Genomic DNA, 40844 nt, shown 5'->3' on the forward strand with positions numbered 1-40844 from the left:
CTGGGCGGTCGCGGGCTAGGCCCGTGGCTTACGGCCCTTTCCGCCGAGGCGTCTGATATGTCGGGCTGGCTGCTCATGGGCCTGCCGGGCATCGCGTATTTCTTGGGCGCGTCGAACGCCATGTGGACCGCCATCGGCCTGGCGATCGGCACCTATCTCAATTGGAAGTTCGTGGCGCGTCGCCTGCGCAAGTATTCCGAGGTGGCAGGCAATTCCATCACGCTGCCCGATTTCTTCAGCAACCGCTTCCATGACGATAAGCGCGTGCTGATGAGTGTGGCTGCCATCATCATCTTGCTGTTCTTCTGCATTTATTGCGGCAGCTGTTTCGTCACCTGCGGCAAGCTGTTCACCCAGCTGTTCGGTCTCGATTACACCACTATGATGATTCTGGGCGCTCTTGTCGTGTTCGTGTACACGTTCGTGGGCGGCTATCTTTCTGTATGCACCACCGACCTCATCCAGGGCTCCATCATGATCTGCGCGCTGGTGATCGTGTTCATCGGCAGCGTTGGCATGGCGGGCGGCGTGGACAATACCGTCGCATTCCTACAGTCGATTCCCGGCTTCCTTTCTGCCACCGAGCAGGCGAACCCGACGCTTGGCGCCGATGGCGTGCAGCTGGTGGAAAACGGCATGCCCGTATTTGGCGATGCGGCCATCTACGGCACCGGCGCCGTGACCATCATCGGATGCCTCGCATGGGGCCTGGGCTATTTCGGCATGCCGCAGGTGCTTGTGCGTTTCATGAGCGTGCGCCACTCCGACGAGATCAAGAAGAGCCGCATCATCGCCACCATCTGGGTTGTCATCTCGCTGGCGAGCGCCGTGTGCATCGGTCTGGTGGGTCGCGCCGCCATGCCGGATGCGTTCCTCACGTCGTCGAGCGCCGAGAACATCTTCATTCTGCTGGCTCAGGTGATGCTGCCCGCGTTCGTGTGCGGTCTTGTGGTGTCGGGCATCTTTGCCGCCACCATGTCCTCGTCTTCGAGCTATCTGCTTATCGCGGGTTCAGCCATTTCCCAGAACCTTTATAAGGGCATCATCAATAAGAACGCTTCCGAAGCGCAATGCATGTTCGTGTCGCGCGTGGCGCTGACCGTCATCCTGATTTTTGGCATTGTGATCGCGCTCGATCAGAACTCCTCCATCTTCCAGGTGGTGTCGTATGCATGGGCGGGATTCGGCGCGAGCTTTGGCCCTCTTATGCTCCTGAGCCTGTATTGGCGTCGCACGAACAAACAGGGTGCTTTGGCGGGCATGCTCGTGGGTGCCATCACCGTCATCGTGTGGAGTTTCCTCATCAAGCCCCTGGGCGGTATCTTCGGTATCTACGAACTTCTTCCGGGCTTCATCTTCTCCTTGGTCGCCATCGTGGTGGTGTCGCTTTTGACGGAGCCTCCGTCGAAGGCGATTACCGATGAGTTCGATTCCTATATGGATGCAGATGTATAAGGGGCGCATCCGCGACAAGTTCGATGGGCTTGTTGAAAAGGAGTAGGTTACGCAGCGCTTTGGTTGCCGCCTACGGGCATGACGGAGCGCTTCAAAGGGAACAACAGAGGGAACGGGCGTCGAAAGGCGCCCGTTTTTTATAAAAAAAATTTTGGGACATTTTTGAAGCAGGGAAGGGGAAAGAGGGTACACGGGGAATGAAACACCAGTTCAATGTGGACAAGTAGGCAAGATATGGATGGATACACCCGGAGGCGTGTAAAGTGTTGACACGGCTAGGATGCTAGCGTATTATGCTTTCGCTCTCGCGTTCGGGAACATCTGCGAAACGCGAAAGCGGCAGCTTGATAAGTACACATAACGCATCGAGCACTTTGATGAACTGGGCGTGTGCCCGAGTGGTTAAAGGGGACGGGCTGTAAACCCGTTGGCTCTGCCTACCTAGGTTCGAATCCTAGCGCGCCCACCAGTTCGCCCGTGTAGCTCAGTCGGTAGAGCACTTCGTTGGTAACGAAGAGGTCACCGGTTCAAGTCCGGTCGCGGGCTCCAGTTTACCTGCTCTTCATTGCCCACCGGCAATGCGAGTTATATTCGGCGGTGTAGCTCAGTTGGTTAGAGCACACGGTTCATACCCGTGGCGTCACTGGTTCGAATCCAGTCACCGCTACCATTTGCATTGTACACGCGTCCTTTGGGCGCGTGTATTTCTATCACGTTAGTATTTTGGTCATTCGACCATTCCAAGAGGAGGAATAATGGCTAAGGAGAAGTTCGAGCGCAGCAAGCCGCATGTGAACATCGGCACCATCGGTCACGTTGACCATGGTAAGACCACCCTGACGGCTGCTATCTCCAAGACCCTGTCCGAGAACGACGGGTCCCATGGCACCGCCCATGCTGACTTCACCGCCTTCGATCAGATCGACAAGGCTCCTGAAGAGCGTGAGCGCGGCATTACCATTTCTATCGCTCAAATCGAGTACGAGACCGACGCTCGTCACTACGCTCATGTTGACTGCCCCGGCCACGCCGACTACGTCAAGAACATGATCACCGGTGCTGCCCAGATGGACGGCGCTATCCTGGTTATCGCCGCTACCGACGGCCCCATGGCTCAGACCCGCGAGCACATCCTGCTCGCTCGTCAGGTCGGCGTGCCCTACATCATCGTCTTCCTGAACAAGTGCGACATGGTTGACGACGAGGAGCTCATCGAGCTCGTCGAGATGGAGACCCGTGAGCTGCTCACCGAGTACGAGTTCCCCGGAGACGACATCCCGGTCATCCGCGGTTCCGCTCTGAAGGCTCTCGAGGGCGACAAGGAGTGGCAGGAGAAGATCTGGGAGCTCATGGACGCTGTGGACTCCTACATCCCCACCCCCGAGCGCGACGTCGACAAGCCGTTCCTGATGGCTGTCGAGGACACCATGACCATCACCGGCCGTGGCACCGTTGCTACCGGTCGTGTTGAGCGCGGCGTTCTGCATGTTAACGATCCGCTGGAGATTGTCGGTATCCGTGAGACCCAGAACACGGTCTGCACCGGTATCGAGATGTTCCGCAAGCTGCTCGACGAGGCTCAGGCTGGCGACAACATCGGCTGCCTGCTCCGCGGCATCAAGCGCGAGGACATCGTGCGCGGCCAGGTTCTGGCCAAGCCGGGTTCGGTTACCCCGCACTCTGAGTTCATGGGCCAGGTCTACATCCTGACCAAGGAAGAGGGCGGCCGCCACACCCCGTTCTTCGACGGCTATCGTCCGCAGTTCTACTTCCGCACCACCGACGTTACCGGCGTTGCCCACCTGCCCGAGGGCACCGAGATGGTTATGCCTGGCGACAACGTTGAGCTCCGCGGCGAGCTGATTCACCCCATCGCTATGGAGGAAGGCCTCCGCTTCGCTATCCGCGAGGGTGGCCGCACCGTTGGCTCCGGCCGTGTGACCAAGATCATCAAGTAACCACTCTTGATACTGGACGTGATTCGATGACGGAGCCCGCTTCTGCGGGCTCCGTTTATCACGGAAGTGCTCCTATGTGTACGAGACAAGCTACGAATCAATCATTCTGAAGGAGAATTCATGCGTACGTTGGTCACTCTGGCGTGCACCGAGTGCAAGCGCCGTAACTACACGACCAAAAAGAACAAGCAGAATAATCCGGATCGCATCGAGATGAAGAAATACTGCAAGTGGTGCCGCAAGCACACTCTGCACAAGGAAACTCGATAAGATAAGGTAAACACGCCAGTAGTTCAATTGGTAGAGCAGCGGTCTCCAAAACCGCAAGTTGAGGGTTCGAGTCCTTCCTGGCGTGCCAGCTTGTTCAAGCAGCTTCAACGCGAGCTGCTTGTTTTGCTGTTTGGTCAAAATTTGTCAAAGGCGATTCTGCGGTTTGAGCCGCATAAGGGATAAGAGGACATGGCGAAGAAATCCAAAACGCAAAGGGCAAAGGCATCTGCTGCGCGTCAGGCGCGCAAAGCCCAGGCTGCCGAGCGTGAGGCCAACGCCGTAGAGGCCACCGTCGAGGAGGCCGCTTCGGAGAAGAAGGGCTTGTTCAAGTCCAAGGCCAAGACCGCCGACGCCAAGCCCGCCAAGAAGGCAGAGGAAAAGAAGCCTGCCAAGCCTAAGAAGCAGCGCTTCAAGTTCCTGCGCGAGGTCAAGGCCGAGATGAAGCGCGTTACGTGGCCTAGCCGCTCCGAGGTGCTTCGTTGGACGGGCGTTGTCGTTGCTGCGCTGGTGTTTTTCGGCGTATTCGTCGCCGTCCTGGACAACCTGATCATCACGCCTTTGATGGTTGCTCTTTCCGGGATAGGAGCCTAGCATGGCAAAAAAATGGTACGTGCTCCACACGTATTCCGGCTATGAGAACAAGGTCAAAAAGAACCTTGAAAGCCGTATCGAGACTATGGGCCTCGAGAACAACGTCTTCGGTATCGAGATTCCCACCGAGATGGTCACCGAAATCAAAGAGGGCGGCCGTCGCGTTGAGAGCGAGAAGAAGGTGTTCCCCGGCTACGTTCTCGTCCGTATGGAGATGGACGATCGCAGCTGGGCTGCAGTGCGCAACACTCCCGGCGTTACGGGCTTCGTGGGCAGCCAGGGCCATCCTGAGCCCCTCACTCGCGAAGAGTTCAACAAGATCATGAAGCGCACGTCGGTCGCCGGTCCTAAGAAGGTCACCTCTTCCTCTCTCGAGGTGGGGCAGGCCGTCAAGGTCACGAGCGGTCCTCTGGCGGACTTCGACGGCACCGTTTCGGAGGTTTCTCCGGAATCCGGCAAGGTCAAGGTCATGGTCTCCATCTTCGGACGCGAGACCCCTGTCGAGCTTTCGTTCGATCAGGTCGCTACGATTTAACGCGAGTATCCTCGACCCGTCGCATGCCTGAGTGGACAGGGCTTCTCATGCGGTGTGGTCGTAAGAGAAAAAGTATTTGAAGGTAAGGAAAGCAAACAATGGCTGAGAAGAAAGTAAGCGGTTTCGTAAAACTGCAGATTCCTGCCGGCGCCGCCAACCCGGCTCCTCCGGTAGGTCCGGCTCTGGGCGCTCAGGGCGTCAACATCATGCAGTTCTGCCAGGCGTTCAACGCCGCCACGCAGGACCAGGCCGGCACCATCATCCCCGTCGAGATCACGGTCTACGAGGACAAGACGTTCACCTTCGTCTGCAAGACTCCTCCCGCGGCCGTTCTGATCAAGGAGAAGCTCGGCATCAAGAGCGGCTCCGGCATCCCGCAGCTGCGCTTCGTGGGCACGCTGACCGAGGATCAGCTCCGCGAGATCGCTGAGATCAAGATGCCCGACCTCAATGCCAACGACATCGAGGCCGCCATGGAGATCGTTGCCGGCACCGCCCGTTCCATGGGCGTGCGCATCGAGGGCCGCGAGATGAAGAAGACCTACGTGCCTTCCAAGAAGCTCGCCGCTATGCTCGCCGGCAAGGCTGAATAAATAGCCTGAATCAGTGGAAGGGCATTGCCCGCCATCACCACGAAAGGAATTTCAATGAAACTCACCAAGAACCAGAAGGCTGCTGCCGAGAAGATCGAGGCTGGCAAGCTGTACACCCCCATGGAGGCCTTCGAGCTCATGAAGGAGATCTCCACTGCAAAGTTCGATGAGAGCGTGGAAGTCCACTTCCGTCTGGGCATCGACACCCGTCAGGCCGACCAGCAGCTCCGTGGCATGGTTTCCTTGCCCAACGGCTCCGGCAAGACCGTGCGCGTGGCCGTCTTCGCCGAGGGCGCTGCCGCTGAGGCTGCCGTGGCCGCTGGCGCCGACATCGTCGGTTCCGACGACCTGGTTGCCGAGATTCAGGCCGGCAACCTGAACTTCGACGCTGCCGTCGCCACGCCCAACATGATGGGCAAGGTCGGTCGTCTGGGCAAGATCCTCGGCCCTCGTGGCCTGATGCCCAACCCCAAGCTGGGCACCGTTACCCCCGACGTGGCAACCGCTATCGCCGACCTCAAGGGCGGCAAGGTCGAGTACCGTGCCGACCGCTACGGCATCGCTCATGTCATCCTCGGCAAGGTGAGCTTCACCGCCGAGAAGCTGGCCGAGAACTACGGCGCTGTGTACGACGAGATTGTGCGCATGAAGCCTTCTGCGGCCAAGGGTCGTTACCTCAAGTCCATTACCGTGGCTTCCACCATGGGCCCCGGCATCTCCATCGACCCCGCCGTTTCCCGCGACTTCGCCACTAAGGCCGAATAAGCGAGACCTTACCTTCTTGAAAGACCCGCTGAGTGCGGGTCTTTCTTTTTACAATCAATTAGACAAGGCTAACAAATAGAGTGCAGATTCCTGCGCTGTGCTACAATGGCGCGCGTGACAAGTGCGAAAAGCTATCGTGCGTGCTTCGCGCTATGGAATGACGAGAAAGCTGTAGATATGATCATCAGGAAATCCAAGGCTGAAATTGAGGCGATGAAAGAAGCGGGCCGCATTTCGGCAAAGGTCTTACGCGAAGTCGGTTCGAAGGTTGCTCCTGGCGTGTCCACACTTGAACTCGACCAGTATGCCGAGGAGCTGATCAGACTCGAAGGAGGCATTCCCGCATTCAAGGGCTACGGCGGTTTTCCTGGTAGCATCTGCGCTTCGATCAACGAGCAAATCGTTCACGGCATCCCTTCGGCCAATGTGATTCTCAAAGAAGGCGATATCATCTCCATCGACACGGGTGCCACGGTGGACGGTTGGGTAGGGGACAACGCATGGACCTATCCCGTGGGAAAGATTTCTCCCGATCTGCAGAAGCTGCTTGATGTGACGGAAAAATGCATGTGGGCAGGGCTCGATGCCGCACGACCTGGTAACCATCTGGGCGATATCGGATATGCGGTTCAGTCTATCGCCGAGGCGCATGGCTACGGCGTGGTGCGCGAGTATGTGGGGCACGGCATTGGCCGCAACATGCACGAGGAACCCAACGTGCCCAATTATGGCCATCGTCATCGCGGCATCCGCTTGGAGGCGGGTATGGTGCTGGCGATTGAACCCATGATTAACATGGGCACGCGCAAGACGCGCCAGATGTCGGACGGGTGGCTTGTAGTGACGCGCGATGGCAAGCCGAGCGCGCATTTCGAGAAGACCGTAGCGATTACTGAGGACGGCCCTGTGGTGCTTACCACCGAGCCTGAATACAGGAGGCCCGTGGGCTAACGGTTAATCGTCGAATTTGGTACGCGCATGACGAGCTCGGGCGATTTTCGTATCGCTCGGGCTCGTTGTTCTCTTGGCGTGTTTCGGTGTCTTGTCTTGCACGTTGCCGCGAGCGTGGCGTGCCGAGGCGATTTTGCGGTCGAGTTCTTGCGATTGCTTCTGTGCGTGGCGAGCACGGGCGGCATGGGAGCCGTCGTTGTGGCCGTATGGCTCATCCCATTGCTCAGATGCGGCTGCGCGATTGGTCGAGTGCCTTGGTGTGTTCTCGCGCATGGCGTTGTCGGTCGGGGGCGTGCATGCGTCATTCCGCCAGTCGTCTTCCGGCGCAGATGCCTGCTCGCCCTCGCGCCACGCATCGGTGGGACTGGCGGAAAGGTCAGATTCGGTTTGTTCCGCAGGTTTGCCACGGCTCAGTTTGCCCATGACGCGGTTCGCGATATTCAGAAGGAACGATGCCTCGGGCAAGCGGAGCTTCACGGCGAGCCCGAATGTGACAATAAGGGCAATGATGCCGCCGCATATGATGCGCATCAGGGCATGGATTATCGAGCCGTCGGAAGGCGCGACGGTGGCTTGGAGAGCCCAGGAGACGCCTGCTCCGATGCCGGCGCCTAGCACGCCCAGGGCAAGCGAGAGGACGATCGCCTTCGCCACGCTGCCCAGGCCGAGCCTGCCGAGTTTCGCGCGCAGGAACACGAAGCACGCGACGTCGAGCACGAGGTAGTACACCGTTTCGCTGAAGGCGACGCTTGCCATGCCGATCATGGGATTGAGCGTGGCCGCCTGAGCGAGGAAAACGGCGATGAACGCAATCTGTATGGCGGCGGAAACCACCATCATGACGGCGTACTGTTTCATGCTGCGTAGCGCCGAAAACGTCTTCTGCATGTAGGTGTTCACGCCGTATACGGGAAGCGATGTGGCCAGCGCGATGAGATAGATCGCAATCTGCGAGATGTTCTCTTGGGTGAAGGCGCCGATGTGGTACAGCGTGACAAGCGGCTCGGCGAACACGATGAGATACAACATGAACGGAATCATGAAGAACAGAATCTGGTTGCTGCCCGACACCACGGCACCCTTGAAGCCATCCATGTCGCCGCGTGTCTGCATGTCCGAAATCTCGGTGAATAGCGTGGTGGTGATGGGCACGGTGAGGAACGCGTAGGGGAGGGTGAACCACAGGCGCGCGTAGGCGATGATAGAGGGGCCGTTGTCCAGATAGGCGTATGCCGCCGCGTTCTGGACTGACACGATGATAAGGCCCGCCACCATGACGATGACCGCGGGAACGCCGATGGAGAGCGTCTCGCGCAAGGCAGGGTCATGCAGGTTCACGTGCGGGCGCAGCTTGATGCCGTTGCGCTTGAGCGCCGGAATCTGGATGGCCATCTGGATGAATACGCCCAAGGGGTTGCCGATGGCTATGATGAGCTTGGCAAGCTCGGGGTCGCCGGGCGCGACGAACGCATAGAGAATGAAGGTGGCGGCAACGATGACGTTGTTGAAGATGGGTGCCGCGCTGCTCCACAGATAATCGCGCGAAGCGTTGAGAAGGCCGCTCACGATGGTGGATACGCCGTAGAACACGATCTGCATTGCAAAGAAACGGAAGAAGAACACCGCGTCGCCCATGGTGCCCTGGTCGTTCATGAAGCTTTGCGTGTAGATGAGCGCAGGCGCGAACACGGTGCACGCAAGCGCCACGAGCCCCAGGATGATGATCACCAGGCTCAGCAGGTTGCTGGCATATTCATTTCCGCCGCGTTCTCCCAGCTTGTTCTTGACCGACATGTATACCGGGAGGAACGCGGTCACCAGCATGCCGCCGATCACCATTTCGTAGAGCATGTTGGGCAGGTTGTTAGCCACCTGGTAGGAGCTTGCGAGCATGGTGGATCCCAGCGCGAATGCCATCGCCCACGTGCGCACGAAGCCCGTAATGCGGGATATGATCACGAAGAAGCTGATGAGAGCGGCCGAACCTCCGATGGCGGACGCATCGGCAGAGGGTTCGGGCTGGACGCGTTGCGCAGTGCGCTTCTCCTCTGATGTGGAAATGTGGTCTCCGCTCATACTACGCTTTCCGGGTTTGGGTATAATGCAAAAGTTATCGCCATAGTAGCGTCTGATGACGTCTTTTGAAACGAGGTATCATGAACATCCTGATTATCCGCAACAACTCCAACGCGGCGGCAATCGATGCGTCGATGCTGCTGGCGACCTATCTGGATTCGCAGGGAGTGGGGCATCAGGAGCTCGATTCCATGCCTCTGTCCATCGAGTCAATCCAGGGCACCAGCGCCGATATCGATATGTCGGCCTTCGACATGGTGGTGTCCCTGGGCGGCGACGGCACGATTCTGCGTGCGGCACGCCTGGTGGGCAAGTCGCGCGTGCCTATTCTGGGCATCAATTTCGGTCATCTTGGATTCCTGGTCAACTCGAGCGAGGACGGCGTGGTTCCCATCGTGGCGGCCGCGCTCGCTGGCGATGTGACGCGCGAAGAGCGCGCCAGCCTCCACGTGGACCTCATTTCCGAGGGCAACGTGGTGGCAAGCCGCTTCGCGCTGAACGAGTTCTCGGTCACGCGCGGTGCGCTGGGTCGCATCATCGATTTCGGTTTGGACATTTCGGGCAACCATATCGTGGATATGCGCGGCGACGGCCTGGTGGTGTCTTCCGCTACGGGCTCTACCGCCTATGCGCTTTCCGCGGGCGGCCCGCTCGTCGCCCCCGACTTCAAGGGTCTGATCGTGGTGCCGCTGGCGCCGCATTCGCTGCTTTCCCGCACCGTGGTCACCGACCCGAACGATATCGTCGAGATCGACCTGTCCCGCAACCCCGAAAGCCGCGAAGCCAGCTACTTCGTAGACGGCGAGTTCATTAGCCTCGACGAGCCCATCGACCGCGTGCTGGTGCGCAAGTCGCACAACCCCACCATCCTGCTGCGCCATAAGAACGAAGGCTTCTACAACGCCATCTCCGAAACCTTCTTCAAGGACACCGCAGACTAACGCAAGCGAGAAAAACGCGTTCTTGGTGAGTCGCAAAATCAAGGCCCGCCTTCGTATTGATAAGAAGCATGAGGGCGGGCCTTGCTGTTGAGTTTGATCGCAGGAGTTTGTGCGTTTGGCGTTGACGTCTCTCGCAAATTGCGGAAAAGCGAAGCGAATTCCGCCGCGCGAAGCGCGCACCAAAAAGGCTCGAGACACTTGGTGGTGTTTCGAGTTCTTAAAGTGTCTCGAACCGAGGGCGAGCAAAGCGATGCCCGCCCAAGAGACTGTGAAAACCTGGAAACGCAGCAGCAATGTCGCCACTGCGAACCGCGGCCGAGCGAAAGCGATGGCCGCCAGAGTGGGCAACAAAGCCCCAATCTCCGGTTTCCCTCAAGAGCTGGTGCGAGGAGTGGGGATAGGGGTTCCAAAGGGGGAAGGGGCGAGGAAACATCCTCGCCCCTTCCCCCTTTGCCCCCGGAGGGCCTACTTGTGGAAAAACCTCCGCTTCTCATACTTGGGCTCACAGCAAACATTAATCCCCAAAGTGCGATACAGCTTCTCATCCGTCTCAGAAATAATCACACTAAAGAACGCATCGCACCCATGCAGCTTATCGGCGCTATCGATCAGCGCCTTCGCCATGGGGTCGGTCGCCGAGCTCACCGAAAGCGCCAGCAGCGTCTCGTCGGAATGCAGGCGCGGGTTGTTGGCGTGCAGCGTGCCGGTCTTCAGGCGGCAGATAGGCTCAATCACCTCGTCACTGATGACGAACAGGTCCTCGTCCACATTGGCCACGCCCTTGAGCGCGTTCATCAGAAGCGACGATGCCGCGCCCAGCAGGTTGGACGTCTTGCCCGTGACCACGCGGCCGTCGGGCAGGACCATGGCTCCCGCGGGGGCGCCGGTGGCCTCCTCCTTCAGAAGGGCTGCCTTGCGCGCGGGGGAGAAGTTGGAATCCACACCCGCCTGGTTCATGAGCAGCTCCAAGCGCTCGACGAACTCCTGGCCCACGCCGGTGCGGCGCGCATCCACGGCCGCCTGGAAGTAGCGGCGCACGATTTCCATCTTGGCGGCATCGCGGCAGGCGTCATCGTCGCAGATGGCGAGGCCGGCCATGTTCACGCCCATATCGGTGGGCGATTTGTAGGGGCACGTGCCAAGGATACGGTCGAGCATGGTCTTGAGCACGGGGAAGATCTCGATGTCGCGGTTGTAGTTCACCGTGGTCTCGCCGTAGGCCTCCAGATGGAAGGGATCGATGGCGTTGGCATCGTCCAGATCAACCGTTGCGGCCTCGTACGCGATGTTCACGGGGTGCTTGAGCGGCAGGTTCCATACGGGGAAGGTCTCGTACTTCGCGTAGCCGGCCTCCACGCCGCGCTTGTGCTCGTGATAGCGCGGCGAGAGGCAGGTGGCCATCTTGCCCGAGCCGGGGCCGGGCGCGGTGACCACCACGAGCGGGCGGGTGGTTTCCACGAAGTCGTTCTTGCCGAAGCCCTCGTCGCTCACGATGGTGCTCATGTCGTTGGGATAGCCGGCAATGGGGTAGTGCAGGTAGCTCTTCACGCCCAGCGAATCCAGCTTGCGACGGAACGCCTTAGCGGAGGGCTGGTCTTGGTAGCGGGTGATCACTACGCCCGCGGTGGCAAAGCCCATGTTGGCGAAGATGTCCAGAAGGCGCAGGGCATCCTCATCGTAGGTGATGCCCAAGTCGCCGCGGACCTTGTTCTTCTCGATATCGTTGGCGTTGATGGCCACGATGATCTCAACGTCGTCGGCGAACTGCTTGAGCATGCGAATCTTGCTGTCGGGCTGGAAGCCGGGCAGCACGCGCGAGGCGTGATGGTCGTCGAACAGCTTGCCGCCGAACTCCAGGTACAGCTTGCCGCCGAACTGTCCAATGCGTTCGCGGATGTGCTCTGCCTGCAGGGCGATGTACTTGTCGTTGTCGAATCCGATGCGCATGGGTATGGCGGCCCCCTTCTCATGTGAAAGACGGATGCCTCGATTTGGGCGTTCCATCTTTGGGCGTATGCTGAACAGAGGGATTATAGCCTAGCGCACGGCGCACGCGGCGGTTTCTCCTGTGTTAATTCGCAAAGCGCTTGAAGCGAGCGCCGCGTCGTGAGATACAATGATGAAACGTCGAAGAGCCGCGCAGGCTCAGAGGCGTTTTTTTATGCACCGAAGCGTTTGGCGGTCGTGCGTGTCGCGCGGGCCATCGAACGTGTTATCTCACGATTGAAGGAGCGTCCATGGCTAAACACATCTTCGTGACGGGCGGCGTGGTTTCGTCGCTGGGCAAGGGCATCACTGCCGCATCGCTGGGGCATCTGCTCAAGGCGCGCGGCTACAAGGTGACCATGCAGAAGATGGATCCGTACCTCAACGTGGATCCGGGCACGATGAGCCCGTTCCAGCACGGCGAGGTATTCGTAACCGAGGACGGCCATGAGGGTGACCTTGACCTGGGTCATTACGAGCGCTTCATCGACGAGAACCTTACGCGCGAATCGAACTTCACGCAGGGCTCCGTTTATCAGAGCCTGATCGCCAAGGAACGCCGTGGCGATTTTCTGGGCGGCACGGTGCAGGTGATCCCGCATGTGACCAACGCCATCAAGGAACGTCTGCGCCGCATCGCCGAAACCACGGGCGCCGACATCGTGATCACCGAGATAGGCGGCACCATCGGCGACATCGAGGGCCAGCCGTTCATCGAGGCCGCGCGTCAGTTCAAAAAAGAGCGCCCGGCGGGCGATGTGCTGTTCGTGCACGTGACGCTCGTGCCCTACATCGCCGCCGCGCACGAGGTGAAGACCAAGCCCACGCAGCACAGCGTGAAGGAGCTGCGTTCCATGGGCGTGCAGCCCGATTTCATCGTGTGTCGCAGCGACCACGAGGTTTCGTCCAGCGTGCGCGAGAAAATCGCGCTGTTCTGCGACGTTGCGCCTACCGACGTGCTGGCGTGCGTGGACAGCCCCAGCCTCTACGAGGTGCCTTTGGGGCTCTATGACCAGGAATTCGACCTCAAGGTGCTGGACAAGCTGGGCCTCGAGGCGCACGACATCGACCTCTCGCCGCTGCGTGCGTTCCTCTCTGCCGAGAAGAGCCGCGAGGGTCAGGTGGATATCGCCGTGGTGGGCAAATACGTGAGCCTGCCCGATGCCTATCTCTCCATCATCGAGGCGCTGCACCATGCGGGCGTGGCCAACGGCGTGAACGCAAAGCTGCACTTGATCGACGCCGAGCGTGTGACCGACGAGACGGCCGAGGAGCTCCTGGGCGAGATGGATGGCATTCTGGTGCCGGGCGGTTTCGGTCAGCGCGCCTTCGAGGGCAAGATTGCCGCGGTGCGCTACGCCCGCACGCACGAGGTGCCGTTCTTCGGCATCTGCCTGGGGCTGCAGGCGGCCGTGTGCGAATTCGCGCGCGACGTGGCAGGCCTCGAGGGTGCCACCTCCTCCGAGTTCGATCAGAACGCGGAGCATCAGGTGGTGTCGCTCATGCCTGACCAGGAGGATATCGACGACAAGGGCGGCATCATGCGCCTGGGCGCGTATCCCTGTAAGCTCGCACAAGGCACGCGCGCGCGACAAATATATGGGGATGAGATCATCTACGAGCGGCATCGCCATCGCTACGAGGTGTCCAACGTCTATCGCCGTACGCTGCAGGATGCGGGACTCGTGATTTCCGGCACGTCGCCCGACGACCGCTTGGTGGAGATGGTGGAGCTTCCCGAGAGCGAGCACCCGTGGTTCGTGGCCAGCCAGGCTCATCCCGAGTTCAAGAGCCGTCCCACGCGTCCGCATCCGCTGTTCGTCTCGTTCGTGGAAGCGGCGTGCAAGGCGCATGGGTCGCGTACCGCATGACGCGCGCTACGCTCAGAAAGACGTTTGACGAGGCGGGTTCGCGTGTGGCGGGCCTGACTCCTTTGCGCGACGAATACCTGTCGCACCTTTCGGTGGAACGCGGGGCGTCGCGCGCCACGCTGCGCTCGTATGCGGACGATTTGGAGGACTATCTCGTGTTCCTGAGCGAGCACGGGGTGGGGAATATCGCTGAGGTGACGCATGCGAACGTGGAGGCATACGCCGCCGACCTGAAGCATCGAGGCTATGCGCCGTCGAGCGTCGAGCGGCATATGGCGGCGGTCAAGGGGTTCAGCAAATTCCTCGTGCGTGAGGAGTATTGCCAGGCGAACCCTGCCGATTTGGTGCCGCTGCCCAAGATTCCCGAGCGTCTACCCGATGCCATCACGGTGGAGCAGGCCGATGCGCTGCTTTCACAGCCGTTTCGCGACGGGCCTTTGGGGCTGCGCGATCGGGCCATGCTCGAGGTGCTCTACGGGTGCGGCCTGCGTGTGAGTGAGCTTTGCGGGCTTGACGCGTCCGACGTGTTTTTGGACGAAGGGCTGCTGCGCGTGATGGGCAAGGGGTCGCGCGAGCGCGCGGTTCCTATTGGCGGTATGGCCGAGGCGGCACTTGCGGCATATATGGACGCGGGGCGGCCGAAGCTGGCTGCGAAGGCGAAGCGTACGTGCCTAGCGGTGTTTCTCAATGCGCGCGGCGGTTGTATTTCGCGCCAGAGCGTGCATGCCGTGGTGCGCGACGCAGGGCTTGCGGTGGGAATCAAAGACCTGCATCCGCATACGCTGCGTCACTCGTTCGCCACGCACATGCTGGAGGGTGGGGCGGATTTGCGCGCCATCCAGGAAATCTTGGGACATTCTGATATTTCCACCACCCAGATTTACACCCACGTAAGCCGCGCTCATATTCGTCAAGAGTATTTGGCGGCGCATCCGAGGGCGCGCAAGCGCTGATGTTCTTGATTTTTTCTCAATCATAATTCCTGTTCAAACGCCCTGGCTTGACAGTCGAGGGCGTTTTCATTGACGCAGGTGATGCCGACGCGTAAGAATCCGTGGCGTAAGGAGGCGAGAGTCGTACCGGTCTCGATAAATGGCTGGATGCGGTTGCCGCGGAGAGTTTCAGGCGACACGCATGCTGCCGTTGCAGTCGATGCGTAGCTTACGTTGGGCATGTGAGGGGGTTGAAATGATGGGAATGGTGGCAAGCGTTAACCGTAAAGGTCGTACGGTGGGAGAAAAGTGGGGAGACCGCCATCCTCTTGGTGCGGCTGCGGCGTTTTTCGCGCTATGGATTGTTGCTTTGGTGGTGTTGACGGGTGTTTTCAACCCAATTTTGGTCAATTCTTTCTCAGATAATCCGGCTTCGTTGCGATTGGCGCTCGAGGTTGAATCGTTAGCTACTGTCGTCATTCCTGCAACCGTGTGTCCGTTTGCTTTAGGGCGTTTCGGTTGCGATGCGTCCGAGTTGCGGCGAAGCGCGGGCAAGGGGATGGGCCCTGCTTCGGAGGAGATTGCTTATCGTGATCGTGGTGAGAGTGTTGGTTTTCGTTTTGCGTTCGACAGCGTTTTTCGTCATGTGGGTGCCTTTGTGGGCGGATTGCTGGGCGGTGCTTTATGGTTTGCGCTCGCGTTCGGAGCGCTCGCTGCTTTAGGGGTTGCAACCTTGGGAGTTCCTGCGGATGTGCTTGCGCTTCCCGTATGGATTGTCGCATGTGCCATAAACGCGACGTTCCAGGAGATTCTCGTGCGCGGCTATGCGTTCGATGCAATTTCGCGTGGCGGTGGAGTGGTGGCGGCTACCGTCATAACCACGTTAGTATTCATCGCATTTCATCCTGGTGCATTTGTGTGTGGGCCGATTGCCGTGCTGCAGATTGCGGCAGCGAGCGTGCTTTTGACGGTAGTGCGTATTGTCACGGGAAGCCTCGCCGCACCTATTGCGATGCATGCGGCGTGGAACGCACTAGGCGGCATTGGCTTTGGCGCGGTGATGCTGGCTAACGATTATCCAAGCGTGTTCGGAGCAACCATCGGCGGTCCGGCATGGATTTCCGGCGGCGCTATGGGACTTGAAGGTAGCGTCGTGACGCTTGCCGTCACCGTCGTCCTATGCTTCGCGGTTGCGCTTTTCGCTCATATGCGGTCTTATCGTCGAGGACAATAGGAGGCTCATCATGGAGAGCAAGCAGGTATTCGGCGGCTATATAAAAGAGAAGCGGCAGGCAAAGGGACTCTCACAGCGCGACCTCGCCCAGAAGCTTTACGTTACCGAATCGGCCGTGAGCAAGTGGGAGCGCGGCGTGTCGTACCCCGACATCACGCAAATCACGCCGTTGTGCGAGGCGTTGGACGTGAGCGAGCAAGAGTTGGTCACGGCGAGCGATGACGAGCGCCAGCGCCGAATGGAGCGCGAGGTGGAGACGCATCATAAGGTGCGCCTGGCGTGGCTCATTGTATGGAGCGTGATTTATCTGTTTGTCATCATGGGAGCGGCCACGACAAAGAGTCCTTTAGGTCCGTTTCCTTACGACATCGCACGGGCTGTTGCAGGGTGCCTATTGCTAGCGTCGTTCACGCACGTGCCTGTGTTGGTGAAATCAGAGCGCGGCATGGTAGCATTCTGTTCGGCATACCTTTGCGCGAACCTCTTGATGTTGGTGGAGTACGGGCGCTACGGATGGGTTGGATTGCAGAATTTCAGCCTGTCCTTCGTGGGATTGCTGTTCGGCGTGTGCATTGTGGCGTTGCCGTTCGTGTTGGCGTGGGCGGCGAGGCGCTCGGATGCGGATGCTCTCGCACGACACAAGGGGCTCATCTACCTTTCCGCAGTGTCAATCTTGTTGATGTTCTGGGTGTAAGCCACCTGCCTGCACGACGGGAAAATGCTTGAAGAAGCTTTGCGCATGGATCTAATTGCTGTGGTGATGCTCGTGCCGGTGTGGACGACGTTTCTCTCCCTACGATACATGCGTACTGCGCTGCCGTTTCGCCTTGCTGCGGCAATAGCAGTGTTCGGGGCGTGGGTGTTTGTCGGCGGTGGATTGGTGAATGTGCTTTTCTACGGGGCCTTCGCCTCATTCGATTTCCATATGCATGTGAATTTTGCCGACTGGACTACCCATCCCACGGTCAATGACAATCTGTGCTGGCTGGTGCACATTGTGTGCCTGATTGCCGCTGCAGTATTGTGCGTTGTGGAAGTCGCGCTTCACCGTCCGGCAGACGAAAAGAGTGAGGCCAAGTAGCAAGTTTGGCAATTATTTTGAGTATGCAATCCGTTTTTACATGCTTTTACGCGGTTTCGTCAGTTTTGCCGAGTATGTAATCCATTCCGAGGAAAAAATTCGGTGTTTGATGGGCATTCTGGCATCTTGGGCCTTGTTTTCGGCGGGAAAGCAGGGCCTGAATGAAATTCGGCTTGCTAAATCATCAGATTTTTATTCAAGATGGATTACATACTCAGCAAAACTGACGCGGCGGCAGAATTTGGGGCTGGGGTGGGTTACATACTCGCCAAAACTGACAAAACGATTCTCCCGGAGCGCATTCCACCCGTGGGTGAATCTCCCACCTGCAATACGTTTCGCGTCTGGATGAGTTCCCTTTATCCCGCCCACAACATATTTCCCTCACAAACTTGAATTCAGGGGACGGCACTACATCTTGTGCCGTCTCTTTTTTATGCGCCGGATATGGAAGCGGCGGCTTTGTTTTGGCGCGTTTTAGGATGCGGTGGGGCAATAGTAGATTGAAAGTGGGGGATTTTTCCAATATGGTGGGAGAAAGTGGGATATAATGGCGTCACCGGTTGAGATGTGGGAAAGGAAGGAGCCAGGGGTTGAACGACCTCTTCGGCCAATACCGTTACAAGGTTGACGCCAAGGGACGTCTGTCTCTGCCTGCCCAATTTCGCAAATCTTTGCCGGAAGGCACCGATATGGTCGTGCTGAGCAACACCAAAGCTGGCAAGCTGCTGGTGTATACGCACGAGGAGTTCAAAAAGTGGAAAGAGTCGCTGTTCGAAAAGCGCGGCGGATACGATCCCAATGAGCCCTCGCACGTGAGCCTGGAGCTCGCAATCAACTCGCTGTCTATGCCGGGCACCATCGACGCCGCAGGGCGTATCACGCTTTCGAAAGAGCAGCGTGAAAAGGTGGGCATCGATAAAGACGTGACGCTCATCGGCAACAGCAACCATATCGAAGTGTGGGACACGCAGCGCTGGGAGGATTACCAGAGCAGCATCGATCTCGACGCATTGCTGTTTGGGTAAGCCTGGCGAGGAGTGTTCATGACAACCCAATACCGACATATACCTGTTCTGCTCGCCGAGTGCCTCGAACAATCACACCTAGAAACCCAGCACACGTTCGTGGATGCAACGCTCGGCGGGGCAGGACATTCGTCCGAAGTAGCCAAAATGCTGGGACCTGACGGCATCCTGATCGACATCGATCAGGATGATATGGCTCTAGCGGCCGCGGGAGCTCGCCTGGAATCGCTCAACTTAACCACACCACCCAGGATCGAGCTTCTCCGCGGCAACTTCGGCGACATGGACGAACTGCTCTTGCAGGCGGAGGTTCCCGGGGTGGACGTATTCTTGTTCGACCTGGGAATGTCCTCGCCGCAGATTGACCTTCCGCAGCGAGGCTTCTCCTTCAAGGAGGACGCCCCGCTTGACATGAGGATGTCTCCGGGCAAACAGACCACAACAGCAGCAGAGCTCATCAACACCCTAGACGCAGCAGAGCTCACCCGGATCATCCGCGACAACTCCGACGAGCGATGGGCGAGCCGAATCGCTCAGTTCATCGTCGAGGCGCGGGAACGCAAGCCCATCGAAAGAACGGGCGAGCTGGTGGACATCATCAAAGCCGCCATTCCCGCTTCTGCGCGCCGTGCAGGAGGGCACCCGGCGAAGCGCACCTTCCAGGCGCTCCGCATCGAGGTGAACGGCGAACTTGATGTGCTCAGACGCGGACTTGACGCCGCCATACGCTGGCTCAATCCCGGCGGGCGCATCCTGGTGATTAGCTATCACTCGCTGGAAGACCGCATCGTGAAGGAGGCCTTCGCGGAGCATGCACGTACGTGCACCTGTCCGCCTGATCTGCCGATTTGCGTGTGTCACGCCAATCCGGTGCTCAAGGTGGTCACGCGTAAGCCTATTCTTCCCACCGAAGAAGAGGTGGAACGCAACGCGCGCGCCCGCAGCGCAAAGCTACGCGTGGCGCAAAAACTGAAACGTTAACCCGCGGGGTTTGCCCCGCCGAAGAAAGACCGACCGAAACGCAGCTTATTCACAGAAAGGAGGCCGGTATGAGAAACGAACGTTCCTACCGTGCTTCCCGGTCGGAGACTTCTCGCGCTTCGAGCCGTGCATATGTCGGATCCTCCCGTTCCGCATATCTCTACGGAAGCGCCGCGCCTGCATACCGCCCCGAGTCCGAGCCCGAATTCGGGGTCATTCCGGGACGCCGCGCTCACTCGGATGTAGTCGAGCTTCCCGCTTCTATCATGACCATCGCTCGCGTGGTGGTGGCTGTGGCCATCGTCATCGCTGTTATCGCCTGCGTGCGCGTGGGGCTTTCCGCCATGAGTGTGAACACCTCGATTGCGACCAGTGAGCTCTCCAGCCAGATCGAGACGGCGCGCACCGCCGGCAACGATCTGGAAGTCATGCAGAGCCAGCTCTCCAACTCCACGCACATTAAGCTTGAGGCCACGAGCCTTGGCATGGCGGCGCCTGCGGAAACCACCGTGGTTTCGCTTTCGCCTGACGTGGTGGCCACTGATGCGCAGGGCAATCTCTCTCTTTCTGGCAGCCTTTCGGCCATCGAGAACGCAGGCTAGGCGTCTTTCATGCGAGCGCCTCGAAACGGCAACGCGGTCCCTCAGGGGCCGGGCATTCCTTCTAACAGATTAGCGTGGCTTCTGGTCATCTTCCTGGGGCTCGCCCTGGTATGGGCGGGCCGCCTTGTGTATCTGCAGGTCATCAAGGCTGCCGAATACAGCGATGCCGCCGCCGCCTCGCGCACGCTGAGCATCGACATTCCCGCGCGACGCGGAACCATCTATGACCGCAACGGCAACGTGCTTGCGACCAGCGTGGAGGCTGCTACGGTCTACGTCAACCCTAAAGAGATCACCGACGTGAACGGCACTGCGAACGCTCTTGCGGAAACGCTGGGCGGAAAGGCCGAGGATTACACGGATTACCTTACGCAGGACACCACCTTCGTCTACGTGAAGCGCCAGGCCGACATGGAGAAGGCCGATGCGCTGCGCGAGAAGGCGCTGGCTGGCGTTTATTTCCTCGAAGACACCAAGCGTGTGTACCCCTATGGGCAAACCGCAGGCCAGATCGTGGGTCTGGTGGATGTGGACGGCAATGGCCTCACGGGCCTCGAGTTGTATTACGACGACATCCTTTCGGGCACGCCGGGCGAGCGCGTGTTCCAGACGGGCGGCGTTGACAAGAACGGCGACAGCATCCCCATCCCCGACGGCACCGAGGTGGATGAGCCCGCCGTTGACGGTCAGGACATCGTGATTTCCATCGACATCGACATGCAGAAAGACCTTGAGGACAGGCTTGCCCAGGGTGTCGAGGAGATTGAAGGCAGCGACGGATCCGCCGTGCTCATGGACGCATCCAGCGGCGAGATCCTGGCCATGGCCTCGACGCCGTACCTCAATCCGTCAAACACGTCGAAGATCGAGGAGGGGGCGGATTCCGTCAAGGCCGTCACCCACGCCTTCGAACCGGGCTCCATCTTCAAGACGGTTTCCGCCATGGCGCTTTTAGAGGAAACGTCCATCACGCCCGACGTGCAGATTGACTGCCCGGCCTATCTGGAGGCCGAAGACGGCTATACCGTGTCCGACTCGCATAAGCGTTCCGATGCCGTGTTCTCGTTCCGCGAGATTATAAACGAATCGTCTAACGTGGGCATTACGCTTGCGGTGCGCGATTATCTGGGATTCGGCCCCCTGTACGACAAGATTTTGTCCTACGGCCTCAACGACGTGACGGGCATCGACTACCCTGGCGAGGCGGGCGGTTATCTCGCGCCGGAAATCGACACGTGGTCCAACATCGCTAAATACAACCTGACGTTTGGCCAGGGCGTTTCCGTCACGCCGCTGCAGATGGTTCGATTCTACGGCGCCATCGCCAACAACGGCGTGGCATGCACGCCGCACCTACTCATCTCGAAACCCCAGACGGGCGAGACGCCGACGTATGAGACCGAGCAGATCATCGAGAATACTGAAGCCATTCCCACGATGACCAGCATGCTCGAAACCGTTGTGACCGATGGTACCGGCACGGGTGCCGCCATCGACGGCTACAGGGTTGCCGGCAAGACGGGCACCGCGGAGTACGCCGACGAAGAGCACGGCGGATACGTCACGGGGTCCTGGAATCTGGATTTCACGGGATTTTTGCCGGATGCGTCGCTGCCCTTGGTATGTTTTGTAGGTGTGAACGAGGTTCCTTACGAGCGAAATACCACTGAGGTGTTTCACGATATAATGGCGGATGCTATCGATCGCTACGGCATCGTTCAGGACTGACCTTGTTCGCCCTGCAAGGGTGCGGGAGGAAATGCTAGAAGGCAAGACGCATGAAGTTTTCGATACAAGACATAGTACGCATTACAGGGGGCGATCTTTCGGTTGCCCCTCTCGACGCTCAAGCGCGGGTATGCGGTTTGAGTTGGGATTCGCGTTCGGTTGAGCCAGGGTGGGCGTATGTCGCCATCGTGGGCGAGCGCGTGGACGGCAACGATTACGCCGCTTCGGCCATGCGCTCGGGCGCGGCGGTAGCGCTCATGAGCCGTGTGCCCAGCGAAGACGAGGCCGCGTGTGCTCGCGAGACGGGCGCGGCAATCGTCGTCGTGAAGGACGGCGAAGAAGCCATCATCGCCCTTGCTCGGGCGTGGCGCGCCATGCTGACGGCAACCGTGGTAGGCATCACGGGCTCGGTGGGGAAGACCACCACCAAGGGCCTTGTGCGCCAGGTGCTGTCGAGCAAATTCCGCACCCACGCTACCAAGGGCAATTACAACAATCAGCTGGGCGCACCCTACACGGTGCTCATCACGCCCGAGGATTGCGAGATGCTCGTCGTGGAGATGGGCATGGACCACGCCGGCGAGATCGCGCGCATCTGCAAGACCGCGCGCCCCGATATGGGCGTCATCACTAATGTGGGCGTGTCGCATCTCGAATATCTGGGCACGCGCGAGAATATCGCTCGCGCCAAGGCGGAGCTCGTCGACGCGCTTCCTGAAGGCGGGACGGCGTTTTTGCAGGCCCAAGGAGAATTCACCGATTTCATCCGCGCGCATTCGCGCACCGAGGAGCACGGCGTGAACGTGACGCTGTTCGGTGGCAGCGATTCATGCGCCGACGTGTATGCGACCGATGTCGAGCTTGACGACGAAAGCCATCCTCGCTTCACGCTGCATGCAGGCGATGCCTCCGTGCGTCTCACGCTGGGGCTGCGCGGCATCCACAATGTGGACAACGCCTGCGCCGCTGCGGCGGTGGGCCTGGCGTGCGGCATGAGCCTGGATGAGGTGGCTTCTGCGCTTGAGGCGGCTGAACCCGAGGCGGGTCGCGCGCAGCTCAAGCGTGCGGCGTGCGGCGCGCTCGTGTTCGACGATGCATACAACGCGAGCCCGGCGAGCATGAAGGCTTCGCTCCAGATGCTTTCCTCCTATAAGGCAGCCGGCAAGAAGATTGCCGTGCTGGGCGACATGGGAGAGCTTGGCCAGGCGTCGGATTCCGGTCACTACGACACGGGCACTGCCGCCGCTCAGGCGGGCGTCGATGTGCTCGTGTGCGTAGGCGAGCTCGCTGGCCGCATAGCCCAGGGGGCTATCGATGCCGGCATGGCAGCGGAACAAGTGATAAGCGTGTCCGACGCCCAGGCGGCGGTGGATGCTGTGAAGCCCCGTCTTTCCGAGGGCGATGTCGTATTGGTGAAGGCGTCCCATTTCATGGGTCTCGACCGCGTCGTTGAGGGGGTTGTCGGCGCATGATAAGCAGTCTGTTCTCGTCGTATCCGACGTTTCTGGTGTTTCTGGGGTTCGTGGTCGCGGCGGCCATCACGATGATTCTGATGCCCGCCTGGATCAAGCTCCTCACGCGCACGCATATCGGCCAGCAGGTTCGCGCCGACGGTCCACAGAGCCATCTGGTGAAACAGGGCACGCCCACGATGGGCGGCGTGATCATGCTGATCGCCATCATCGTGACGGTGCTTTTGGTGGTGCCTCCTTCGTTCGGGTTCATCGCGGCCATTCTGGCGACGGTGCTCACTGGCGCCCTGGGCCTGTTCGACGATGCGTCCAAGGTCATTCATGAGCGCTCGCTGGGTCTGACGCCCAAGGGCAAGCTTATCGGTCAGTTCCTCATCGCAAGCGCGTTCATCCTTGCCGTGGTGAACTTCGCCGGCATCGAGCCTACGGTGCAGATTCCGTTCGTGTGCACGCTTGACCTGGGCGTGCTGACCACGGTCATCCCCGTGGGCGGGCTTGAGAACGGATTCCAGATTCCCTGGCTGTACCTCATCTTCTGCAACGTTTTGCTGGCGGGCATGAGCAACGCCGTCAATCTGACCGACGGCCTTGACGGCTTGGCCGCCGGAACGGTGATGGTGGTCATGCTGGTCATGGCGGCCATCGCGTACCGCTGCGACATGCTTCCCATGGCCGTGTTTGGCGCCACCATCGCGGGTGCCTGCGTCGGCTTCCTATGGTTCAACACGTATCCCGCTGATATCTTCATGGGTGACACCGGCTCGCTCGCGCTGGGCACGGCGCTGGGCTGCGCCGCCATCGTGACCAAGACCGAGATCTTTTCCATCATCATCGGCGGTCTGTTTGTTGCCGAGGCTATTTCGGTCATGCTGCAGGTGGTGTACTACAAGCGCACCAAGAAGCGCCTGTTCCTGATGGCACCTTTGCATCACCACTTTGAGAAGAAGGGCTGGAGCGAGACCAAGGTGGTCATCCGCTTCTGGATCGTGTCCGGCGTGCTCGCCGCATTCGGCTTCGTGCTGTGGTTCGTGCAGCCGCTTATGATGGGGTAGAAGCCTCTCTCGCGAGTTCGGGGCGGAAGGGCGGCGGGGAGGACCTCGTGCTCAAACAGTCCTGACTCGCTCGAACATGCCGGGAACGGCATGTTCGGCTCTTGCGGAACTGCGCGCGAGGTCCTCCCCGCCGCCCTTCCGCCCCGCTGCGAGCCGATGCGCTAAAGGTGCGCCTTTGGGGACCTGTTTGTTCTCCGTATGAGGAGGTTATTATGACTGGTGAGATGATTGTGGGCCGCAAGAGGGCGGCGAGGAATTTGGGCGATGTGCTCATTCTGGGCTTGGGTAAAAGCGGGCGTGCCGCTGCGCGCTACTGCCTTGAAGCACGCCATCTGGGTGAAGACGTTGCGAGCCTGACCATTGCGGCGGGCGAGCAGAACGACGGCGCTTTGGAGTTCGCGCAATACTGCGAATCGCGCGGCGCCAAGGTGTATTTCGATCTGTATACGTTCGAGGGCCATTACGACCTGTGCATCGCAAGCCCCGGCATCTCTCAGTTCTCGCGTTTCTATGAGAATGCTTCCCATGTGAGCGAAGAAATCATCAGCGAGGTTGAGTTTGCCTGGCGTGAAAGCGCTCAAGATTCGCGCTGGGTGGCGGTGACCGGCACCAATGGCAAGACTACCACCACTACGCTCACCACACACATTCTGAAGGCTGCACACGAGCGCGTGGAGGCCGTGGGCAATATTGGCAACACCTGCATCGAGGCGGTGGCGCAGGGCGAAAGCGACGTGTATGTGGCCGAGACCAGCTCGTTCCAGCTGGCCTCGATGAAGTACTTCGCGCCCCAGGCGGCCATTCTTCTGAACATCACGCCGGATCACCTGTATTGGCACATGACCTATGAGAATTACGCCGAGGCAAAGGCGCGCGTATTCGCCAATATGAACGAGGGCAACCTCGCTGTCGTGAACGTCGACGACGAAGGCGTCCAGGAAGTGCTGCCGCAGATTAGGCAGACGGGTGCCCGTGTCTGCGAGGTGTCGCTCGAAGATTCGGGCGCTTCGTGGGCGGCGTTCTGCGCGAACGGCATCCTCACGCTTCGTCGCGGGGGAGAGGAGTTCTCCCTGGTGCATCGCGATGGGCTTGCCATCAAGGGCGACCACAACGTGATCAACGCGCTGTGCGCGGCCGCTGCCGCCATGGAGGCGGGTGCTTCCGCCGACGCCGTGCGCGAAGGTCTGCGTTCGTTCAGGCCCTTGGAGCATCGCCTCGAGCCGTGCGGCCAGATCGATGGCGTGAACTTCGTGAACGACTCCAAGGCGACCAACGTAGATGCCACCCTCAAGGCGCTTTCCGCGTATCCCAAGGGGCGCGCCGTGTTCCTTCTGGGCGGTCACGACAAGGGCACCGAGCTGGATGACCTGGTGAAGGCGGCCGAGGAAACCTGCCGTGCGGTCGTGTGCTTCGGCGCCGCGGGCGAGCGCTTCATGAAAGCGTTCGAAGGCAGCTCGCTGACGCATGTCCAAACCGCGCATATGGAAGACGCCCTTGACGAGGCCATCTCGATCGCTCAGCCGGGGGATTCCGTGGTGCTCTCTCCCGCGTGCGCGTCGTTCGACGAGTTCGATTCGTTCGAGCATCGCGGCCGCGTGTTCAAGCATCTCGTCGCGTTCCGCGCTCAGCGCGCCGAACGCTAGGCGGCCGCCTTGGCGTTTTCTTTCATGCATAGCAACGGGACGCGTTCCGCCGAAAAGGCGGCGCGCAACCAGGCCGATGCCCGCGGAGTGCCCGCCGACATCATGCTGCCGCGCGTCGTGCTCATGGTATCGGTGATTCTGCTGGTGCTCATCGGGTTGGTCATGGTGTTCTCGGCGTCGACCGTCGAAGCCATTGCCGACGAGGAAAGCGTGCTCTCCTATGTGAGCAAGCAGGCGATTTTCGTAGGCATCGGCGCATTGGGCGCGCTCATCGTCGCGAAGCTCATGCCGTACCACATCTGGCGTTCGGGTCCTGTGTTCTACATCTTCTGGGGCTTGGCGTGCGTGCTTCTGGTGGCGGTGCTTCTGGTGGGCACCGAGGCGCTGGGCGCCCAGCGTTGGATCTACATCGGCCCGTTCAGCCTTCAGCCTACCGAGTTTGCCAAGATCATCCTGGTCATCGGGGCGGCGCGTATCATGTGCGACCTCAACGAGGGCGCCATGAACGTCAAGCAGGCGGCCGTGTGGTTCTTCGTGCTGGTGCTGGCGCCGCTCGCGTTTCTGTACGAGACGCAATCGGACATGGGCTCGGCCATCATCATCCTCATGGGCGTGTTCGCGGTCGCCTGGCTGGGCGAGGTTCCCCTGAAGCTGCTGGTGCCGGTGGTGCTGGTGCTGGTGGTCGTGGCTGCTGTCGCGATGAGCACGGGGTATCGCGCCGAACGCGTGAAGGTGTGGCTGAACCCGTGGAACGACGGCGAGGGCGGCTACGGCACGGGCTTCCAGCTGATCCATTCGTATTATGCGTTCTCGCAAGGCGGCCTTTTCGGCGTGGGATTGGGCAACTCGCGTGAGAAGTTCCTCTACCTTCCCGAGGCCGAGACCGACTTCATCTTCTCCATCATCGGGGAAGAGCTGGGTATGGTGGGCGCTCTTGCGGTCATCGCCCTGTTTATCGCGTTTCTCTATGCCGGCCTGCGCATCGCCGCCAAGGCTCCGGATGAGTTCGGCAAGATTCTGGCGGGCAGCCTGACGGTCATGCTGGTGGGACAGGCCTTTTTGAATATGGCATGCGCCACCGGGCTGTTTCCGACTACGGGTAAGCCGCTGCCGTTCATCTCATCGGGCGGATCGTCGGTCATATCGTCTCTGCTCATCGTGGGCGTGCTCATGTCGGTGAGCTACGGTTCCAATGTGCTCACGCCCTACGAGCAGCGCCGCAACAACCTCAACGTGCTCCGCGTCGAAAGTGATGCGTCCGCTTCTGGCGATTCGTACGATATGAATGAAGGGCGCGGACGCACGAGGCGCTCCGGATCGAGGGGCGCAGGCGATGTGGCATCCTTAGGCTCCTCGCGCGGGAGAGGCGGAAGAAACCGAAGCGCGGCCCGTCAAGAAAGGGACGCGCTCTCTGGGGAATCCTTGCGCAGCGCAGGCCCCGGAAGGCGCAGCGACCGAAATTCCCGCGCATCCGAGGCACCGGGTTCCAGACGTTCGTCCGGCATGGATACGACGACGCGTTCCTCGCGGTCCCGCTCGAGTGATTTGCGATTGGGAACGGGCAGGGATAGAACGTATTACGACGACCGAAGGCGATGATGTTCGTTGAAGAAGATAGTCCTGTCTGGCGGTGGTACCGCCGGCCATATCAATCCGGCGTTGGCGCTTGCTGAAGTGCTGCAGGAGCGCGGCTTCGAGGTTCATTTCGCCGGAACGCCCCAAGGCGTCGAGGCGCGTCTGGTGAAGCTCGCGGGCATTCCGTTCACTGCGTTCGATGCCGCCGGGTTCGACCGTCAGGCGCCATGGACGCTCGTGACCTCAAGCGTGAAAATCGCTCGTTCCGCGTCGCGCGCTCGTTCCTGGATGCGCGAGCTCGGTCCCGCCGCCGTGGTGGGGTTTGGCGGATATGTGTCCATTCCCGTGGGCATGGCGGCCGAAAAGCTGGGTGTGCCCGTGGTGGTGCATGAGCAGAATTCCGTCATGGGCATGGCTAACAAGTTTTTGGCGAAACGTGCGCGTGCAGTCGCATTGACTTACGGTGTCGCGGCGGAAGGGGTCGACATTCCCGGCGAGGTGGTTGTCACGGGCAACCCGGTGCGCAGCTCGGTGCTTTCTGCCACGCGCGAAGAGGGGCGTGCGATGCTTGGCATCCCCGATGATGCTACGATGCTGCTCGTGTTCGGCGGAAGCCTCGGGGCACGCCATATCAACCAGGCCATCACGGCTCTCAAGCATCGGTTGATGGATGTGGAGGGCCTGCATGTGGTACACATCACGGGGCCGAAAGAATACGATGCCACGCTCGAGGGGCTGGCTCTGACCGATGCGGAATCCGCACGATGGCATATCATGCCCTATCAGGACCGCATGGCCGAGACGCTTGCCGCGGCGGACTGCGTCATCTCGCGTGCCGGAGCGACTTCCCTCGCCGAGATTTCTGCTTTGAGGCTGCCGGCGTTGCTGGTGCCGTTCCCCTTTGCGACTGCGGATCACCAGACCACCAACGCGCGAGCCTACGTCGCCGCCGGGGCGGCGTATATGATGCCCGACGACGCGCTCGACACCGAGGAATTCGCCGAAAAGGTCATGTCCCTGGTGACCGACGCGACGGTGCGCGACGAGATGCGCGCCAATGCCGCGGCGTTCAAGACCGAGGACGCGGCTGCCGCATTGGCGGATGTTGTGTGTCGGTTCGCACGCGGCTAGGGCGGCTGGGCTACAATATCCGGTCGCGAACATTACCGTATAAGCATGAGGTTATTGAGGACAAGGAGCACGAATATGGCCGAAACGAAGCGCCTTCATTTCATCGGCGTCGGCGGTGTGGGCATGAGCGGAATCGCCCGCGTCGCATCCGACCTGGGCTATATCGTGAGCGGCTCCGATATGAAGAAGTCGCGCTATACCGACCAGCTTGAGGAGGCGGGTGTCACGGTGCATATCGGCCAGGACGCCGCCAACGTGCCCGAGGACTGCGATGTCGCGGTGGCTTCGACCGCTATTCCCGAGACGAATCCCGAGATGATTCGCGCACGGGAGATGGGCATTCCGGTGTGGCAGCGCGCCCGCATGCTCGCTGAGCTGGGCAAGGGCAAGAAGACGCTCGCCGCTGCGGGCACGCACGGCAAGACCACCACGTCCTCAATGCTCGCTACGGTGGTGGACGCTCTGGGGCTCGATCCCACGTTCGTCGTGGGCGGCATCGTCGATGCATATCAGTCTAACGCTGCGTCCGGCAAGGGCGACTATTGTGTGGTCGAGGCCGATGAGAGCGATGGGTCGTTCCTGAACCTCTCGCCCTATGTGGCCTTGGTCACCAATGTGGAGGCGGACCATCTCGATCACTACGTGGGCGGCATCGATGAGATTCGTGCCACGTTCGCCCAGTTCATGGGGTCGGTGCCCGACGATGGCGCCGTGGTGGCGTACGGCGAAGACCCCGAGCTCGTTCGTCTGGCGCGTTCGTCCGCCAAGCGCTCGTTCACGTACGGCTTCAATGCCGACTGCGATATCCGCGTGGAGAATTACCGGACCAAGGGGGTTGCCGCTCTGTTCGACGTGGCGTTCCCCGACGGCCGTGTGGTCGCCTGCACGCTGCCTAAGAATCCCGGCCGCCATAACGCCCTCAACGCCGCAGGCGTGTTGGGCGTGATCTATGCGCTGGGCGAGGATGTCGAAGCCGCCGCTGCGGGACTTATGCGTTATTCGGGCGTGCGCCGCAGGTTCGACCTCGTGGGGGATGCATGCGACATCACCGTGGTCGATGACTACGCGCACCATCCCACAGAGATCAAGGCGACGCTCGCCGCCGGCAACGATCTTGACTTCAAGCGCATCATGGTGCTGTTCCAGCCCCATCGTTATTCGCGCACCCAAAGCCTTGCCGCCGAATTCGGCGAGGCCTTCGATGTCGCGGATTGCGTGGTCGTGGCCGATGTGTACGGAGCGGGCGAGGCCCCGATTGAGGGCGTGAGCGGAGACGCCATCGTTCAGGCAATCAAGGCGCACAACGCTTCTGCCGATGCCGTGTTCGCGCCGACGAAAGATGACGCGATCTCGACGATGGCGAGCCTGGTGCGTCCCGGCGACCTCGTGTTCACGATGGGCGCGGGAGATGTGACCACGTTCGGCCCGGTGTTGCTCGAAGAAGTGCGCAAAGGCGAGGACGCGCGTCGTGACGCTTGATCTTGTTCGGGCTCTTTCCGGCGATTTCGAGGGCATCGTCCTCGAAGACGAGCCGATGAGCCGCCATACCACATACCGAATCGGCGGGCCGGCACGCTATCTGGTGCGTGCCGATTCGCTTTCTGCCCTCGTGCGCGCTACCGATGCGTGCCGTGAGGCCGGCATGCCCTGGGTCGCCGTGGGGCAGGGGAGCAACCTGCTCGTATTCGATGACGGGTTCGATGGTGCCGTCATCACACTGGGTTCGGGTTTCTCGGCCTGCGTATACAACGAAGAATCCGGCACGTTCTCGGCGGGCGCATCGTGCCGCCTATCGCACGTGGTGCGCGAGGCCCATGCCCATGCGCGCGAGGGCTTCGAGTTCGCGGTGGGCACGCCGGGCACGTTGGGCGGGGCGCTGCGCATGAACGCCGGCACGAGCCGCGACTACCTGGGAAGCCGCGTGGTGTCTGTCACCACGCTTCGGCCCGGTTCGGGGCTTCGTCGCTACAATGCTGCGGATATTGAATGGGGATATCGCCAGAGCTCGCTGCCGTTCGACGAAATCGTGCTTGAATGCGAGCTGTCGAGCATGCCCGGCGACGCCGAAGAGATTCGTGCGCGCATGGAGTCATCGCGTTCGAGGCGCCGCAAGACGCAGCCCTTGTCGTACCCTTCGTGCGGGAGCGTGTTCCGCAACCCAGAGGGTGCATCGGCGGCGCGCCTCGTGGAAAGCACGGGACTGAAGGGGGCCACCTGCGGCGGCGCCCAGATTTCCGAGCTGCATGCAAATTTCATCATCAATCGGTCGCAGGCGCGCGCGGTGGAAGTGCTCGCGCTCATCCATGCGGCACAGGATGCGGTGCGAGAGCGCTGCGGAGTAGAGCTTGTACCGGAGGTGCGTTTCCTTGGCTTCGCGCAATAGCAGACAACGCCCACAGGCGCGACGTTCGGCTCCGCGTTCGTCGGTGCCGCGCACGGGTCGTCCGTCGCGTACGGGCGGCTACGACCGTCGTGCGTATGCGCAGCGACGCGATTTGGGCAGCGCCGCGCCTCGCGTGTCCACGGTCAAGGTGGGGTCCCTTGCCCAGGACACCCATCGCCGCCGTGCGCAGGAAACCTATCGGGCTCATATGGCGAAGGCGATCGCCGTGCTCGCCATTGTGGCCGTGCTCGCCGTTGCGGCGGTGGGCGTGTATCTTTCCCCCTTGTTCGACATCAAGCAGGTGACGGTGTCGGGCGTCGAGCATCTGACGGCCGACGAGATGACCCAGCTTGCCAACGTGCCTTCCGATACCACGCTTCTGCGTGTGGATGCGGGGGCGATCAAGCAGAGCATCATGCGCGATGCGTGGGTTGCCGACGTGGACGTTCAGCGCGTGTTCCCCGACACGCTCAACCTCGCCGTGACCGAACGCCAGATCGGTGCGACGGTGCAGGTGACCACGCAGGACGGCTCGTCCACCGAGATCTGGGCGCTGTCTACGGACGGCATGTGGCTCTGCCTGGTGCCTGAAGAGGGGTCCGAGGAAGCGCAGACCGTGAGCCCCAAGATTATCGAGGACGCTGCGAACGTGTTCTCGATCAAGGACGTGGGCACGGGCGTGTCCCCTGAAATCGGAGCGTATTGCACCGACGAGTCGATCGTGAACGCGCTCGACATCGTGACGGGGCTCACCACCGAGCTCAAAGATCAGATCGTTTCGGTGTCGGCGCAGTCGGCGGAAAGCACGCGCCTCACCCTTGAGTCCAAGGTCGAGATAGACTTCGGCGTGGCCGAGGATATTCGCGAAAAGGAGCGCATCTGCCTTCAACTGCTCGCTGACAATCCGGGCAAGGTCGCCTATATCAACGTGCGCGTGGTGGATAGTCCCACGTGGCGGGCGGCATAATTTCTGTAGCTTCGGCGGAAGATGGGCGCCGACGCGGGGTCAATTCCTTGCAATGTCGGCTCGTTCGTGTAAAGTAGTACTGTCATGCTTTCTTCGTGAAAGCGCATGCAAGTTTGCACGCTACCGATGCGATTGCAGAGAAACGCAGCATAAACGACGCACGTGTGGAGGATACGATGCCTAATAACATTGGTTCAGATCATCTGGCCGTCATCAAGGTCGTAGGCGTGGGCGGCGGCGGCACCAATGCCGTCAACCGCATGGTCGAGGCCGGTCTCAAGGGCGTGGAGTTCATCGCCGTCAACACCGATAAGCAGGCCCTGCTCCAGTCCAACGCCGATAAGGTTATCCATATCGGCGAGGAGCTGACGCGCGGCCTGGGCGCCGGCGCCAATCCCGAAATCGGCTGCCAGGCGGCCGAAGAGTCCCGTTCCGAGATTCGCGACGCGCTTGCCGAGGCCGACATGGTGTTCGTCACCGCCGGCGAAGGCGGCGGCACCGGCACGGGTGCTGCTCCCGTGGTTGCCGAAATCGCGCGTGAGGAAATCGGCGCGCTTACCGTGGGCATCGTGACCAAGCCGTTTGGTTTCGAGGGTCGCGTACGTCGCAACCAGGCCGAACAGGGCTGCGACCTGCTTTCCCAGAAGGTCGACACCCTCATCGTGATCCCCAACGACCGCCTGCTCGAGGTCATCGACAAGAAGACCTCCATGCTCGACGCGTTCCGCATCGCCGACGACACGCTGCGCCAGGGCATCCAGGGCGTGACCGACCTGATCACCATCCCGGGCCTGATCAACCTCGACTTCGCCGACATCCGCGCCGTCATGAAGGACGCCGGCACGGCCATGATGGGCATCGGCTTCGGCACCGGCGAGAACCGTGCGCTCGACGCCGCTACCCAGGCCATCAACTCCAACCTGCTCGAGGCTGAGATTCAGGGTGCCAGCCGCGTGCTGTTCTCCATCGCCGGCGGTCCGGATCTCACGCTTGCCGAGGTCGACGCCGCTGCGCGCGCCATGGAGGCCGTCGTGGACGAGGATGCCAACATCATCTACGGCCAGATCATCGACGAGACTCTGGGCGATCAGGTGCGCATCACCGTTATCGCCACCGGCTTCTCCCGCCCATCGCAGTCCACGATCGACTTCGACAGCGCTCGCAACGATCTGTTCGCGTCCACCGCGCCGATCCGCGACACCTACACGTCCAACCAGAGCCATCCTACCTCTCCGGTTGCCGCGTCGGCTAATGCCGCCTCCACCCGCATCGCTGACGAGGAGTACATCCCCGACTTCCTGCGTCGCCGATAGGACGTAGCGTCCGTGCTCGGACATAGCGAAATGAATGCTGCAACGACCCTCGCATTGCCGTACCCTCGGCTTGTCGAGGGTCGTTTCGGCTCCTGCACTGTTCTGACCGATGAGAGCCTGCATGAAGCATGCGGGGTGCGCATCGCGTTCACCGAAAGGACGGGCGGCGTGAGCGAAGGCGCGTATGCGTCGCTCAACCTGGGCCGTCATGTGGACGACGATCCGGAACGCGTCAGGCGGAATGTGTCGCGCGTGCTCGATGCGTTTGGCGCATCGGAGGATGTGTGCATTCGTCCTCGTCAAGTCCACGGGAATACCGTGGCTGTGTGCCGCAGTGCGAAGGAGGCTTCCGCCGTGAACGCCTCGACGCAGGACGGGGCCGATGGCGTGGTGGTCGCTTGCGACAACGTGTCGACGCTGCTGTGCTTCGCGGATTGCGCGCCGTTGATTATGGTGGCTCCATCGGGGCATTTTGCCGTGGTGCATGCCGGATGGAGGGGCGTGGTCGCGCGCATCGCCGAGGGCGCAGTGCGCACTCTGCGTGAGATCGACCGCGTTTCCGCTGATCAGGTCAATGTCTACATCGGTCCCCATATCGGGGTGTGTCATTTCGAGGTGGGCACCGAGGTCAGCGAAGTGTTCTCTTGTGAATTCGGCGAGGACTGCGTTCCCGACCCGCGCCATGTGGATCTGTCGCGGGCGCTGCGAAATTCCCTGTGCGGCGTCGGCGTTGACGAGAGCCGCATCGTCGACGCGGGCATATGCACCGTATGCGACGAGGGGCGGCGGTTCTTCTCCTATCGCGCCAGCGGGGGCGTGTGCGGGCGCCATGGGGCGTTTGCGATCAAGACGACGCCTTGCAGCTAGGGTCACCGGAACGTTTGGATATACGACGCAGGCGGTCATGCGCCGCGCCGTCTTGTGAAAGAGGCGAGTTGTCACGATGACGTTGAGGGAAAGATACGAAGCGATTGCCGCCGAGGTTGCGGACGCGTGCGAGGCCTGCGGAAGGCCGCGCGACGCCGTGCGCGTGATCGGCGTCTCCAAGACGGTCGACATTGATGCCGTCGAGGAGGCGATTGCCGCCGGAGTGCATGATTTCGGAGAAAATCGCCCTGCGGAGCTCGCACGCAAGCACGATGCGTTTCCTCAGGAGCGCTGGCACTTCATCGGCAACATCCAATCCCGTCAGCTCAATATGGTCGTGGGCCGCGCCTGTCTCATCCATTCGTTATGCCAGGAAAGCCACGCCGATCGCATAGAGCGCCTGGCGGCGGAGCAGGGGATTGTCCAGGATGTGCTCATCGAGGTGAATGACGGGGAGGAGAACAAGCAGGGCCTTCCAGCCGACGATTTGTTGGACATGCTCCTGCATTGCGCCGCGCTCGAGCACGTGCGCGTGCGCGGGCTCATGACCATGGCGCCCCAGGGCGATATGGACCGCGCCGCCGCCACGTTCAAGCGGCTTGCGGAGCTTCGCGATTCAATGCGCGCCGCCCTTCGTGAGCGCGGCATCGAAAACGTGGACCTCCATGAACTTTCGATGGGAATGAGCGACGATTACCGAGAAGCCATACCCCAAGGCGCTACCATGGTACGCATCGGTCGCGCGATATTCAGCGAAAACTATGCCTAAGCGCCCGATTGACTACGATAAGGTGGATTGACGTTATGGATTTGAGGATACCTAGCTTCGACGAGTTGAAAGACCGTTTCAGCCCCCGCGATGCCCAGCCTGCGCGCTCGCGCCGCACGCCCGTGCGCGAAACGCCGAGCTACGATGATTTCGGGAGCGAGGATTTCGGCGAGTACGCGTTCGACGACAACGCCGATTACGCGCAGGAGCCCGCATTGACGGGTTCGTTCTCGCCTTCTCTCCCCAAACTGGTGACGGCGAATGACGTGCGCGCCCATACGCAGTACACGCCTTCCGACGACCCGCAGGCGACGCGCCCCAACCGTGACCTGGCGTCTCTGCGCGCCGATGAGCAGCGTTCCCCGGGTCTGAACAGCCTGTTCGAGACAAGCACGCAGCCGTCGCGCGCCGCTTCCGCGAGCGAGACAGGCGCCCTGCGCGATTCCCGCGCGGTGCCCCAGAGCCAAGGCCCGGCGGCAAGCCCCGTTGTGGAGCCTCGCGTCACCCAGCGTGCGACGCGCATTCTCACGGTCATCAAGCCCGAGAGCTATGCCGAGGCCGAGCGCATTGCCAAGATTCTCAAGTCGGGCGATGTCGCCGTGCTTTCGCTGCGCAACACCCCCGAAGCGCTGGGCAAGCGCATCCTTGATTTCAGCTTCGGCGTCGCCTGCGCGCTCGACGCGCGCGTGGAGTGCGTGTCGGGCCACGTGTTCGCGCTCACGCGCGGCGTCGGCCTCACCGAGGGCGAGGCGGCACGCCTGCGCGACCAGGGGCTGATGTAGGATGTACGCCCTCCAGTACCTCATCGTTACGCTGGCGGACGTCTACAGCATGATCCTGTTCGTGTACGTCCTGATGTCGTGGATTCCCCAGAAGACCGGCATCGTGGGCGACATCGACACCATCTTGGGCAAGCTTTGCGACCCGTATCTTGACCTGTTCAGGCGGTTCATCCCGCCTATTGGAGGCATGGTTGACGTTTCGCCAATCGTGGCCCTGCTTGTATTACAATTTGCAGTACGGCTGATCGTGAGCATCCTCTAGGTCGGCAAGGAAAGGAATAAGGAGCGGATATGGCTATCACTTCCGAAGAGATTCACAACCAAAGCTTCACTGTCGACCGCAAGGGGTACGACGTCGACGAGGTGGACGTGTTCCTGGAGCATGTTGCCGCCGAGATCGACAACCTGAACGCCGAGATTGACGAGCTGAATGCGCGTCTCGCTCAGTACGAGGGCCAGGGCGGTTACCTTGATGATGGGCCCATGGATATGGATGCCGCTTTCGCCGAGCCGGCGCTTCCCGAGGAGCTCGCCGCTCAGGCAGATGCCGAGGAGGAGCCTGCTGCCTCCGCGACCGACGACGAGAAGGATGCCCGCATCGCCGAGCTCGAGCGTCAGCTTGAGGAGCAGAAGAGCGACGCCTCCGCCATCGCCAGCGCGCTCGTGACGGCTCAGCGCTCCGCCCAGGAGGTCATCGACGCGGCCAACGCCGAGGCCAAGCGCATCCACGACAACGCCGAGGCCGATGCCGAGGATATCGTCGACCGCGCCAACGCCGAGCGCATCAAGATCGAAGACGCCATCGAGGAGCTGGAGCGCTCCCACAAGCAGACCTGCGAGAGCTACTCCGAGGCTCTGAAGGCGTTCATCGAAGATGCGAACAAGAAGCTCGACGACATCGAGGACGAGCTTGCCAAGCGCGACGGCAAGAAGCGTGCCCATGCCCGCTTCGCCAGTCCCGTGCAGGCACCCGTCCATAAGCCTGCGCCCGCCGGCGCCACCGGAGCGGTCGCTCCCAGCTACACGGCGCCCGCGATGCCCGCAACCGGCGCTGCCGCGCCCGTGACGCCTGCAGCCACCATCCCGGCTCAGGTGAAGCCTTCCGCAGTGGAGAAGGACCTGAGCGGCTTCGGAGACGCCTCCGACGCCTTCGATCTGGGCGACATTGATTAAACAAGAAAAGCTCCCTTTCGGGAGCTTTTCTTTTGCCGTAGCGGGCCTGTAAGCCGGGTTCTGTCTTTGAAGACGGCCATTTATCTAGGACGCACGTCGCCGTACGCCTCAAGCAGGCTACCCGCATGCACGGAGAGGCTCAACCGTATCGCATGCCTATTCGCCCTTGCTTCGGATGGGGTTTACCTAAGCCACGCTGTTACCAACGTGCTGGTGCGCTCTTACCACACCTTCTCAGCTTTTCTCTTAACGCCTGAGGGCGCCAGTGGGAGTTTAAGTTTCTTCAGCACTAATCCGTCGGGTTTCCCCGCCCGGCCGTTAGCCGGCATCCTGCCTCAAGAAGCCCGGACTTTCCTCATGAGGGGCTTTGCCCTCCCGCGACCGTCCGGCCCGCATAGCCGGCATATTGTAGCATTGGCGGGCTTGGTGGTGTAGGATTTTCCGACCGAAGAAGAGTTGGTGAAAGGCGAATCCATGGATTTCTCTCAATGCTGCGCGATTGTCGGGTCGGCGTCGTTCGACGCGGGGCATTTTCTGCGCGAGTATGATGCGGGCGCATTTGCGTGCGTGGTGGCGGCCGACGGCGGATTCGCCAGCCTTGAAGCCGCGGGCGTCATGCCGGATGTGGCGCTGGGTGATTTCGACTCGCTGGGCTATGAGCCCGATGCCCCGGTGGTCGAGCGCCATCCCGTGATGAAGGACGAAACCGACTTGGAGCTTGCACTCATGTGGGCGCATCGCCGGGGCTTTCCGTCTGCCGCGGTATATGGCGCACTCGGCGGTAGGCTCGACCAGACCATGGCCACACTGCAGACGCTCGTCCATTTCGCTCGCGCGGGCATGTGCGTCGCTGCGGTGGGCGAGGGGTATGTGGTCGCTGTCTTGTCGTCGGGGAAGGCCGGGTCGCTTGCTCCTGCGAACATGGTTTCGAATGAGACCCAGGAGGAGGGACGTGTCGATACCGCCGCGGTCCCATCGCCATGCGCTTCGCTCGACCTGCCCGGCGGGCTTGAAGGCATCGTGTCGGTGTGCGCCATGGGCGGCGATGCGCGGGTGACGGAGCGAGGGCTGCTTTACGAAGTTGAGGGCTTCATGCTTGCTTGCGATTCCTCGCGCGGAGTTTCCAACGAATTCACTGGCCGCGCGGCTCATATCGAGGTTGCCGAAGGCGATGCCCTCGTGTTTTTGCCCGCATTGTCGCTCTGCGCGCTCAGTGACAAAAACCCGGTATAAAAAATGCCTTATTGGCTACGTTTTGACCCCTTGGGTATAAAAATCGCTTTATTGGCGTTGTCTCTCTGCGAGAACGAATGCAAAAAAAGCGACAGAGGAGGAACTCTAAATCTTTGAACTGGGATTTTAATAATTTATTCTCCAATCGTGGCCATATGCACTTCGGCACAGCGCCGAAACGCCCCGCACATAAGGCGATTTTTATACCGATCGCCGCAAACCGTAGCCAATAAGGCTGTTTTTATACCGACTGTATCGATCTTCGCACCGAACAGGCTTCGACCGCTGTGGGCGGGCCGCACTGGGCCGGTGGGTTTATGTGCCGCATACCGGAAGGGTTGAGGCCGGGGTGATCCGATGCGAATGAAACGACTATAATCGCATACGCACATACGGGGAGCTCGCCGAAGCGGGCTGAGAGGGTGCTTCTTCGCACCGACCCGCAGAACCTGACATGGGTAATGCCAACGAAGGGAGAGAAAACATGTCTATCAGTGCATCTATTTCCGCCTGCGCCCAATCCGTGCGCGAAACAACCCCGCTTGTTCACTGCATCACGAACTACGTGACCGTCGAGGGCTGTGCGAACGCCGTGCTCGCCGTAGGCGGTAGCCCCATCATGAGCGACGAACCTGCCGACGTGGAGGACATCACCTCCATCTGCAACGCACTGGTGCTCAATATCGGCACGCTGAACGCGCGCAGCATCGAGGGCATGAAGGTGGCCGGGGCTCGTGCGGCGAGCCTGGGCCATCCGATCGTACTTGACCCGGTGGGGGCAGGCGCCTCGGCGTTGCGCACCAAGACCGCTTGCGAACTGCTTGACACACTGCCGGTCACGCTTGTGCGCGGCAACATGAGCGAGGTCAAGGCCATCGCGGGCGCCTCCGCGGCTACCCAGGGCGTGGATGTAAACCCCGAGGACGCCGTGACCGATATGGATGCGGCACGCCGCGCCGCCGCCTTCGCGCGCGACTTTGCCGCTAAGGCGGGATGCGTGGTGGCTATCACCGGCCCCATCGACATCGTAGCGGATGCGAACCGCGCGTTCGCCGTGAGCAACGGAACCCCGCTGCAGGGTCGCATCACGGGATCGGGCTGCATGCTTTCCGCTATTTCCGGCGCGTATGTGGCGCGCTATGCCGATGACGCGCTTGAGGCCGCGCTTTCCGCCGTGGTGCATATGGGCGCCGCCGGCCAGCAGGCGGAAGGGCGCATGACCGAGGCCGACGGCACGGGCACGTTCCGCACCTACCTCATGGATGCGCTCTCGCTGCTTTCGGGCGATGATCTGGCGCGGCTCGCCCAGGTCGAGGAGCTATAGCCATGGCAGCAGGCGAAAAGCCTCATGCGCGTGATGGCGCGCCGTTTGTTCCACCGTCTCGTGGAGCGTGGACTCCGGACGCCATTCGGGAGGGAATGAGGCTGTATGCCGTCACGGACAGCGCATGGCTTCATGGCCGTACGCTGGCTGAGTGCGTGCGGCAGGCGATCGCGGGCGGTGCGACATTCGTACAATTGCGCGAGAAGAATCTTTCGACCGACGAGATCGTGGTGTTAGCGCGCACGATTCTGCCGGTGTGCCGAGAAGCGGGCGTGCCGTTCGTCATCGACGACGATGTGGAGGCGGCGCTCGCGTCGGGCGCTGACGGCGTGCACGTGGGGCAGTCCGACGTGGCATGCGCCGAAGCGCGACGCACGTTGGGGCCGGATGCAATCGTGGGCGTGTCGGCTCAGACGGTGGAGCAAGCGAAGGCGGCTCAGGCGGCCGGAGCCGACTATCTGGGTGTCGGGGCGCTCATCCCTACGTCAACTAAGCCCGACGCGGTGGATGTGACGCGTGAGGAACTCGTTGCCATCTGCGCTGCGGTGGACATTCCTGTAGTGGGCATCGGGGGGCTTAACGCGGATACCGTAGGGGTGCTTGACGACACGGGAGCAAGCGGCGCTGCGGTGGTGTCGGCCCTGTTCGCAGCAGATGACGTGAAGGCATCGGCGCGCGTCCTGCGATCGAAGCTCGACCGCTTGAGTTTGCGCTGATTCATACATCATGGGAAATGAATCGCCGCCGATGCGTGTAGGCAGGGGCGGCGTTCGGAAGGAGGGCCAATGGGCTACTCGCTGAAAAGCGTGCTTTCGATTGCGGGCTCGGATAGCTCGGGCGGAGCCGGCATCCAGGCCGACATCAAGACCATTGAGGCGCTAGGGCTGTTTGCGCAGACCGCCATCACGGCGCTCACGGCCCAGAACACTACAGGCGTGGCGGGCGTGTTCGATTCGTCGCCCGAGTTCGTGCGCGCGCAGATCGACGCGGTGTTCGACGACATCCTCCCCGACGCGGTGAAGATCGGCATGGTGTCGTCGGCGGCGCTCGTGAGGGCCATCGCCGAAGGGCTTCGCGCTCATGGCGCATCGAACGTGGTGGTCGATCCGGTCATGGTTGCCACAAGCGGGTCGGCGCTTATGGGCGAAGGGGTCAAAGATGTGCTCGTGAGCGAGCTGTTCCCGATGGCGGATGTGGTGACGCCGAATATTCCCGAGGCAGAGGCTTTGACGGGGATGAGCATCGGGACGAAGGGCGACATGGAGTGCGCGGCGCGCAAGATTGCGCTGCTGACAAAAGGAGCGGTGCTGATCAAGGGCGGGCACGACATCGACGGCGGCAGGGCGGACGATCTGCTCTATTCCGGCGGGGAGTGCGCGTGGCTTTTGGGCGAGCGCATCGATACGGAGAACACCCACGGCACGGGATGCACGCTTTCGAGCGCGATTGCGTGCGGCCTGGCCGAGGGGCGGGATGTGCGGGATGCGGTGGCTCGCGCCAAGCGTTACGTCGCGGGCGCGTTGGCCGCGGGGGTGACCCTCGGTAGGGGGTGCGGCCCCCTCGATCACATGTGGGCGCTTCG

The 40844-nt window shown here is 61.0% G+C and carries 38 protein-coding genes, 4 tRNA genes, 1 other RNA gene and 1 riboswitch; of the genes, 40 read left to right on the plus strand and 3 right to left on the minus strand.

Going from position 1 to position 40844, the window contains the following annotated elements:
• The 12 genes from Q0J60_RS00680 to map form a co-directional block, all read left to right on the plus strand.
• Window positions 1-1455, plus strand: a 1455-nt coding sequence (locus Q0J60_RS00680; RefSeq protein WP_294438272.1) for a sodium/proline symporter, incomplete at its 5' end; no start/stop codon positions are given.
• A 384-nt stretch (window positions 1456-1839) separates the two neighbouring features.
• A tRNA-Tyr gene (locus Q0J60_RS00685) sits at window positions 1840-1924 on the plus strand.
• A 4-nt stretch (window positions 1925-1928) separates the two neighbouring features.
• Window positions 1929-2004: transfer RNA gene (locus Q0J60_RS00690), tRNA-Thr, on the plus strand.
• A gap of 44 nt (window positions 2005-2048) precedes the next feature.
• Window positions 2049-2125 (plus strand) — tRNA-Met (locus tag Q0J60_RS00695).
• 85 nt (window positions 2126-2210) lie between these two features.
• The gene (tuf, locus tag Q0J60_RS00700) at window positions 2211-3413 is read left to right on the plus strand and encodes an elongation factor Tu (protein WP_294438273.1); all 1203 of its coding nucleotides are present in this window, start codon (window positions 2211-2213) and stop codon (window positions 3411-3413) included.
• A 120-nt stretch (window positions 3414-3533) separates the two neighbouring features.
• Complete coding sequence (gene rpmG / locus Q0J60_RS00705; protein WP_123208177.1) at window positions 3534-3683, plus strand: 50S ribosomal protein L33; 150 nt, start codon at window positions 3534-3536, stop codon at window positions 3681-3683.
• A gap of 12 nt (window positions 3684-3695) precedes the next feature.
• Window positions 3696-3771 (plus strand) — tRNA-Trp (locus Q0J60_RS00710).
• A 101-nt stretch (window positions 3772-3872) separates the two neighbouring features.
• Window positions 3873-4274 carry a preprotein translocase subunit SecE gene (gene secE, locus Q0J60_RS00715; RefSeq protein WP_294438274.1) on the plus strand — a complete coding sequence of 134 codons (402 nt, stop codon included), beginning with the start codon at window positions 3873-3875 and terminating at the stop codon, window positions 4272-4274.
• A 1-nt stretch (window position 4275) separates the two neighbouring features.
• Window positions 4276-4809, plus strand: coding sequence for a transcription termination/antitermination protein NusG (gene nusG / locus Q0J60_RS00720; protein WP_123208175.1), 534 nt, complete (start codon window positions 4276-4278; stop codon window positions 4807-4809).
• A 98-nt stretch (window positions 4810-4907) separates the two neighbouring features.
• Entirely contained in the window at window positions 4908-5402 is a 495-nt protein-coding gene (gene rplK, locus Q0J60_RS00725; RefSeq protein ID WP_294438279.1) for a 50S ribosomal protein L11, read from the plus strand.
• 54 nt (window positions 5403-5456) lie between these two features.
• Window positions 5457-6167 carry a 50S ribosomal protein L1 gene (gene rplA / locus Q0J60_RS00730; protein ID WP_294438280.1) on the plus strand — a complete coding sequence of 237 codons (711 nt, stop codon included), beginning with the start codon at window positions 5457-5459 and terminating at the stop codon, window positions 6165-6167.
• Window positions 6168-6344: 177 nt separating this feature from the next.
• Window positions 6345-7118 carry a type I methionyl aminopeptidase gene (map, locus tag Q0J60_RS00735; protein ID WP_294438281.1) on the plus strand — a complete coding sequence of 258 codons (774 nt, stop codon included), beginning with the start codon at window positions 6345-6347 and terminating at the stop codon, window positions 7116-7118.
• 3 nt (window positions 7119-7121) lie between these two features.
• On the opposite strand, the gene murJ is transcribed toward map, so the two are convergent.
• A complete protein-coding gene (gene murJ, locus Q0J60_RS00740) occupies window positions 7122-9194 on the minus strand; it encodes a murein biosynthesis integral membrane protein MurJ (RefSeq protein WP_294438282.1) in 2073 nt (690 codons plus the stop codon).
• 80 nt (window positions 9195-9274) lie between these two features.
• On the opposite strand from murJ, the gene Q0J60_RS00745 reads away from it, so the two are divergent.
• Complete coding sequence (locus Q0J60_RS00745; protein WP_294438283.1) at window positions 9275-10135, plus strand: NAD(+)/NADH kinase; 861 nt, start codon at window positions 9275-9277, stop codon at window positions 10133-10135.
• Between the two features lie 465 nt (window positions 10136-10600).
• On the opposite strand, the gene Q0J60_RS00750 is transcribed toward Q0J60_RS00745, so the two are convergent.
• Complete coding sequence (locus Q0J60_RS00750; protein ID WP_294438284.1) at window positions 10601-12082, minus strand: DUF1846 domain-containing protein; 1482 nt, start codon at window positions 12080-12082, stop codon at window positions 10601-10603.
• A gap of 290 nt (window positions 12083-12372) precedes the next feature.
• Here Q0J60_RS00750 and Q0J60_RS00755 point away from each other — a divergent pair, with 290 nt between their 5' ends.
• The 23 genes from Q0J60_RS00755 to Q0J60_RS00865 all read left to right on the plus strand — a co-directional run bounded on the left by Q0J60_RS00755 (window position 12373) and on the right by Q0J60_RS00865 (window position 36705).
• Window positions 12373-13992, plus strand: a complete 1620-nt coding sequence (locus Q0J60_RS00755; protein ID WP_294438285.1) for a CTP synthase — start codon at window positions 12373-12375, stop codon at window positions 13990-13992.
• Window positions 13989-14945, plus strand: coding sequence for a site-specific tyrosine recombinase XerD (gene xerD, locus Q0J60_RS00760; protein WP_294438286.1), 957 nt, complete (start codon window positions 13989-13991; stop codon window positions 14943-14945). The genes Q0J60_RS00755 and xerD overlap by 4 nt, the downstream gene beginning before the upstream one ends.
• 235 nt (window positions 14946-15180) lie before the next feature.
• Window positions 15181-16158 carry a CPBP family intramembrane glutamic endopeptidase gene (locus tag Q0J60_RS00765; protein ID WP_294438287.1) on the plus strand — a complete coding sequence of 326 codons (978 nt, stop codon included), beginning with the start codon at window positions 15181-15183 and terminating at the stop codon, window positions 16156-16158.
• A gap of 10 nt (window positions 16159-16168) precedes the next feature.
• Entirely contained in the window at window positions 16169-16852 is a 684-nt protein-coding gene (locus Q0J60_RS00770; RefSeq protein ID WP_294438289.1) for a helix-turn-helix domain-containing protein, read from the plus strand.
• A gap of 45 nt (window positions 16853-16897) precedes the next feature.
• Window positions 16898-17239, plus strand: coding sequence for a hypothetical protein (locus Q0J60_RS00775; protein WP_294438290.1), 342 nt, complete (start codon window positions 16898-16900; stop codon window positions 17237-17239).
• A 593-nt stretch (window positions 17240-17832) separates the two neighbouring features.
• Window positions 17833-18267, plus strand: a complete 435-nt coding sequence (locus Q0J60_RS00780; protein WP_294438291.1) for a division/cell wall cluster transcriptional repressor MraZ — start codon at window positions 17833-17835, stop codon at window positions 18265-18267.
• Window positions 18268-18285: 18 nt separating this feature from the next.
• Window positions 18286-19248 (plus strand): 16S rRNA (cytosine(1402)-N(4))-methyltransferase RsmH, encoded by a 963-nt coding sequence (rsmH, locus tag Q0J60_RS00785; RefSeq protein WP_294438292.1) that lies wholly within the window; start codon window positions 18286-18288, stop codon window positions 19246-19248.
• A gap of 68 nt (window positions 19249-19316) precedes the next feature.
• Window positions 19317-19850, plus strand: a complete 534-nt coding sequence (locus Q0J60_RS00790; protein WP_294438293.1) for a cell division protein FtsL — start codon at window positions 19317-19319, stop codon at window positions 19848-19850.
• A gap of 9 nt (window positions 19851-19859) precedes the next feature.
• Window positions 19860-21578, plus strand: coding sequence for a penicillin-binding protein 2 (locus tag Q0J60_RS00795; protein WP_294438294.1), 1719 nt, complete (start codon window positions 19860-19862; stop codon window positions 21576-21578).
• Window positions 21579-21628: 50 nt separating this feature from the next.
• Complete coding sequence (gene murF / locus Q0J60_RS00800; protein WP_294438295.1) at window positions 21629-23050, plus strand: UDP-N-acetylmuramoyl-tripeptide--D-alanyl-D-alanine ligase; 1422 nt, start codon at window positions 21629-21631, stop codon at window positions 23048-23050.
• A complete protein-coding gene (gene mraY / locus Q0J60_RS00805) occupies window positions 23047-24102 on the plus strand; it encodes a phospho-N-acetylmuramoyl-pentapeptide-transferase (RefSeq protein ID WP_294438296.1) in 1056 nt (351 codons plus the stop codon). The genes murF and mraY overlap by 4 nt, the downstream gene beginning before the upstream one ends.
• A 212-nt stretch (window positions 24103-24314) precedes the next feature.
• Window positions 24315-25745: a UDP-N-acetylmuramoyl-L-alanine--D-glutamate ligase gene (gene murD, locus Q0J60_RS00810; RefSeq protein WP_294438297.1), complete on the plus strand. Its 1431-nt coding sequence runs from the start codon at window positions 24315-24317 to the stop codon at window positions 25743-25745.
• Window positions 25746-25769: 24 nt separating this feature from the next.
• Window positions 25770-27344: an FtsW/RodA/SpoVE family cell cycle protein gene (locus Q0J60_RS00815; protein WP_294438299.1), complete on the plus strand. Its 1575-nt coding sequence runs from the start codon at window positions 25770-25772 to the stop codon at window positions 27342-27344.
• A gap of 6 nt (window positions 27345-27350) precedes the next feature.
• Entirely contained in the window at window positions 27351-28451 is a 1101-nt protein-coding gene (murG, locus tag Q0J60_RS00820; RefSeq protein WP_294438300.1) for an undecaprenyldiphospho-muramoylpentapeptide beta-N-acetylglucosaminyltransferase, read from the plus strand.
• A gap of 75 nt (window positions 28452-28526) precedes the next feature.
• Complete coding sequence (gene murC, locus Q0J60_RS00825; RefSeq protein ID WP_294438302.1) at window positions 28527-29930, plus strand: UDP-N-acetylmuramate--L-alanine ligase; 1404 nt, start codon at window positions 28527-28529, stop codon at window positions 29928-29930.
• Window positions 29920-30834 (plus strand): UDP-N-acetylmuramate dehydrogenase, encoded by a 915-nt coding sequence (gene murB, locus Q0J60_RS00830; protein WP_294438304.1) that lies wholly within the window; start codon window positions 29920-29922, stop codon window positions 30832-30834. The genes murC and murB overlap by 11 nt, the downstream gene beginning before the upstream one ends.
• Window positions 30835-30877: 43 nt before the next feature.
• Window positions 30878-31801 (plus strand): cell division protein FtsQ/DivIB, encoded by a 924-nt coding sequence (locus Q0J60_RS00835; protein ID WP_294438305.1) that lies wholly within the window; start codon window positions 30878-30880, stop codon window positions 31799-31801.
• A gap of 176 nt (window positions 31802-31977) precedes the next feature.
• Window positions 31978-33114, plus strand: coding sequence for a cell division protein FtsZ (ftsZ, locus tag Q0J60_RS00840; RefSeq protein WP_294438306.1), 1137 nt, complete (start codon window positions 31978-31980; stop codon window positions 33112-33114).
• 30 nt (window positions 33115-33144) lie between these two features.
• Window positions 33145-33981 (plus strand): polyphenol oxidase family protein, encoded by an 837-nt coding sequence (locus tag Q0J60_RS00845; RefSeq protein WP_294438307.1) that lies wholly within the window; start codon window positions 33145-33147, stop codon window positions 33979-33981.
• Between the two features lie 76 nt (window positions 33982-34057).
• On the plus strand, window positions 34058-34750 hold the full coding sequence (locus Q0J60_RS00850; protein WP_294438308.1) for a YggS family pyridoxal phosphate-dependent enzyme: 693 nt from the start codon (window positions 34058-34060) through the stop codon (window positions 34748-34750).
• Between the two features lie 35 nt (window positions 34751-34785).
• Window positions 34786-35532 carry a cell division protein SepF gene (gene sepF, locus Q0J60_RS00855; protein WP_294438309.1) on the plus strand — a complete coding sequence of 249 codons (747 nt, stop codon included), beginning with the start codon at window positions 34786-34788 and terminating at the stop codon, window positions 35530-35532.
• A gap of 1 nt (window position 35533) precedes the next feature.
• Window positions 35534-35794, plus strand: a complete 261-nt coding sequence (locus Q0J60_RS00860) for a YggT family protein (protein WP_294438310.1) — start codon at window positions 35534-35536, stop codon at window positions 35792-35794.
• A 29-nt stretch (window positions 35795-35823) separates the two neighbouring features.
• Window positions 35824-36705, plus strand: a complete 882-nt coding sequence (locus Q0J60_RS00865; RefSeq protein ID WP_294438311.1) for a DivIVA domain-containing protein — start codon at window positions 35824-35826, stop codon at window positions 36703-36705.
• 34 nt (window positions 36706-36739) lie between these two features.
• On the opposite strand, the gene rnpB is transcribed toward Q0J60_RS00865, so the two are convergent.
• Window positions 36740-37102, minus strand: an RNA gene (gene rnpB / locus Q0J60_RS00870) — RNase P RNA component class A.
• A 77-nt stretch (window positions 37103-37179) separates the two neighbouring features.
• On the opposite strand from rnpB, the gene Q0J60_RS00875 reads away from it, so the two are divergent.
• The 4 genes from Q0J60_RS00875 to thiD all read left to right on the plus strand — a co-directional run.
• Window positions 37180-37938 (plus strand): thiamine diphosphokinase, encoded by a 759-nt coding sequence (locus Q0J60_RS00875; RefSeq protein ID WP_294438312.1) that lies wholly within the window; start codon window positions 37180-37182, stop codon window positions 37936-37938.
• A gap of 382 nt (window positions 37939-38320) precedes the next feature.
• Window positions 38321-38429: riboswitch (TPP riboswitch) on the plus strand.
• Window positions 38423-39262 (plus strand): hydroxyethylthiazole kinase, encoded by an 840-nt coding sequence (gene thiM / locus Q0J60_RS00880; protein ID WP_294438313.1) that lies wholly within the window; start codon window positions 38423-38425, stop codon window positions 39260-39262. Its footprint overlaps the riboswitch before it by 7 nt.
• 2 nt (window positions 39263-39264) lie before the next feature.
• Complete coding sequence (gene thiE / locus Q0J60_RS00885) at window positions 39265-39978, plus strand: thiamine phosphate synthase (RefSeq protein ID WP_294438314.1); 714 nt, start codon at window positions 39265-39267, stop codon at window positions 39976-39978.
• 69 nt (window positions 39979-40047) lie between these two features.
• The coding region (gene thiD / locus Q0J60_RS00890) for a bifunctional hydroxymethylpyrimidine kinase/phosphomethylpyrimidine kinase (protein ID WP_294438315.1) at window positions 40048-40844 on the plus strand (797 nt) is incomplete at its 3' end.

Source organism: uncultured Slackia sp. (genome assembly GCF_944321625.1).
Classification (GTDB): Bacteria; Actinomycetota; Coriobacteriia; order Coriobacteriales; family Eggerthellaceae; genus Slackia.

Excerpts from the sequence above, each read along its gene's own strand:
- tuf (WP_294438273.1), top strand. The coding sequence starts at position 2,211 with ATGGCTAAGGAGAAGTTCGAGCGCAGCAAGCCGCATGTGAACATCGGC.
- rpmG (WP_123208177.1), top strand. The coding sequence starts at position 3,534 with ATGCGTACGTTGGTCACTCTGGCGTGCACCGAGTGCAAGCGCCGTAAC.
- secE (WP_294438274.1), top strand. The coding sequence starts at position 3,873 with ATGGCGAAGAAATCCAAAACGCAAAGGGCAAAGGCATCTGCTGCGCGT.
- nusG (WP_123208175.1), top strand. The coding sequence starts at position 4,276 with ATGGCAAAAAAATGGTACGTGCTCCACACGTATTCCGGCTATGAGAAC.
- rplK (WP_294438279.1), top strand. The coding sequence starts at position 4,908 with ATGGCTGAGAAGAAAGTAAGCGGTTTCGTAAAACTGCAGATTCCTGCC.
- rplA (WP_294438280.1), top strand. The coding sequence starts at position 5,457 with ATGAAACTCACCAAGAACCAGAAGGCTGCTGCCGAGAAGATCGAGGCT.
- map (WP_294438281.1), top strand. The coding sequence starts at position 6,345 with ATGATCATCAGGAAATCCAAGGCTGAAATTGAGGCGATGAAAGAAGCG.
- murJ (WP_294438282.1), bottom strand. The coding sequence starts at position 9,194 with ATGAGCGGAGACCACATTTCCACATCAGAGGAGAAGCGCACTGCGCAA.
- Q0J60_RS00745 (WP_294438283.1), top strand. The coding sequence starts at position 9,275 with ATGAACATCCTGATTATCCGCAACAACTCCAACGCGGCGGCAATCGAT.
- Q0J60_RS00750 (WP_294438284.1), bottom strand. The coding sequence starts at position 12,082 with ATGCGCATCGGATTCGACAACGACAAGTACATCGCCCTGCAGGCAGAG.
- Q0J60_RS00755 (WP_294438285.1), top strand. The coding sequence starts at position 12,373 with ATGGCTAAACACATCTTCGTGACGGGCGGCGTGGTTTCGTCGCTGGGC.
- xerD (WP_294438286.1), top strand. The coding sequence starts at position 13,989 with ATGACGCGCGCTACGCTCAGAAAGACGTTTGACGAGGCGGGTTCGCGT.
- Q0J60_RS00765 (WP_294438287.1), top strand. The coding sequence starts at position 15,181 with ATGATGGGAATGGTGGCAAGCGTTAACCGTAAAGGTCGTACGGTGGGA.
- Q0J60_RS00770 (WP_294438289.1), top strand. The coding sequence starts at position 16,169 with ATGGAGAGCAAGCAGGTATTCGGCGGCTATATAAAAGAGAAGCGGCAG.
- Q0J60_RS00775 (WP_294438290.1), top strand. The coding sequence starts at position 16,898 with ATGGATCTAATTGCTGTGGTGATGCTCGTGCCGGTGTGGACGACGTTT.
- rsmH (WP_294438292.1), top strand. The coding sequence starts at position 18,286 with ATGACAACCCAATACCGACATATACCTGTTCTGCTCGCCGAGTGCCTC.
- Q0J60_RS00790 (WP_294438293.1), top strand. The coding sequence starts at position 19,317 with ATGAGAAACGAACGTTCCTACCGTGCTTCCCGGTCGGAGACTTCTCGC.
- Q0J60_RS00795 (WP_294438294.1), top strand. The coding sequence starts at position 19,860 with ATGCGAGCGCCTCGAAACGGCAACGCGGTCCCTCAGGGGCCGGGCATT.
- murF (WP_294438295.1), top strand. The coding sequence starts at position 21,629 with ATGAAGTTTTCGATACAAGACATAGTACGCATTACAGGGGGCGATCTT.
- mraY (WP_294438296.1), top strand. The coding sequence starts at position 23,047 with ATGATAAGCAGTCTGTTCTCGTCGTATCCGACGTTTCTGGTGTTTCTG.
- murD (WP_294438297.1), top strand. The coding sequence starts at position 24,315 with ATGACTGGTGAGATGATTGTGGGCCGCAAGAGGGCGGCGAGGAATTTG.
- Q0J60_RS00815 (WP_294438299.1), top strand. The coding sequence starts at position 25,770 with ATGCATAGCAACGGGACGCGTTCCGCCGAAAAGGCGGCGCGCAACCAG.
- murC (WP_294438302.1), top strand. The coding sequence starts at position 28,527 with ATGGCCGAAACGAAGCGCCTTCATTTCATCGGCGTCGGCGGTGTGGGC.
- ftsZ (WP_294438306.1), top strand. The coding sequence starts at position 31,978 with ATGCCTAATAACATTGGTTCAGATCATCTGGCCGTCATCAAGGTCGTA.
- Q0J60_RS00845 (WP_294438307.1), top strand. The coding sequence starts at position 33,145 with ATGAATGCTGCAACGACCCTCGCATTGCCGTACCCTCGGCTTGTCGAG.
- Q0J60_RS00850 (WP_294438308.1), top strand. The coding sequence starts at position 34,058 with ATGACGTTGAGGGAAAGATACGAAGCGATTGCCGCCGAGGTTGCGGAC.
- sepF (WP_294438309.1), top strand. The coding sequence starts at position 34,786 with ATGGATTTGAGGATACCTAGCTTCGACGAGTTGAAAGACCGTTTCAGC.
- Q0J60_RS00860 (WP_294438310.1), top strand. The coding sequence starts at position 35,534 with ATGTACGCCCTCCAGTACCTCATCGTTACGCTGGCGGACGTCTACAGC.
- Q0J60_RS00865 (WP_294438311.1), top strand. The coding sequence starts at position 35,824 with ATGGCTATCACTTCCGAAGAGATTCACAACCAAAGCTTCACTGTCGAC.
- Q0J60_RS00875 (WP_294438312.1), top strand. The coding sequence starts at position 37,180 with ATGGATTTCTCTCAATGCTGCGCGATTGTCGGGTCGGCGTCGTTCGAC.
- thiM (WP_294438313.1), top strand. The coding sequence starts at position 38,423 with ATGTCTATCAGTGCATCTATTTCCGCCTGCGCCCAATCCGTGCGCGAA.
- thiE (WP_294438314.1), top strand. The coding sequence starts at position 39,265 with ATGGCAGCAGGCGAAAAGCCTCATGCGCGTGATGGCGCGCCGTTTGTT.